This is a genomic window from Arthrobacter sp. Soil_N43 (assembly GCF_057655195.1).
The window spans coordinates 1-41,194 of the sequence record NZ_JBDGML010000052.1 but is presented as its reverse complement, the minus strand read 5'-3'; the positions used below and the strand labels follow the sequence as shown (position 1 = coordinate 41,194).

Below are 41,194 nucleotides of genomic sequence, written 5' to 3'. Positions count from 1 at the left end.
CGCCTTGCGGGGGCCCGAACGCCTGCCTGCGCCCGGGCGTGGCGCAGCGCTGGCTGCAGGTCCAGCGGTCCGGCGTGACATACGCACCACCGTAGGAGATGCAGTTTCCTGCCCGACAGGTCCGGACCGCCGTATGTGGATAGAGCGTCAGCGGTCTTTCGCGGGATCCGCCTGGACTGGCTGACCTGCCTGGCGTGGTTGCCCGGCAGGAAGGTGCGGAGCCGGCTCGTCGGCGGCCGGCCCTTGGCTGAGGGCACTGGCGCCGCAGACGGTGCTTTCGCTAACGATCACGGCAAGGACCCCCAGCCCGGCGTGGGCCGCGAGCACCGCCGGCAGGGAGCTGATCTGTGCCGGCGGGGTGTCCGGCAGCGCCACGGCAAGCCGCGAGGCCAAGAGTTCGGCTTCCGACTGGTTCCCGAAGTGGTGAATGGCCAGCCGGGCCTCCCCATGCGGCCTGGCCGCGGCCTCGGCCACCACGAGCTCCTCCAAGCGGGCAACAGCCTTCGCGGCGGAACGGATCTTTTCCAGCGGCACGATCTTGCCGCCGTCGACCGCGAGGATTGGTTTGATGGCCAACATGGTTCCCAGCAGGGAAGCGGCGGCCCCGATCCGTCCGCCCCGCCGCAGCTGTTCCAGGCTGGGGACGTAGAAGTACACCTTGGTCTTGGCGAGGCGTTCCTCGGCGAACCGCCGCACTTCCGCGGCGCTGCGCCCATCGGCCGCCGCCACGACCGCGCTTTGCACGGCCAGTCCCTGCGCCATGCCGACGGTCCGGGTGTCCAGCACCTCGACGGGAATGCCGACTCGGGCGGATGCGATCCGGGCGGAGTCTGCGGTGCCGGAGAGGTCGCCGGAGATGTGGATGGACACGACCGCCTCGTAGCCGTGCCGGGCGGCCGCCAGGTATGCCTGCTCAAACTGCCCGGGAGACGGCCGGGAGGTCTTGACCGGCGTCGCCGCGGCGAGGGCAACAGCGATGGTCTCGGCGATGTCGTCTTCGCCCTCACCGTAGATTTCGTTGCCCACCATGACCGGCATGGGCACCACCGCGAGCCGCCCGTCGAGGGAGAAGCCCCTCACCCAGTCAGCGGGAAGCGCGGCGGCGGAGTCCGTCACCACGGCGGTACGTACGACGACGGCGGGTTCCGCCGCGGACGGAACCCGTCCGGGAACGGTCGCTTGGCGCAGGCGGGCCAGGTGGTCCTTCAACCACAGCCAGGCACCGGGCTCACGGTCGATCACGGCACCTCCTGCGGTTCTGCCCGGCCGCCGGTATTACCGGCGGCCGGGCCCGGCTAGCGAGTTGGGCCCCGGCTAGGCCGGGACGATGTTCACCAGTTTAGGTGCACGCACAATGACCGTCCGGATACCGCGGCCGTCGAGAGCGCGCTGAACGTTTTCCGAAGCCAGCGCCAGTTCGCGCAACTCATCCTCGGAGATCGCCGGCGAAACCTCCAGCCTGTCCCGGACCTTGCCCTGGACCTGGACCACGGCCGTGATGGTGTCCTGCACCAGCAGGGCCTCATCGTGGGCGGGCCAGCCGGCGTTGGCAACCGAGGCCGGGTGCCCCAGGACGTTCCACATGTCCTCGGCTGTGTACGGAGCGAACAGGCTCAGGATCACGGCCACCGCTTCGGCAGCCTCCCGGACCGCGGGGTCCGCCCCGCCGGTACCGGAGGCTGCATCTATGGTTTTGCGGGTCGCGTTCACCAGCTCCATGAGCTTGGCCACGACAACGTTGAACTTGTTGTTGTCCAGCAGTTCCACGGCGTCCGCGATAGTCCTGTGCGTGACAGACCGCAGGGCGCGGTCGCCCGTGGTGACATCCACGCCGGGCTCGCTGGTCACGTCCTGCGCGAGACGCCAGGCGCGTGCCAGGAACTTTGCGGAGCCCGACGGCGAGACATCCGCCCAGTCGACGTCGTCCTCCGGCGGGGAGGCGAAGATCATGGTGAGGCGAACCGCATCCACGCCGAACTTGTCCAGCTGCTCGCCCAGGTCCACGCCGTTACCCAGGGACTTGCTCATGGCCTTGCCGCCGTTCAGCACCTGCCCCTGGTTCAGCAGCGCGCTGAAGGGCTCGTCGGCCGCGAGGAGGCCCATGTCATGGATGACCTTGGTGAAGAACCGGGCGTAGAGCAGGTGCAGGATGGCGTGCTCGACGCCGCCGACATACTGGCCGACCGGCATCCACTCGTTGATCTTTGCGGGATCGAACGGACCATCGGTGTAGTGCGGGGAGACGAAGCGCAGGAAGTACCAGGACGAGTCCACGAAGGTGTCCATAGTGTCCGTGTCCCGCTGGGCGGCGCGTCCGCAGTTCGGGCACTCGACGTTGACCCATTCGGCGGCCGCGGCCAGCGGGGAGGTGCCGCGCGGGGACAGCGCTTCGCCACGCAGGTCCTCGGGAAGCGTCACCGGCAGCTGGTCGTCGGGTACCGGCACTTCGCCGCACTCGGCACAGTGGATGATGGGGATCGGGGTGCCCCAGAAACGCTGGCGGCTCAGGAGCCAGTCGCGCAGCCGGAAGTTCACGAACTTCTCACCGGTGCCCTGCTCTTCCAGGATGCTGATGGCGGCCGGGATGGCCTCTGCCTTGGGCTTGCCGTCCAGCGGGCCGGAGTTGATCAGTGTCCCCTCCCCTGCCGTTGCCTTGCCGGAGACGCCGGGGTCCTCCTCGCCGGTGTCCAGCACCGCCCGTACCGGCAGGCCGAACTCCTTGGCGAAGTCGAGGTCGCGCTGGTCGTGCGCGGGAACCGCCATGATGGCGCCCGTGCCGTAGTCGGCCAGGACGTAGTCCGCGGCCCAGACAGGCAGCTTTTCACCGTTGAGCGGGTTGATGGCGTAGCGGCCGGTGAACACGCCGGTCTTTTCGCGCTCGGTGGACTGGCGTTCGATGTCCGAGAGGGCCTTGACCTTCTCGCGGTAAGCCATGAGGGCGTCATGATGTTCGGGGGTGACCAGATCCAGGGCCAGGTGCGCATCCGCCGCCACCACGAAGAAGGTGGCGCCGTACAGCGTGTCCGGGCGCGTGGTGAAGACGGTGACTTCCCGCTCCGCACGTCCGTCCGTGGCCTCGATCACGAAGCGTACATGCGCACCCTCGGAACGGCCGATCCAGTTTCGCTGCATGGCCAGCACCCGTTCGGGCCAGTGCCCCTGAAGCTCGGACATGTCATCCAGCAGCCGGTCCGCGTACTCGGTGATCTTGAAATACCACTGGTTCAGCGATTTCTTGGTCACGGCCGTGCCGCAGCGTTCGCAGGCACCGTTGACCACTTGTTCGTTGGCCAGCACGGTCAGGTCCTTCGGGCACCAGTTGACCGGGGAGTCCTTGCGGTAGGCAAGGCCGCGCTCATAGAAACGCTTGAACAGCCACTGGGTCCAGCGGTAGTACTCGGGATCAGACGTGTGCAGGCGGCGGGACCAGTCAGCCGAGATGGCATAGCGCTTGAACGACGCGGCCTGCGTATCGATGTTGGCGTAAGTCCACTCGCTCGGGTGCGCGTTGCGCTTGATCGCCGCGTTCTCGGCGGGAAGTCCGAAGGAGTCCCAGCCGATCGGATGCAGCACGTCGTAGCCCTGCTGGCGCAGGTACCGCGCGACGACGTCGCCCATCGCAAAGGCCTCGGCGTGGCCCATATGAAGGTCGCCGGAGGGGTAGGGGAACATGTCCAGGACGTAGCGGCGCTCCCGGGAGCCGTCGTCGGCGGGGGTGAAAACCTTCAGGTCCTCCCACACTTGCGGCCACCGGGCCTCCATGGCCGCGAAGCTGTAGACACCCTCCTCGGGGGCTTCGGCTCCACCTGCTGTTGTTCCGGTCTCGGTCTCCGGCTGAACGCTCACTGCTGCCCTCTTCTGTTCTGTCATGACGTCTGTCTGTCACAACGGTCTGATCCACTGCCGCCTGCCGGGGATGAGTCCCGGACACACAAAAGCCCCTCGACATGGAGGGGCGGCCGCTCGGTAGTCCGTAGTTCCGGGATACCGGGCGGCTAGCTAAGCAGGAGGATCGCACGCATAGACCTACTCTAGCGTCTCCGCAGGATTCGTGCTGAAACAGTCGCGTCCGGACGCGGTCCCCGGATGGCGTTGCGGGCAACGGAAAAGCCATTGCCAAACCGCGGAAGCGGGTCCACCATTTCAACAAAGCGTATGGGGGTATGGCGAAGGTCTCGGCTTGAGGAGCCTGCAGTGGACCGTTTGCCCGTTTCCCGAACGAATCATCCCGCAGAATCCTGCCGCGCCCCGGGCGGCCCGCATGTCTTTGAGTCCGCCGTCTTTGAGTCCGCCGTCTTTGGGTCCGCCGTCGTTGGGTCCGCCGGACTTCCCCGCTCATAACCGCACCAAAATCCCCCATGGAGAAAGGCAACCGAGATGTTCCAGCACAAGAGACGCCTCACTGCAGTCGGTTCAGTGCTCATGCTGTTTCTGGCCACATTCACATCAACGTCCGGGGCCGCGGCGGCCGCCAAGGCAGCTGCGCCGGAGCTCTGCGGGCCGGGGTCCGCCATCAGGTTTGACCGCTCTGCTTTCCCCAAGGAACCGAAAATCGACAACGAGTGGTTCCCACTCAAGCCGGGCATGCAGTACACGACCACCGGCACTGTTAAGACCGCCACCGAGACCACAGTGCGGACGGTCGTCCACACCGTGACAGGCCTCACCAAAGTCGTGGGGGGCGTGAAGACTCTCGTGATGTGGGACAGAGACTACAGTGACGGCGAGCTCGTGGAGTCCGAACTTGCCTTCTTCGCCCAGACCAGGAAGGGCGACGTGTGGCTCTTCGGGGAGTATCCGGAAGAGTTCGAAAACGGCAAGTTCGTGGGCGCGCCCAGCACGTTCATACATGGGCTCGACAAGGCGCAGGCGGGAATTGCGATGAAGGCCAAGCCCCGGATCAATGCTCCCCACTACGTCCAGGCCTACGCTCCGGAAGTGGATTTCCTGGACTGCGGTGACGTCCTGAAGAAGCACCAGCAGGTCCGGGTCCCCACCGGCCACTACAAAGATGTGCTGGTCATTGACGAATACAATCCGCTCGAGCCGGCCAGCGCTGGCCACCAACGGAAGTTCTACTCGGAAGGCACAGGGCTGGTTAAGGTGACGGCCGTCGGCGGCGTGGAACGGGAAACCATGGACCTCGTCAAGATCAAGAAGCTCAGCGACGACAAGCTGCGGGAGATCAACCGGCAGGCACTCAAGATCGACAAGCATGGGTACACGGTCAGCAAGAAGGTGTACGCCAAGACGCCGCGCGCCGAGGTCTCAGCGCCGGAGGACGATGACTGAGTCACGACTGAGTGATTCGTGAGTGACGACTGAGTGACGGCAACGGCCCCGGACCCGTGGCTTCCACGGATCCGGGGCCGCCCGGGGGCCGGACCCGGAAGGGGCCAGGCGCGGAACTACCTCACGGCAGCGCTATTTCACGTCCTCGTCCACCCAGTCCATGGACTTGGTCACAGCCTTCCTCCACAACCGCAGCTGGCGGTCCTGCTCCGCCTTGTCCATCGTCGGCTCCCAGCGCTTGTCCTCGGACCAGTTGGCGGACAGCTCGCCGAGGTCTTTCCAGAACCCGACGGCAAGGCCAGCGGCGTAGGCTGCGCCGAGGGCGGTGGTCTCAACGACCTTCGGCCGGATCACGGGGACACCCAGGATGTCCGCCTGGAACTGCATGAGCGCGTCGTTGGCCACCATGCCGCCGTCGACCTTCAGCTCAGTGAGCGGAACGCCCGAGTCGGCGTTGACCGCATCGAGCACCTCGCGGGTCTGGAAGGCGGTGGCCTCCAGCGCTGCCCTGGCAATGTGGTTCTTGTTGACGAACCGCGTGAGGCCCACAATGGCGCCGCGTGCATCGGACCGCCAGTACGGAGCGAACAGGCCCGAGAAGGCAGGAACAATGTACACGCCGCCGTTGTCCTTCACGGATGCCGCCAGGGTTTCCACCTCCGGTGCGCTGCTGATCATGCCAAGGTTGTCGCGCAGCCACTGGATGAGCGAGCCGGTGACGGCGATGGAGCCTTCCAGGGCGTAGTGCGGCGCGGCGTCCCCGAGTTTGTACCCGACCGTGGTCAGGAGGCCGTTCTTGGAGTGGACGATCTCCTCGCCGGTGTTGAAGATGAGGAAGCAGCCGGTGCCGTAGGTATTCTTGGCCTCGCCCGTCTCGAATGCCGCCTGGCCGAACGTGGCAGCCTGCTGGTCCCCGAGGATGCCCGCGACCGGAACCTCTCGCAGCAGCTGGGACGTGTGGACGGTGCCGTAGACCTCGGAGGAGGACTTGATGGCCGGCATCATGCTGGCGGGGACGCCGAAGATGCCCAGAATCTCCTCGTCCCACTGCAGGGTGTCCAGGTCCATGAACAGGGTCCGGGAGGCGTTGGTGACGTCGGTGACGTGTACTCCGCCGTCTACACCGCCGGTCAGGTTCCAGAGCACCCAGGCGTCCGTGTTGCCGAAGACCAGGTCCCCGGCTTCTGCTTTCGCCCGGGCGCCGTCCACATTATCCAGGATCCACTTGATCTTGGTGCCGGAGAAGTAGGTTGCCAGCGGCAGGCCCACCTTCTGCTTGAAGCGGTCCGGCCCGCCCTCCCTCGCCAGTTCATCCACAATCGGCTGGGTCCGGGTGTCCTGCCACACGATTGCGTTATAGACGGCCTTGCCGGTGGTCTTGTCCCAGACCACCGTGGTCTCGCGCTGGTTGGTGATGCCAACGCCGGCGATGTCATGCCTGGTCAGGTTCGCCTTGGACAGTGCGGAGGCGATCACCTCCCGGGTGTTGTTCCAGATCTCTGCCGGATCGTGTTCCACCCAGCCTGCCTGCGGGAAGATCTGCTCGTGCTCCATTTGTCCGGAGGAGACGATGTTGCCGGAATGGTCGAACACGATGGCCCGGGTGCTCGTGGTGCCCTGGTCGATGGCGATGATGTATTGGCTCATGATGACGTCCTTGTCGTTGTGGAGTATGTCTGGGCGTGGGTGAGGTCGTGGGTCAAGTACTGCTGAGATTCAGTGGCGCCGTATTTGCGGATCACGTAGCTGCGGTGAAGACGATCGGGAGCAGCCCGGCGAGGCCTGCCAGTGTTCCACCGATCAGCGGCCCCACCACGGGGATCCATGAGTAGCTCCAGTCGCTGGAGCCCTTGCCCTTGATGGGCAGCACGGCGTGCGCGATGCGCGGTCCGAGGTCACGGGCGGGGTTGATGGCGTAGCCCGTGGGACCGCCCAGGGACACGCCGATGCCGACGACCAGGAGCGCCACGGCCAGTGGGCCGAGCCCCGAGGGGGTGCCGCCGAAGGTGAGGATCACGAAGACCAACACGAAGGTGCCAATGATTTCAGTGACCAGGTTCCAGGGCGTGGAGCGGATGGCCGGGCCCGTGGAGAAGACCCCGAGCTTGCTGGCCGGTTCAGGTTCGACATCGAAGTGCTGCTTGTGCGCCAGCCACATGACCACCGCGCCGAGGAAGGCCCCGAGCATTTCGCCGCCGAAGTACGTGAACGTGGACGCCGCGTCCACCGGAACGCCCGGAGCGTACTCCTGCTTGCCGTTGACCAGCAGGCCGAGGGTGACCGCCGGGTTCAGGTGGGCGCCGGACCTGGCGGCAACAAACACGCCGGCGAATACGGCGATGCCCCATCCCCAGGTGACCATCAGGAACCCGCCGTTATTGCCCTTTGTTCCCTTGAGCGCGACGTTGGCCACGACGCCGCAACCCAGCAGAGTAAGCATCGCGGTTCCGAAGACTTCGGAAAGAAAAACCAATCCAAGAGACATCTTTGACTCCTTGTTTCTGTTGTGGGTCCTTCGCGAGTTTGAAGGACGGTGTGCCGCCAATGCTTTGGCCTTGGCGGCGGCTGGGACCGGTCGGCTGCGTGACCTGTCCCGGCACGTGTCCGGGCTGCCCTGCCCGGGCACTGGGCCTTAGGCGACCAGGCTGTGGACCTCGACGCCGTGGTACCGCTTGAGCACCTCCTCCGCGTGGTGGATCTCGGCGGCGCGCTCTGACGCGTCCCAGCCCAGGGGTTCCGCCAACGTGTCCGCGACCTCGTTCAGCAGCTCGCCGGTGACCAGACCGCGGAACGCCAGCGACGTCCGGCGGACCAGTACATCCACGAGGTGGCCGACCTGCTCATGTGCCGCCATGAATTCCAGCTCCCGGACGCTCAGTTCCCGGGTTGAACGGAGCAGGCTGTCGGGCCCCCCGTCGAGGTACCGGATGACGTCCTCTGCGCGGGTGCCGTATCTGGTCAGCAGGCCTGTGACCCTGTCGGCGTCGCGGGAGCCGGTCATGTGCGCCTTGATCCATTGCTGGACCCCGGCATCAGAGTCCGGGAAGCCGGCCCCGCCGCCGATGGCGAGTTTCGCCGTCGAAACTTTCCGTTCCATCCCCAATTCGGCGAGGACGTCGTTGCTCAGGTGTTCCGCCAGTGCCCGGAACGTGGTCCATTTGCCTCCCACAAGGCTGAGAACGACGGCGCCGCTGCCGCCGGCTTCCGGGGCACGCCGCTCGATGCGGTAGTCGCGGGAGACGAAGCCGGGCTGGGTGGCGTCGTGCCGTGGAAGGGGACGGACACCCGAGAAGGTGTAGACGATCTGTTGCCGGTTCACGGCGATGTCGGGGAAGACGTGGCCGATGAGGTCGAAGAAGTAGTCGATCTCGTCTTCGGTGCACACGGCGTCCTCGGACATGTCGGCGTCCACGTCCGTGGTGCCCACCAGGACGCGGTCGCCCATCGGGTAGATCAGGACGATCCGGCCGTCCGTGTGCTCAAAGAAGATTTCGCGGCCGTTGCACGCAGCCAGCAGGCCGGGGTGGTCGAGGACGATGTGGGAGCCCTTGGTGCCGCCCATGAAGGATGACGGCGCACCCATCGCCTGGTTGGTGAGGTCGACCCAGGCGCCCGTGGTGTTGATGATGATGTCCGCGGTGAAGTCGAAGAGCTCGCCTGTCAGTTCGTCGCGGAGCTCCACCGTGCTTGAGCCCGCCGAGGCGGACTTGACCGAGGCCAGCGAGAGATAGTTGCTGGCACGCGCGCTGCCTTCCGCCTTCACGGCGCCGGCCTTCTCTCCGTCTTGGAGGACGTCCAGAGTGAGTCGCTCCGGGTTGTGGACGGAGGCGTCGAAGTATGTGGCCGTGTATTTGACCCCGGGGTGCAGCAGCGGCAATTCAGCCAGCGCCTTCTTACGGCCGCGGAACTGGTGGCGGGGGACGCTGCCGCCGTCGCGGGAGAAGGAATCGTACAGGCTGAGCCCGAGCTTGATGAGGAAGGCACCGCGTTCTTTGGGCTTGCCGTGTTGCTTGTGCGTCAGGAAACGCAGCGGCGCTGCGAGGACCCCGGAGAAGGTGCTGAAAATCGGAATGGTGGTTTGCAGCGGCTTGACGTAGTGGGGCGCGATCCGCAGGAGGCGGTTCCGTTCCACCACGGATTCCCGCACGAGGCGGAACTCGCCGTTTTCGAGGTAGCGGATGCCGCCATGGATCATGTGCGAGGATGCGCCGCTGGCGCCCTGGCAGTAGTCGCCGCGCTCCACGAGCGCCACGTCGACGCCCTGCAGGGCCAGGTCGCGGAAGGTGCCGACGCCGTTGATGCCGCCTCCGACGATCAGCACACGGGCGTTGGGCCTCTGCCGCAGGCTGGCCACGGATGCACGCGCTGTACGGTGCGCTGCACTGGAGGTGAACGGATGGCCGGATGAATCCTTGAGTCCCAAAACTGCTCCTTTGGGTTTGGTCCTTGGGCTGTTACAAACGGCTCGCTGTGGAGCGGACCGCCTTTCATCACCTATTCTTCGAAGCAATGGAAAATGTCGTCAAGCACAATGCACAAACGTGCAGAACGGAGCAGTGATGCCGCGTCCGCGCCATTCCGAAGCCCTTCGGGCAGCCCAGCTCTATTACCTCCAGGACCTGACCATGGACGCCATAGCCCGTGAACTGCGCACGTCCCGGTCCACGGTTTCCCGGCTTCTTTCGACCGCCCGCGAAACGGGACTGGTGCAGATTCAGATCCGCAGTCCGCTGGATACCGGCCCCGAACTGGAGCGGCTGATCCGTTCCCAATACGGTGTGGATGTTCACGTGGTACCGGTGCTGGACACGCTGAATGAGGCGGAAACACTGGACCGTGTGGCAATGCAGGCCGCCCGGACCATCGGCCCTCTCGTGGATTCGAACGCCATCATTGGCGTGGCGTGGGGTGCCACGCTCAGCGCCGTCAGCCGGCACCTCACCCGGAAGATCACCCATGACACCATCGTTGTGCAGTTGAACGGTGCGGGCAATATGCAGACCACGGGAATCACATACGCGAGCGACATCATGCGCCGCTTCGGCAGCGCCTACGGTGCGCGCGTTGAGCAGTTTCCCGTGCCGGCCTTCTTTGACCACGCAGCGACCAAGACCGCCATGTGGAATGAGCGCAGCGTTCAGCGCATCCTGGATCTGCAGTCCCGAATGAGCATCGCAATTTTCGGCGTTGGATCCGTGGACGCGGACTACCCCAGCCACGTGTACGCTGGCGGCTACCTCGACGAGGACGACCTGAACGTACTGGCCAGCTCCGACGTGGTGGGGGACGTGGCGACGGTGTTTTTCCGGGCCGACGGTTCCTCCGACGGGATCACGCTGAACGAACGGTCCACCGGACCTTCGCTTGAGCAATTGCGGCAGGTCCGCCGGCGGATCTGCGTGGTGTCCGGCGCGTCCAAGATCAACGGGCTGCGTGGAGCACTGGCAGCGGGCCTTGCCACAGACCTGATCCTGGACGAGGCGTCCGCCCGCCGCCTGGTCAGTTTCGACGGAGGCAGTTGAACGGCACAGTCCGCGCCTCCAGCTTTCACGGCGCGGCGGACTGGGAACCTGCCGGCGCCGCCGCCGATTGTTCCGGCGCGGCGACTGCCTTGGCGGTGGCCGGCACTGTGGTTGGTTCGGGTTCCCGTTCCGGTTCCTTTACGGACTCCTGCGTGCCCTGGGTGGGAACAGGCATTGGAACCGGCGCAGAGCTCGGTGCGGCCCTGCGCGTAGGGGTGGGAGTTGGCGCAGCAGAAGCAACAGGAGCCGGTGCCGTCGGCGCAGGGGCCGGCTTTGCAGGAGCCGGTGCAGGGACAGCGGCCGAGGGCGAGGAGGACTTCCTCTTTGACGCGGTCCTCTTCGGCGTTTCAGCCTCATGGTCCGCCGCCTCGTGGTGGTGGCTTTCTGTGACGGGGACCGCCCACGCTGGTTCGTCCGTCGTCCTGCCGGCTTTCCGATAGTCCGTCAGTGCCATGTCCGCGAAGGGTTCCGCCTGGCGCAGTGGCAGCAGCGTCCATTTCTCGGGATCCGTGTGGCGGCCGTTCAGAACCGTTTCGAAATGGAGGTGGCAGCCTGTTGATGCACCGGTGGTTCCGACCTTGGCAATGACTTCGCCGACCTGTACCGACTGGCCCTTCCTGACGGCGATGCCTTCAAGGTGGTTGTAAGTAGTGATGAGGCCGTTGCCGTGATCGACTTCCACCCTGTTGCCGCCACCCCATCGATGCCATCCCACTGCACGCACAACGCCGGCATCCACGGAGTAAACGCGTGTTCCGCAGGCGGCGGCAAAGTCCAAACCCCAGTGAAACTCCCCTGCCGAGCCCGTGATCGGACTTTTCCGCAACCCATAGCGTGAGCTGCGATGCAGAACTTCAAGTGGCGCCCTCAGGGTTCCTGCTGAGGGGCGCCGCCGTTGGGCCTGAGCCGCATCGAGTTTCCTGACCACTTCCTTCGGCTTGGTAAGGACTTCGGTCCGGCTGTAGGACAAAACTGCCCTCGCCGGGGCCGAGACAGCGGCGGCGCCGGGAACTGCGTCCCGCCCAGCCACCACAACCGTAGAGCCGAACCTTGATGTGACCGATACGGCCTGGGGCCCCTGGGCCGCCACCTCGCCGGAAGGAAGAACGGAGCCGCTGCCGTGGATTCCAACGGCATGTGCCGCAACGACTGCGGTGCCGGCCACGGCCAGCCGAATGGCGTGTCGACGATGCTTAGCAGCGCGCCGGGCAGCGGCCTGTGCCAGATGTTTTGCCAACGGAATCTCCCCCATGAAGGCCGCCTGGATGCTGCTGCGTGGCGGTCGTTTCTACCATGGGACCATGATGGGCAGGCCGGTGGAATCGAGTTAGCCGCGTATGTGGATAAGCTCGGACAATCTTTCCCTGAGCGTCTCGCAAACTGCGCAAATCTTCGCACAATGCTGAGCAAGCCCGGCGAGGAGACGGTGCTCGGGCTGAGGCTCAGGTGCCGCAGAAGGTCCGGTAGGTGCCGAAGTCCTCCGGGGCGGCGGCGGCGTAGCGCTCGAGGCCGGGGCGCTCGTCAAAGGGCGAGGCCACCGCGGCCAGGAGCCGCTTGAGCGGATCCAGGTCGCCTTCGGTGGCGGCGGCGAGAGCCTCCTCCACCAGATGGTTTCGGGGAATGTATGCGGGGTTGACCCGGTCCATCGCATCGGCGTCCGGATCCAACGCGCGCCAGCGCTCAGCCCAGGCATCGAACTCCGCCGGTTCGGAGAACAGGCCCCGCACAGGTTCGGCCTGGCCGCGGGCGGCCCTGCCGAGGCGCCGGAAGAACGAGGTGTAGTCCACCTGACCCTCCTGAAGGAGAGCCAGAATGTCGTCGATGAGAGGCGACGCCACGTCGTCGTCGAGGCCCTCCTGCAGTCCGAGCTTGGCCTTCATTCCCGCCGACCAGACGGCACTGTACTGCCTGCGGAATTCGCCGAGTGATTCCACAGCAAATTCCACCGCCTTCTCCTGGTCGTCGTGGAGGAGGGGAAGGAGCGACTCGGCGAGCCGGGCAAGGTTCCACTCGGCCACCACCGGCTGGTTGCGGTAGGCGTAGCGTCCGCCCTCATCGATGGAACTGTAAACGGCGGCCGGGTCGAAGGCCTCCATGAAAGCACACGGGCCGTAGTCGATGGTCTCCCCCGAGATGGTCATGTTGTCCGTGTTCATGACCCCATGCACGAACCCCACCAGCATCCAGCGGGCCACGAGCGACGCCTGGGCGGCCACCACCGCCTGGAACAGGGCGCCATAGCGGTCTTCGGCCTCCATCGCGGCCGGGTAGTGACGGGAGATTGCGTAATCGGCAAGGCGGCGCACGAGGCCCACGTCGCCCGTGGCCCGGGCGTACTGGAAGCTGCCAACGCGCAGATGGCTTCCCGCGACCCGGGTGAGCACGGCCCCGGGGAGGACCGTCTCACGCTGCACCGGACGCCCCGTGGCCACTACGGCGAGAGATCGTGTGGTGGGAATCCCCAAGGCGTGCATCGCCTCGCTGACGACGTATTCGCGCAGCATCGGACCGACTACCGCCCAGCCGTCACCGCCCCGGGCGAACGGTGTGCGTCCCGAGCCTTTGAGGTGAATGTCGCGCAGCTGGCCGTCCGCATGCGCCAGCTCCCCCAGCAGGAGTGCGCGTCCGTCGCCGAGGCGGGGGGCGTACCAGCCAAACTGGTGGCCGGCGTAGGCCTGCGCCACTGGAGTGGCCTCCGCGGGGACTGCGGTCCCGATCAGCAGACGCAGGCCGTCCGGACTCCGGAGGAATGCGGGGTCCAGGTCCAGCTCGGCCGCGAGTGGTTCGTTGAGCACCAGCAGTTGCGGGTCCGGAGCCTCTTCCGCCCGCCAAGGAATGGCCAACTCCGCGAACTCCCGGGCGAAGCGGCCACCGAAGGTGACGGCTGACTGCGCTGTGTCACTCATCTCTCAAGGATACCGGCGCCACGGCCACCGGGGTGGCGAACCGGACTCCGCGCGGCAGCCCGGCCGTATCGGTAGAGTCATAGCCATGACTACCTCACCCCGGCTCAGCCTGAACAACGGCGTGCTGATCGACCAGTTGGGATTCGGCCTGTACAAGGTCCCGCGGGACGAGACAGCAAAGCTGGTAACCATGGCCCTCGAAGCGGGATACCGGCACTTCGACACTGCAGCAATGTACGGCAACGAATCGGGCGTCGCGCGCGGCATCGTTTCCCTGTACGGCGTGGAGGCCGTGCGGGGCGGCTCCGGAGAATCTTCACCACCCACGTCTCGGGAAGACCTGTTCATCACCACGAAGGTCTGGAATGACGACCAGGGCTACGACGCCACGCTGCGGGCCTTCGACACCTCGATGATCAATCTGGGGTTGGAATACGTGGACATGTACCTGATCCACTGGCCGTGCCCTCGGCGTGGACTGTTCCAGGAAACCTACCGTGCACTCGAAACGCTCTACCGGGAGGGCAAGGTACGGGCGATCGGTGTCTGCAACTTCCAGCCGCAGCATCTGGACCGCCTCCTGGAGACCGCCGAGGTAGTGCCTGCCGTCAACCAGATCGAACTCCATCCCTGGCTGCAGCAGGCGGAACTGAGGGAAAAGCACCGCGGGCTGGGCATCCTCACCGAGGCCTGGAGCCCGCTCGGCCGCGGGCAGATCCTTGAGGACCCGGACATCCTGGCGCTCGCCGCCGAGCACAAAGTTTCGGCGGCCCAGATCATTCTGCGGTGGCACCTGCAGCTGGGAAACGTCGCCATCCCCAAGGCAAGCTCCTGGGACCGGATCCGCCAGAACCTCGACATTTTCGACTTTGAGCTCTCCGCCCTGGACATGGCGGACATCGCCGGCCTGGACCGCGGCCACCGTACCGGCTCCCACCCCGACAACGTCAACTAGGATTCCCCCACCAATGAAAACAGCAGACTCCGAGCCGTCCACCACGCCGTCCCTCTTCAGCGGCGGCCTTGCCGCCCGGACCAGGGCCTCCGAGGTCGACCTCGCGGGCGGCACTGTGGCGTACTGGACCTACGAGCCGGTCCGGCCCACCCCGGAGACACGCACCATCCTGGTCATCCACGGCTTCCGCGGCGACCACCACGGGCTGCTGCGGGTGGCGGACCAGCTGCCCGAAATGCGTCTGGTCATGCCCGACCTTCCCGGTTTCGGCAGCTCTGAGGCATTTGCCGACGGCGAACACAGCGTCCGCCGGTACGGGCAGTTCATCAGCGACTTCATGGAGGCCCTCGGCCTGGGCCCGGACACGGTCCTGCTGGGGCACTCGTTCGGATCCATCATCGCCGCCCACTTCGTGGCCGAGCGTCCGGACGCGGTCCGGCCGCTGATCCTGATCAACCCGATCGCAGCGCCGGCCTTGGAGGGCCCCAAAGGCCTCATGACCAGGCTCGCGGTGCTGTACTACCGCCTCGCCGCGCGCCTCCCCCGCCGCATGGGCCTGCAGCTGCTGCGCAGCCGGCTCATTGTCCGGGTCATGAGCGTGGCCATGGCGAAAACCAAGGACAAGGAGCTCCTGCGGTTCATCCACGGGCAGCACAACGCCTACTTCAGCGCCTTCGCCAACCGCGAGAGCCTGCTGGAATCCTTCACGGCATCCGTCAGCAGCAATGTCACAGAGGTGGCAGGCAAGCTCGCGCTGCCTGTCCTGCTGGTGGCCGGGGAAAAGGACGAAATCGCACTTCTCCGTGACCAGCACAAACTCGCCGGCTCCCTGCCGGACGGCAGGCTGGAGGTGATTCCCGACGTCGGGCATCTGATCCACTACGAAACGCCGGAACCCGCCGCGGGTTTCATCCGCCGCTTCCTTAAGGACCACGCTGCGTGAAAATTGTTATCGACGCCCGCTTCACCCGGACGGACCACCATGACGGCATCAGCCGCTACGGTGCCAGCCTCATCGCCGCAACCTCAAAAATCGCGGACGTGTCCATGCTCATCAGCGACCCCCGGCAGCTCGCCCTGCTACCCGACGTGCCCTACACCCTGATCAACAGCCCGCTCTCCCCCGGGGAACTATTCGTTGCGAGGACGGTGAACACGCTCGGCGCCGATGTGGTCGTCTGCCCCATGCAGACCATGGGCACGTGGGGGCGGAAGTACGGCCTGGTGCTGACGCTGCACGACCTCATCTACTACGAACACCCGGCCCCGCCCGGCTTCCTGCCGGCACCGGTCCGCATCCTGTGGCGGCTCTACCACAAGGCGTTCTGGCCCCAGCGGCTGCTGCTCAACCGCGCAGACGTGGTGGCTACCATCAGCCGCACCACCGAGGCACTGATGGCCAAGTACCGGCTGACGAACCGTCCGGTCCGGATCGTCAGCAACGCGCCGCAGCCGGCGCAGCTCCCCCGCGACCCGGAGGCGGGCGCCGACAAGACCCTCCTCTACATGGGCTCGTTCATGCCGTACAAGAACGTCGAGACCATGCTTGCCGGGATGGCGGAGCTGCCCGGTCATACACTGCATTTGCTCAGCCGGATCACCCCGCAGCGCCGGGCCGAGCTGGAGGCCCTGATCCCCGCGGGCGCCAAGGTGGTGTTCCACGACGGCGTGACCGACGACGAGTACACTGCCCTGCTCAAGCGCACCACCGCCCTGGTCAGCCTGTCGAAGGCCGAAGGCTACGGACTGCCGCTCGTGGAGGCCATGGCGCTGGGCACCCCTGTGATCGCCAGCGATATTCCGATCTTCCGCGAAGTGGGCGCCGACATCGCCAGCTACGTGGATCCGGATTCACCGGCGGCCTTCGCCGCCGCTGTGCGCAGCCTCGACGACGTCCGGCACTGGCGGGACGTGTCACGGCGTTCGGTCCAGCGGGCCCGCGACTTCAGTTGGGACGCCTCAGCGCGGCAGCTGGTGGGCGTGGCGGCGGAAGTCATGGCCCTGCGGGGCAAGAAGCAGCACCGCTAGAGGACGTCCACGCCGTCCAGCCTCAGCTGGACGGGATCGTCGGTGCGCTTCGCCGCGCTGGCGGCCTTCACCGCCCGAAGGACCCGGGTCACGGTGCCGGCCTGGCCATACGGAATGAAGAGCAGCGTCCGGACGTCCTCACTTCCGGCATCTGCCGCCAGCTTCCCTGCCGCCTTCGCTGCGGAAGGAGGCTGTCCCGTCAGCAGCGGCGCCGGGCCGGCAACGCGCAGTTCCACGCCTTCCGCCTTCAGCCGTCCGGTGACGGCCGCCGTGAAGTTCCCGACGGCGGTGCGGCCGCCGGTCACGGACGCGACGCGTACCGCCGGCGGAAGCTGCAGTTCCGTGCGGAGCCCCAGTTCGCGCTGCGCATAACCCGCGGGATCCCACCGCAGCAGCGCACCCACGGCGGCAGTGTCGTCCGCCGTGATGACCACCACCCCGCCCTCCGCTGCGGGCCGCACCAACGCCGCAGCGTTGAACCAGCGCCGCACGGCGTCCTCCCCCGCCCGGAGGTTTTCGCGCCGCAGGAGGGAGTCGCCGTCGAGCAGCAGGGCCGCTGCGTACCCGCCGTCAGCCACCGGCTCGGCGCCGACGGTGGCCACCACGAGCGATGCGGCGTCCGGAACGCCCGCTTTGACGTGGTCGCCCGAGGACGTCACCACGGGTTTCCCCGGGAAGGCCCGTCCCAGTTCCTCCGCGGTGCGCAGCACCCCGGTGGCGCCGCGCCGCAGATGAGTGTTGTTGCAGTGGCCGCACCGCCATGCCGGGGCCGGGGCTGAACACCACCGGCACTGCGGCACGGCCGAACTGCCCGAGGCTCCCGCAATGGCCAACGGACCCTGGCATGACTGGCAGCGGGCCGGTTCACGGCACCGGTCGCAGACAAGGGACGGCGCGTAACCGGAGCGTGCCACCTGGACAAGGACTGGGCCGCGTTCCAAGCCATCCTTGGCGGTCCGCCAGGCCGCGCCGGGCAGACGTGCAATCCGGGCAAGGGGGTCGCGTTCCTGTTCAAAGCTGTCGGCGGTGTTGAGGACGCGGGGAACGGTCCTGCGGACCACGGGGCGTGCGGCGTCCACGGGCATGGCCCAGCCCGCGTCCACGAGGCGCTGCGCCTCCGTGCTGCGGAAGTGCCCGGCCAGCAGGCAGGCGGCGCCGTCCTGCTCTGCGCGGAGCAGCAGCACTTCCCTGGTGTGGGCGTAGGGAGAGCGCTGCTCGATGTGGAGGTCGTCGCCGTCGTCCCAGCACACCACGAGGCCGAGGTCCCGGACGGGCGCATAGGCCGCCGAGCGCGTGCCCACGGCCACGCCGGCAGTGCCGTTGAGCACCTGGAGGTAGCTGCGGTAGCGCGGCGTCTGGCCATCGTCCGCCGTGAGCCTGGCGACGTCGGAGGCCGGGAGGAGCTCCTCCAGGGCCGCCTGGACGCGCTCGAGGTCCCGGTAATCCGGCACCACGACAACCGCGCCGCGCCCGGACTGCCGGACCGCCGCCACCGCCTCCGCGATCAGCCTCGGCCACCCGCCGGGGCCGAAACCCTGCAGGGCGCTGAGCACGGCCCGCGGCGATCCGCCCCCGTTAAGGTGGCGCAGGAAGGCGCTCCCGTTCCGGTATTCCGCCCAGGCAGGCCCGGGTGCTTCTGCGCGCACTGACTGTGTCGCCGCCCCTGGGGCAGGCTGCCCGCCCGGTTCGTCGGCCGCGGGTTCTTTCTCCACCTTGGCGACCCGCGGGGGAATGGCGACGCGCAGGACGTCGCTGACGGTGCCCGCATAGCGGGCCGCAACACGGTTGGCGAGTTCCCTGAGCCCAGGCGTCAGGACCGCGACAGGCGATACCACCTTGTGGAGCGGCACCAGGTCATGGCCGGCGTCCGACTCGGCCGTCCGCTCAAGAACGTAGCCGCTGAGTTCCTGCCCGCTGAACTTGACCTTGACGCGTACGCCGGCCTGGGCCGTGTCAGCCATCTCCGCGGGAACGCTGTAGTCGAACGGCCGGTCCAGGTGCGGCAACGACGACTCAATGAGGACACGGGCCACCGGCAGGCTGGCCGCAAGGGGCGGCCCCGCTGAAGTCCTGGGACTGGCGGGAAAGCCCTGGAGCAGGGAAAGCTGCTGCGGCTCGTTGGTCATTGCCTGCCCTGCATTCAGTGCCATGGTGGCTGCCTCCGTCCCGGGTCAACCACCAGCCAAACACCCGGGTATGACATTTTGGCGGTCAGGCGTTGAAGTATGCCTTCAGGTCGTCCACCCGGTCCAGGCGCTCCCAGGTGAAGTCCGGGTCGTCGCGGCCGAAGTGGCCGTGGGCGGCAGTCTTCGCGTAGATGGGACGCTTCAGGTCGAGGGCATCGATGATGGCGCGGGGGCGGAGATCGAAAATCTCGGCGATCGCGGCGCTGATCTTCGCCGGATCGACCGTTTCAGTACCGAACGTCTCCACGTAGGTGCCCACCGGACGGGCCTGGCCGATCGCGTAGGCGATCTGGATCTCCGCCCGCTTGGCAAGTCCGGCAGCCACCACGTTCTTGGCCACCCAGCGCATCGCGTACGCCGCCGAGCGGTCCACCTTGGACGGGTCCTTGCCGGAGAAGGCGCCGCCACCGTGCCGGGCCATCCCGCCGTAAGTGTCGACGATGATCTTGCGGCCGGTGAGGCCGGCGTCTCCGACCGGGCCGCCGATAACGAAGGCACCGGCGGGGTTCAGGATGTTGACGGTCCGTGAGATGTCCAGGTCCGCCAGGGCCAGCACGGGCTCGATCACGTGCGCGGCGAGGTCAGCCCGGAGCTGGTCGAGGCTGAAGCCTTCGGCGTGCTGGCTGGAAATCACGATGGTCTCCACCGACACGGGACGGTCGCCGTCGTAGCCGATCGTCGCCTGGGTCTTGCCGTCAGGACGCAGGTATGACAGTTCGCCGCTCTTGCGCACCTCAGTCAGACGTTCAGAGAGCCGGTGCGCGATCCAGATCGGCACGGGCATGTAGGACGGCGTCTCGTCGCTGGCGTAGCCGAACATGAGGCCCTGGTCCCCGGCACCCTGCAGATCGTAGTCGTCAACCTGGCGGCCTTCCCTGGCTTCCAGGGAGTTGAAGACACCGCCGGCGATGTCGTTGGACTGCTGGCCGATGGATACGGACACGCCGCAGCGGGCACCGTCGAAACCATTCGCCGACGAGTCGTACCCAATACCCAGGATGGTTTCGCGGACGATCTGCGGAATCTCGACGTAGGCATCCGTGGTCACCTCTCCGGCAACGTGGACCAGGCCCGTGGTGGCCATGGTTTCCACGGCGACGCGCGATTCCGGATCCGCGGCCAGCAGGGCGTCAAGAATGGCGTCGCTGATCTGGTCACAGATCTTGTCCGGGTGGCCCTCAGTCACCGACTCGGAGGTGAAGAGCCGGAGCGCGGAGGGTACGGACCCGTGGGATTCAGGAATGTGCAGCGGTAAAGTCACTCAACTACCTTACTTGTTGGCAAACGGACGGGCGGCGGCGTGTGTCCCCATGCTAAGGAGACGTTGCTTACGCCGCTCAGGTTCGCGGGAAGACCCTGCTCAGCTCGGTGCCGATCCGGTCGATGACGACGGCGGCGACATCATGCTTGGTGCCGGACGCCGACTGGGGTTCGGAGCCGGTGCGGGAAAGGATGACCACTGAATTGTGGTCCTGGCCAAAGACCTTGTCCGAGCCCACATGGTTCACCACCAGGAGGTCGCAGCCTTTGCGCTTGAGCTTTTCTGCGGCGTATTCCAGCACGTCGCCGTGGGCGTCTCCGGTTTCGGCGGCGAAACCCACCACAAGCTGGCTGCTTCCGCCGGCGTCGCGGACAGCTACGAGCTCATGGAGGATATCGGGGTTCCGGACGAGCGAGACGACGGGGTCGGCGTGGCCGTCCCGTTTCTTGATTTTGGTGCCGGATACGTCCGCCGGGCGGAAATCCGCCACCGCCGCGGCCATGATGACGACGTCGGAGCCGGCTGCCGCCGATAGCATGGCGTCCCGGAGTTGCAGGGCTGTTTCAACCGACACCACCTCGACGCCAGCCGGAGCGGGCACCTCCATGTGGGCGGCGACGAGGCGCACGGTGGCGCCGGCGTCACGGGCCGCCTCTGCCAGGGCGACACCCTGCTTCCCGGAGGATCGGTTGCCCAGGAACCGCACCGGGTCCAGCGGCTCACGGGTTCCGCCGGCGCTGATGGTCACCGTCCGTCCGGCGAGGGGGAAGAGCGGAGCTTCCGGAGAGCCGGGGGCGGCGGCGCGGAGACCGTGGACCAGTGCCAGCGCCGCTTCGTAGATTGCCTCGGCTTCGGGCAGCCGGCCGGGGCCGGAATCAGAACCCGTCAGCCTGCCGCTGGCAGGCTCGAGGACGGTGACGCCCCGGCTGCGCAGTGTTTCGACGTTGGCCTGCGTGGCGGCGTGCTGCCACATCTCCGTGTGCATGGCCGGGGCGAAGAGGACTGGCCCGCCGGCCATCAGCAGGGTATTTGTCAGGAGATCATCCGCCTGGCCTGTGGCCGCCCGGGCCAGCAGGTCCGCGGTGGCCGGGGCCACGACGATCAGGTCTGCCTCATGGCCCAGACGGACGTGGTTCACGAGGTGGACGTCGTCGAAGACGCTGTTGCTGACCGTATTCCCGGAGAGCGCCTCCCAGGTTGCCACGCCAACAAACCGGGTGGCAGCTTCGGTGGGGATGACGGTGACGTCATGGCCGGCTTCAGTAAAAAGCCGGAGGAGCGATGCCACCTTGTAGGCGGCAATCCCTCCCCCGACTCCGAGGACTATGCGCACGTGATCTCCGTCAGCAGGCAGTCTTTTACTCTGCGGATGTTACTCGGACGCCTCGATGGGCGTGGAGACGAGCTTGCCTTCGTTGATCTCGCGCAGGGCGATGGACAGCGACTTCTCGTTCAGCTTGGTGTCGACCAGCGGGCCGACGTACTCGAACAGGCCCTCGTGGAGCTGGGCGTAGTAAGCGTTGATCTGACGTGCACGCTTGGCACCGAAGATCACCAGGCCGTACTTGGAATCGGCTGCCTTGAGCAGCGAGTCGATCGGCGGGTTGATGATGCCTTCAAGGTTCGTGGACACGAATTCTCCAAATTTCTAGCGGGCTGATGTGGCTTCTGCGGTTAGCGCGGGTGCGGGGTCAGCCCCATGAGTGAAACAAGCTCGTCCGCTGCCCGGCGAACGTCGTCATTGATGACGGTGTGGTCGAACTCCGGTTCAGCAGCAAGCTCTACTTTACCGGTTTCCAGCCGCCGCTGCTGTTCCTCGGCCGATTCCGTGCCGCGGCCCACCAGGCGACGCACCAATTCTTCCCAGCTCGGGGGCGCCAGGAACACGAACTGAGCGTCGGGCAGCGCCTGCTTGACCTGGCGCGCTCCCTGCAGGTCGATCTCCAGCAGCACCGAGCGGCCCTCGGCGATGGCCTGCTTTACCGTGCTCTTCAGGGTGCCGTAAGTGTTCTGCCCGTGCACCACGGCCCATTCCAGGAATTCGCCGGCGGCAACCAGGGACTCGAACTCCTCCTTGGACTTGAAGTAGTAGTGCACTCCATCGATCTCACCGGGCCGCGGGGCACGGGTGGTGGCTGATACCGACAGCCAGACCTCCGGGTAGTTGTCCCGGATATAGGTGGACACGGTGCCTTTGCCAACAGCCGTAGGACCAGCGAGGACTGTCAGTCCGGGTTTCTTGCTCACGTATTCCTTTGGGCGGTCTTCAGATGACTCTGTTCGGATGGATCTATTTCTCGTTCATAAAATCTACCAGCGCCCGGCGCTGGTGCACGCCCAGTCCGCGAACCCGCCTCGATGCTGCGATGCCCACGGTCTCCATGATGGCGGCCGCCCGTACCTTTCCGATTCCCGGCAGGGCCTCAAGCAGTTCGGACACCCGCATCCGGGCGATGGCGTCCTCAGTGCCTCCGGAGTCCAGCACCTCGGCGATGGACAGGTCTCCGGTTTTGAGCCTCTCTTTGGCAGCGGCCCTGGCGGCCCTTGCAGCGGCGGCTTTCTTTAGCGCATCAGCACGTTCCTGGGCTGACAAGGGTCGCAAGGTCACGGTTATCCCCCGGGGGTCGCCTATGGATCCACGGCCTGGGCCGTTGGACTTGTCCTGAACCTACTCCTCGGCGGAGGCAGAAATCAATGGACTATTCGATGCGGAGTCCGTCCAGCGTTCGCGTGGCTGCGTCCTGCAGGCCCTGCACACCAGGGCCTGCCTTGAGGATGTCCCGGCTGGATGTTCCCAGCACCTGCGGGTACGCGGCCCCGAAGGTCTTTCGCAGATCGGCAGGCGTGGCGCCTTGGGCGCCCAGCCCGGGGGCCAGGATTGGTCCGCGGACGGCGCCGAGGTCCAGGTCGAGGTCTGCCAGTGCTGTGCCCACGGTGGCTCCCACGACGAGGCCGACGGAGCCGAGCGCCCCACCGTACCGCTGGTTTTCCCCGGCCGCGGCCTCGACGATCCGGCGTGCAACAGAATCACTTCCGCCGACATGCTGGACCGACGCCCCCTCCGGGTTTGACGTCAGGGCCAGGACAAAAACGCCGCGGCCGTGCTCGGCCGCCAGGTCCAAGGCCGGGCGCAGCGACTCGAAGCCAAGGTACGGGCTCAACGTCACCGAGTCGGCTGCCAACGATGAGCCATCGCGAAGCCAGGCGTCGGCGTACGCGGCCATGGTGGAGCCGATGTCCCCGCGCTTGGCGTCGGCGATGCTCAGCACCCCGGCGCCAGCCGCGGCGGCCAGCGTCCGCTCCAGTGCGGCCATGCCCTTGGAGCCGTGGCGCTCGTAAAGCGCCACCTGCGGCTTGACGGCGGCAGCGAGGGAACCGACGGCCTCCAGGACGGTCAGCGAAAACCGTTCCAGCCCTGCGGCGTCGTCGTTCAGTCCCCAGGCGGCCAACAGCGCGGGGTGCGGGTCGATGCCGACACACAAAGGGCCGCGCTCGGCCATGGCCCGGCCGAGCCGGGAACCAAAAGATTCCCGTCCGGCCGTTTCAACAGAAGCCGCCTCAGGCATTCTGCGCTGCTGCCTTCTGCGAGGCGACCAGGGCCGCGGCGTGCTCCTGCAGGCTGGTCACCGACCATTCGTAGGTGCGCAGCGCCTCGATGGCCTGCACGGCGGCGTTGAACTCGGCCACCGTCGTGATGCAGGGGATGCCGATGGACGTGGCCGCGGCACGGAGCTCGTAGCCGTCGCTGCGGGCTTCGCCGCCGGACGGGGTGTTGAAGACCATGTCGATTTCGCCGGCGATGACGAGGTCGGCGATGGTGCCTTCACCTTCGGCGCTGCTGCCCTCAGCCACCTTGCGCACCGGGGTGGCCTGGATGCCGTTGCGGCGCAGGACGTCGGCGGTGCCGCCGGTGGAGACGATCTCGAAGCCGAGGTCGGACAGCCGCTTGACGCCCATGATCACGGAACGCTTGTCGCGGTTGGCCACGGAGACGAAGATCTTGCCCTCGGTGGGCAGCGCGTTGTTCGCTGCGGCCTGGCTCTTGGCGAAGGCCGTGTCGAAGTGCTTGTCGATGCCCATGACTTCGCCGGTGGAGCGCATTTCCGGTCCGAGGAGCGAATCCACCACCGTGCCCTCCGGGGTGCGGAACCGGCTGAACGGCAGCACCGCTTCCTTCACGGAGACCGGTGCGTCCAGCGGCAGGGTGGAGCCGTCGCCGGATTCCGGGAGCATCTTGTAGGCGCTGCGGAGCTGGTTAATGGTGACGCCGGTGCCGATCAGGGCCGCCGCTTTCGCCATCTGGACGCCGGTCGCCTTGGAGACGAACGGCACGGTCCGCGACGCGCGGGGGTTGGCTTCCAGCACGTACAGCACATCGGATGCCAGGGCGAACTGGATATTGATCAGGCCGCGGACGCCCACGCCCTCGGCGATGGCGCGCGTGGCGGTGCGGACCCGTTCCAGCACGTTGCCGCCCAGGGTGATGGGAGGCAGCACACAGGCCGAGTCTCCGGAGTGGATGCCCGCTTCCTCGATGTGCTCCATGATGCCGCCGAGGTACATGTCCTTGCCGTCGAACAGGGCGTCGACGTCGATCTCCACCGCGTCTTCCAGGAACCGGTCAATCAGCACGGGGTGGTCCGGCGTGATTTCCGTGGCGTTGGCGATGTAGCGGGACAGGTTGGGCTCGTCGTAGACGATTTCCATGCCGCGGCCGCCGAGGACGTAGGACGGGCGGACCAGCACGGGGTAGCCGATTTCGTCGGCGATCTTCTTGGCGTCCTCGAAGGACACCGCGGTGCCGTTCTTCGGGGAGATGAGCCCGGCTTCGTCCAGCACGCGGGCGAAGGCTCCGCGGTGCTCGGCGAGGTCGATCGCTTCCGGCGAGGTGCCGAGGATCGGCACACCGGCGTCGGCCAGCTGCTGGGCCAGCTTCAGCGGGGTCTGGCCGCCGAGCTGGACGAACACGCCCATGACGCCTCCGGTACGTTCCTCGGCGGCGATGACCTCCAGGACGTCCTCGAGGGTCAGCGGCTCGAAGTACAGGCGCGTGGAGACGTCGTAGTCGGTGGAGACGGTTTCCGGGTTGCAGTTGACCATCACGGTCTCGTAGCCGGCCTTGCGCAGTGCCATCGAGGCGTGGACGCAGGAGTAATCGAACTCGATGCCCTGGCCGATGCGGTTCGGGCCGGAGCCGAGGATCAGGATGGACGGCTTGGAGTGCAGCGCCACCTCGTCCTCCTCGTCGTAGGACGAGTAGTGGTACGGGGTGTATGCGGCGAACTCGGCGGCGCAGGTGTCCACGGTCTTGTAGACCGGGCGGATGCCCAGGGCCTGGCGTACTCCGCGGACCACGGCCTCCGAGTTGTGCGTGAGGGCGCCGATCTGCTCGTCGGAGAAGCCGTGGCGCTTGGCCCGCTGGAGCATCTCCACGGTCAGGGCGCCGGACTGGCGGATCTCGCGGGAAATCTCGTTCAGCAGCTGGAGCTGGTCCAGGAACCAGGGATCGATCTTCGTGGCCTCGTGGAGGTCCTCCACGCTGGCGCCGCCGAGCAGGGCGCGCTGCACCTGGTGCAGGCGTTCCGTCGTCGGGCGCTTGGCCTTTTCGATGAGCTCCGGCACTTCCCACTCCGGAACGGAGCTGAAGTCCAGCTGCGAGCCCTTCTGCTCCAGGGACCGCAGGGCCTTCTGGAGGGCCTCGGTGAAGTTGCGGCCCATGGCCATGGCCTCGCCCACCGACTTCATGGTGGTGGTGAGCGTGGGGTCGGCTGCGGGGAACTTCTCGAAGGCGAACCGCGGGACCTTGACCACCACGTAGTCGAGCGTGGGCTCGAAGGACGCGGGGGTCTTCTGCGTAATGTCGTTGGGAATCTCGTCCAGGGTGTAGCCGAGGGAGAGCTTCGTGGCGATCTTGGCGATGGCGAAGCCGGTTGCCTTGGAGGCCAGGGCCGAGGAGCGGGAGACGCGCGGGTTCATTTCGATGACCACAACGCGGCCGGTCTGCGGATCGATGGCGAACTGGATGTTGCAGCCGCCGGTGTCCACGCCGACTTCACGGATCACCGCGATGGAGATGTCACGCAGCCGCTGGTATTCGCGGTCGGTGAGTGTCAGCGCCGGAGCAACGGTGATGGAGTCGCCGGTGTGCACGCCCACGGGATCGAAGTTCTCGATGGAGCAGACAACAACGACGTTGTCGTTCTTGTCCCGCATCATCTCGAGCTCGTATTCCTTCCAGCCGAGGATGCTCTCTTCCAGGAGCACCTCGCTGGTGGGGCTGTACTGCAGGCCCTGGCCCACGATCCGGCGGAGGTCGTCCTCGTTGTAGGCGAGGCCGGAGCCCAGGCCGCCCATAGTGAAGGACGGGCGGACCACCATCGGGTAGCCGAGGTCGTCGGCTGCCTTCAGTGCTTCGTCCATGGTGTGGATGATGTGGCTGCGCGCGGATTCCGCGCCGCAGCGCTCCACCACGCCCTTGAACTTCTCGCGGTCCTCGCCGAGTTCGATCGCCGCGATGTTGGCGCCGATCAGTTCCACGTTGTACTTCTCCAGCACACCGTTCTTGTCCAGTGCGATGGCGGTGTTGAGGGCCGTCTGGCCGCCCAGGGTGGGCAGCACGGCGTCGGGACGTTCCTTGGCGATGATCTTCTCGACCACCTCGGGGGTGATCGGTTCGATGTAGGTGGCGTCCGCAAACTCCGGGTCCGTCATGATGGTGGCCGGATTGGAGTTGACGAGGATGACCCGCAGGCCCTCCTCCTTGAGGACGCGAAGGGCCTGGGTGCCGGAGTAGTCGAATTCGGCGGCCTGGCCGATGACGATCGGGCCGGAACCAATGACCAGGACGCTCTTAAGGTCAGTTCTCTTGGGCATTACTTCTTGTCCTCAGTCTTGGAATCGGTGGTGTTCTGATCGTCCGCGGGCTTCTCGGACAGGTTGGCGGTGCGGCCGTCTCGTGTGCCTTCCATCAGCGCGATGAAGCGATCGAAAAGGTACGCCGCGTCGTGCGGCCCGGCCGCTGCTTCCGGGTGGTACTGGACCGAGAACGCCGGGATGTCGAGGCAGGCGAGGCCTTCAACGACGTCGTCGTTCAGGCTGATGTGGCTCACTTCGACCCGGCCGTAGCGCTCTTCGGGCGCCGTGGTGGGGCCGTCCAGCGGGGCGTCGACGGCGAAGCCGTGGTTCTGCGAGGTGATTTCCACCTTGCCGGTGCGGCGGTCCATGACGGGCTGGTTGATGCCGCGGTGGCCGTACTTGAGCTTGTACGTGCCGAAGCCGAGGGCCCGGCCCAGGATCTGGTTGCCGAAGCAGATGCCGAAGTACGGCAGCTTCTCATCCAGCACGGTCCGGAGCAGCTTGACCTGGTTGTCGGCCGTGGCGGGGTCGCCCGGGCCGTTGGACATGAAGAACCCGTCCGGGTTGACCGCCTTGACGTCCTCGATGGTGGCGGTGGCGGGCAGTACGTGGACCCGGACGCCGCGCTCGGCGAACCGGACCGGCGTCATTGCCTTGATGCCGAGGTCGATCGCGGCAATGCTGAACCGGGCGTCACCTTCCCAGCCGTGGTCCTTGGGCTCCACCACGTAGGCCTCGTCGATGCTGACTTCCTCGGCCAGCCGGGCGCCTTCCATGGGGGCGCTGGCGAGGACGGCGTCGAGGAGTTCCTTTTCGGTGGCCTCTGCGGCCGCGCCGGAGAAGATGCCGGCGCGCATGGTCTTGTGCTCGCGCAGGTGGCGGGTGATGGCGCGGGTGTCCACGCCCTGGATGCCCACGATGCCCTGCTCAACGAGTTCGTCGTCGAGACTGCGCTCCGAGCGCCAGTTGGACGGGCGGCGGGCGGCGTCGCGGACGATGTAGCCGGCCACCCAGATGCGGCGGGACTCGGCGTCTTCGCTGTTCACACCGGTATTGCCGATGTGCGGCGCCGTCTGCACCACGAGCTGGCGGGCGTAGGACGGGTCCGTAATGGTCTCCTGGTAGCCGGTCATGCCGGTGGCAAAGACCGCCTCGCCGAGGGCGGTGCCCTGGGCGCCGTAGCTGCTGCCGCGGAAGATGCGGCCGTCTTCGAGCACCAGGGCGGCAGGGGTGGAGCTTGCTGTGTTGTTGTCCGTCACTGTATTACTTTCCACTATGGGTATCGGCCTGCGGGCCTGCGGAGATTAATTCCTGAAGTTTTTGGAGGAGGGCCGGTTTGTCCGCGGCCCGCCGGGTGCGGAAGCCGGTGTCCACCTGGTGCGTTCCGAGCATCCAGGTGAGGACCAGCAATCCGTCCTTCTCGACGAACTTGCCGGCCATGCCGCTGTCCTGCCGGAGGGCGCTCAGCCCGGCTGCCGGGATGAACAGCGGCGCGGCGCCGGAGCGGTCCAGGAGCACGCCCTCGGGATGCACGCTGAGCTGAGCGTTGGTGCGGATGCCGAGGCCGTGCACGGCGATCCTGTCCAGCCAGTCACCGGCCGTGGTGGTCGCGACGTACTGGCCCTCCGCCGTCAGCAGCGGCTCGCCCAGCCCGGCGGGAACGGGGGGAAGGGGTTCGATGTCTGACTGCCGACGAAGCCGGTTGCGCCAACCCAACCAGATCAGGCCAAGGGCGACGGCGATCAGGACCGCCGTGATCAGCCCGGCGAGGAGTTCCTTCTCCATCAGCTGGAGCCCGCCGTGCCGGCAGCTTGGGCTTCCGCGGGATAGCGGTAGGGGGTGTTGAGTTTGCCGTCCAGGACGGTGGGGTGCCCCTTGAAGAACGTGGCCACCACCTTGCCGGGGAGTTCCATGCCGCGGAACGGCGAGTTGCGCCCCATGGTGGCCATGGCGGAAGGATCAACGGTCCAGCGCGCCGCAGGGTCCACCAAAATGATGTTCGCGGGTTCGCCCTCTTCGAGCGGGCGGCCCTGATCGGCCAGGCGGCCGATTTCGGCCGGCGCCGTCGAGGTGGCCCGCGCGAATTCCGCCCAGGTCATGAGGCCGGTCTCGATCATGGCGTGCTGCACGACGGACAGGGCGGTTTCCAGCCCGGTCATGCCCATGGCCGCCTGCGCCCACTCGCATTCCTTGTGCTCGCTCGGGTGCGGGGCATGGTCGGTTCCGACGACGTCGATGGTGCCGTCGGCGAGGGCAGCGCGCAGGGCCTCCACGTCGGCGTTGGTGCGCAGCGGCGGGTTGACCTTGTACACGGGGTCGTAGCTGCGGACCAGTTCGTCGGTGAGCAGGAGGTGGTGCGGGGTCACTTCGGCGGTGACGTTGATACCGCGGCTTTTGGCCCAGCGGATGATCTCCACCGATCCGGCAGTGGACACGTGGCAGACGTGGAGCCGGGAGCCGACATGCTGGGTGAGCAGGACGTCGCGGGCGATGATGCTTTCCTCCGCGACGGCCGGCCAGCCGGTCAGCCCGAGGACGGCTGAGACTTCGCCTTCGTTCATCTGGGCGCCGGCGGTGAGGCGGGGTTCCTGCGCGTGCTGGGCTACCACGCCGTCGAACGCTTTGACGTATTCGAGTGCGCGGCGCATCAGGACGGGGTCGTGGACGCAGATGCCGTCGTCGGAGAACATCCGGACCTGCGCGCGGGAGTCTGCCATGGCGCCGAGCTCGGCCAGCTGCTCCCCCGCTAGTCCGACGGTGACGGCGCCCACCGGGCGGACGTCTACCCAGCCTGCGGCGCGGCCCAGGCTGTGGACCTGCTCCACGACGCCGGCCGTGTCAGCCACCGGGGTGCTGTTGGCCATGGCGTGCACGGCGGTGAAGCCACCCAGCGCCGCTGCCCGGGTGCCGGTTTCGACAGTCTCGGCGTCTTCGCGGCCGGGCTCGCGGAGGTGGGTGTGCACGTCCACCATGCCGGGCAGCGCAATGAGGCCGTCGGCGTCGATCACGGTGGCGTCACCGGCGTCGCTGCTGGCGGCCGCGCCGCGCCCGGCGATGACGCCGTCGCGGATGAGCAGGTCCTCTGCCCCTCCGCCGAGGATCGAGGCACCGCGGATGAGGTAGGTTGTTCCGTTGCCGTTCGTGCCGTTGTTAGCAGGCTGGTCAGCCATTACTTGCTCTCCTTCAGGGTGGCGGCTGGTTCGCGGGTGTCCCCGGAGAGCAGCAGGTACAGGGCGGCCATGCGGACGGACACGCCGTTCCGGACCTGTGCGAGCACAGTGGAACGGGGCGAGTCTGCTGCGGCGGCGGAAATTTCCAGGCCACGGTTCATGGGCCCGGGGTGCATGATGATGGTGTCCTTCAGGCCCAGGCTGTCCAGCGCCCGGAGCCTGGTGTCGTCAAAGCCCCAGCGCCGCGAGTACTCGCGGGTGGAGGGGAAGAACGACGCATTCATCCGCTCGCCCTGGACGCGGAGCATCATGACGGCGTCAACACCCTTTGCGAGCGTTTCATCCATGTTGTAGCTGACCCGGCAGGGCCAGGTTTCGACGCCGATGGGCAGCAGCGTGGGGGGCGCCACCAGCGTGACCTCGGCACCCAGGGTGCGCAGCAGCCAGACGTTGGACCGCGCGACCCGAGAGTGCAGGACGTCGCCGGCGATGGCCACGCGCATGCCCTTCAGGTCGGCGCCGGTGGATGACAGCCCTGCAAGTTTTGCCCAGTGCCGGCGCATGGTGAACGCATCCAGCAGGGCCTGCGTGGGGTGCTCGTGCGTGCCGTCACCGGCATTGATGACGGCGGCGTCGATCCAGTCGGTAGCGGCGAGCCGGTGCGGGGCGCCGGAGGCCCAGTGGCGGATCACCACGGCGTCGGCGCCCATCGCGGACAAGGTCTGGGCAGTGTCCTTGAGGGACTCGCCCTTGGAGACCGACGAGCCCTTGGCGGCGAAATTGATGACATCCGCTGAGAGCCGCTTGGCGGCTGCCTCGAACGAGATGCGGGTGCGGGTGGAATCCTCGAAGAAGAGGTTGACCACCGTGCGGCCCCGCAGGGCGGGAAGTTTCTTGACCTCGCGGTCGCCGACGGCCGCCATTTCCTCGGCAGTGTCGAGGATCCGGATGGCGTTGGCGCGGCTCAGGTTTTCAGTGGAGAGCAGGTGCTTCATGCGCCGGCCTCGATGACGACTTCATTGACCGTCTGGCCGTCAATGGCGTCGGTTTCCTCGAGGCGTACGCGGACCTTTTCCGAGGAGGACGTCGGAAGGTTCTTTCCCACGTGGTCCGCCCGGATGGGAAGTTCACGGTGACCGCGGTCGACGAGGACGGCAAGGCGTACGATGCGGGGCCGGCCGAGGTCAACGAGGGCGTCCAGCGCGGCGCGGATGGTGCGGCCGGAGTACAGGACATCATCGATCAGGACAACAACCTTGTTGTCGATGCCCGTCCGCGGCAGCTGCGTGTGGTGGGGCGGCCTGGTGGGCTGGTGCGACAGATCGTCCCGGAACATGGTGACGTCGAGCTGGCCGACGATTGCGGAGGCGTCCACTGCAGGGTCTGCTGCGGCGATTTTCTGGGCGAGCCGGACGGCCAAAGGGTAGCCGCGGCGTGGAATTCCCAGCAGCACCAGGTCCTGGGAGCCTTTGTTGGCCTCGAGGATCTCATGGGCGATACGAGTGAGTGCACGGTCAATGTCCGCCTGGTTGAGTACAACCCGGGCCGGAACCGGTGCCTGTGTGACAGGAGTCAACGCTCGTCTCCCCTTTCCCCGCCTCACGGGACGGAATTAAAAAAGGAACATTTGCTTTTCAAAATTACCACACGGGCCTTCGCCGATTGGCCCGCCGGAAGGCGTCGTCGGTCACATCCGCGCCGCGCCTCTGCCGCTAGGCTCGTGACTATGTCCATGAACCCGCAGCAGCCCGCGCCCGGACCGTCCGGAAACCGCCCCGGGAACCCCCAGTGGGAGTTCCATGAGCAGACGAACCCCAGCTGGATGGGCCATGTCCGCCAGCAGGACTACCGGCCCGCTCCCGGACACGGCGGCGGCTCGGTGGTCCAGGTCATGCCCGAGTCGGCGTCGACCGTCGCAGCCCGCCCTTCGCCCGGAGTGCTGTCCCTGGTGGTGGGCGGAGGGATCCTCGCGTTCGTGAGCCTATTCCTGGTAGTGCCGTTCCTGCTGGCCAACACCGGCATCACCGGCTTCGCCATCGGATTCTTCGCCTCGCTGATCCCCCTCGCGGCGGTGCTCTTCTCCGTGTACGTGATCGACCGCTGGGAACCTGAGCCGAAACGGCTGCTGCTGTTCGCGTTTACGTGGGGCGCGGCTGTGTCCATCGCCGTGACGCTGCTGATCCAGCCGGTCTTCGCCCTTGCCGCACCCACGTCCGACGAGGCGTCCTTCCGGGACTTCATGACCACCGTCCAGGCCCCCGTCGTGGAGGAATTCGCGAAATCCCTGGGGCTGCTCCTCCTGCTGCTGCTCGCCCGGAAGCATTTCGACGGTCCCGTGGACGGCGTGGTGTTCGCCTTCACCATAGCCGGCGGCTTCGCCTTCACGGAGAACATCCTCTACTTCGGCCGGGCCATCGCAGAGTCCAGCACGCCCGGCAGCGACCTCGCCCAGATCTTCTTCCTCCGCGGTGTCATGTCGCCCTTCGCGCACGCGATCTTCACCGGAACAACCGGCCTGATCATGGGCTTCGCTGCACGCCGCTGGCATTCCGGCGTTTCTGTGGCCGGGTTCGCTGTGGGGCTGATTCCCGCCATGGTCCTGCACAACCGCTGGAACAGCATGGGGCAGGATTTCCTGGCCCAGTATGTGCTGGTCCAGGTCCCCATTTTCCTGCTGGCCGTGGGCTGTATCGTGGCCCTGCGGGTCGCCGAGACACGGCTCACCCGCCAGCGGCTGCGTGAATACGCCGCAGCCGGCTGGTTCACGCCGGCAGAGGTCGGCATGCTGGCCACGGCGGGCGGCAGGAGGCAGGCGGTCCGCTGGGCCGGCGCCTACAACCGGGGCCCGCAGATGAAGGCTTTCGTGAAGGCGGCTACACAGCTTGCGTTTACCCGCCAGCGAATCCTGAGCGGCCGGGACGTCGCCCAGCACCAGCAGGACGAGCTGCAGCAGCTGCACCACCTCGTGGCGTTGCGCGCCGCCGTCGGGCACTAGCAGCAAGAAACCCCGGCCAGGTTGGCCGGGGTTTTTGCATGCAGCTGTTTTGAATGGAGCTACGGGCGTCAGGCCAACAGCGAAGGCTTCAGCTGCTGAAGGCGGCCGAGCAGGCCGTTTATGAACGACGGCGACTCATCCGTTGAGAGAGTTTTGGCCAGCGCAACGGCTTCGCTGACGGCGACGCCGTCGGGAACGTCATCGTTGTACAGCAGTTCCCACGTGCCGATGCGCAGGATGATGCGGTCCACCGACGGCATGCGCTCGAGCGTCCAGCCCTGCGAGTACGTCTCGAGGAACTCATCGATGGCCGGCTGCAGCGAAACTACGCCTTCGACGATTTCCAGCGTGTACGGGTTGACGATCTGGTCGGTCCTCTCGCGGCGTGCGCGCAGCACGTCGAACGCGGAGACGGAGCGCTGCTCAGCCTCAAAGAGGACCTCAAGTGCCCTGTTACGGGCCTTACCGCGGGCGCTCACTACTCGCTGACCCTGCCCAGGTAGCTGCCGTCGCGGGTGTCGACCTTGACCTTGGTGTTGTTCTCAACGAACAGCGGCACCTGGATCTCGTAGCCAGTCTCAAGCGTGGCCGGCTTGGTTCCGGCGGAGGAGCGGTCGCCCTGCAGGCCGGGCTCGGTGTAGGTGATTTCGAGGACTACGCTCGGCGGAAGTTCGATGTAGAGCGGGGTGCCTTCGTGGATGGCGATGTTGACCATCTGGTTTTCCAGCATGAAGTTGGTGGCGTCGCCCACCGTGGCCCCGGAGACGGTGATCTGGTCGTAATCCTGGGTGTCCATGAAAACGAAGTCCGCGCCGTCCTGGTACAGGTACTGGTAATCGCGGCGGTCCACGGTGGCGGTCTCGATCTTGAGGCCGGCGTTGAAGGTCTTGTCGACCACCTTGCCGGACATGACGTTGCGCATCTTGGTGCGAACGAACGCGCCGCCCTTGCCTGGCTTGACGTGCTGGAACTCGATGATGTTCCAGAGCTGGCCCTCAAGCTTCAGGACGGTTCCGTTCTTGATGTCGTTTGTGGTTGCCACTGGTTTCCTCTGGTTTGTATCTGACTGCTTCTAGCCGCCAGCCGTGTATGCCAAGCCGGCATGCCGAACGGCCCGCCAGCGTGTATTTATCAAAAATCCAAGAACCATTCTAGCGGAAATGTGGGCCGGCCCTGTCAGCCCGGTCCCGCAGCGCCAATCAGGAGGCCAGGTCGAGCACGTCCCGTGCCCGCTGCAGCGCCACCGTGGAGGAATAGATCAGCGCGGCATCCGCCGACTGTTCAACCCTCAGGTCCAGCGCCCGGGTGAACGACTCCACCGCAGCGCCGATGTTTCCCGCAGCGAAGTGGGTCCTGCCGAGGTACTGGTGCACCAGGGCCTCGTTGGGCGTTCCTGCCACCTCCGCGAGGAGTTGCTTGAAGAGCTCGACGGCAGGGTCATACCGGTGCGAGACGCGCAGTACTTCAGCCTCGAAGGCCCGCAGCCGGAACGACTCGGGATCCTTGTAGCGCGCCTCGGCAAGCAGTTCAGCGGCGTCGGAAGCGTGACCCTCCACCAGCAGGACAAACACGCGGTCTGCCGGATCGGTGGACGCCTCCAGCGCGGCGGCACACGCCTCGGGCCCGGTGATCTCCGGAACCAGTCCTTCCGGGTTGATCCGGATGCCGGGGAAGCCGCCGTCGGGCCACTCAATGGTCTCGCCTGTGACGTCACCCATCAGGACGCGATCTCCTGGTAGGCGGCAAAGAGCAGCGACGTATCGGGAACGTCGAGGATGCCGGGCTTGCCGATTCCGTCGAGCACCACAAAGCGGAGGAGGTCTCCGCGTGATTTCTTGTCGCGGCGCATGCCGTCCAGCAGGCCCTGCCAGCGGTCGCGGCGGTAGGTGACGGGAAGTCCCAGGGACTCCAGGATGCTGCGGTGGCGGTCGGCGTCGGCGTCCCCGAGCCTGCCCACGCTGCGGGACAGTTCGGCGGCGAACATCATGCCCACCGATACCGCGGCGCCGTGCCGCCAGGAATAGCGCTCCACGAGTTCGATCGCGTGGCCAAGGGTGTGGCCGTAGTTCAGGATTTCGCGCAGCCCGGATTCCTTGAGGTCCTCTGACACGACGCGGGCCTTCACGGTGATGGCGCGTTCAATGAGTTCGCGCAGGGTGTCCGACTGCGGGTCGGTTACGGCGGCGGGGTTTTGCTCCACGAGGTCCAGGATGGCGGGATCGGCAATGAAGCCGCACTTGATGACCTCCGCCATGCCGGAAATAAGCTCGTTTTTCGGCAGGGTGTTCAGCGTGTCCAAGTCCGCCAGCACGGCCGCGGGCGGGTGGAAGGCACCCACCAGGTTCTTCCCCTCGGCCGTGTTGATGCCGGTCTTGCCGCCCACGGAGGCGTCCACCATGCCCAGCAGGCTAGTGGGCATGTGGATGACCTTGACGCCCCTGAGCCATGTGGCGGCAACAAAGCCTGCGACGTCGGTGACGGCCCCGCCGCCGACCGAGACGATGGCGTCAGAACGCGTGAAGTCGTTCTGCCCCAGCACCTGCCAGCAGAATGCGGCCACCTGGATGTGCTTGCCTTCTTCGGCGTCGGGGATTTCCGCGGTGAGCGAGGTGAAGCCTGCTGCAGCCAGCTCGTCCCGGACGGCGTCGCCCGTGAGGCGGAGGGCCCGCGGATGGATGACCAGGACGCGGCGGACCCGTTCGCCGAGCAGTTCCGGCAGGGCGCCGAGCAGGCCGCGCCCGACTACGACGTCGTAGTTGTCCCCGGCCGATTCGCCGGTGACCTTGATGACAGTTGATTCGCTCACTTTTCAACTTCCTGTTTCGCGGCCGGGATGTTGCTGGCCGCCGTATTCGCGGCTGTGTCTGCCGCGCGTGTTTTTTCCGTGGCGGGGTCTGCCGCGGTGCTGGTCCCGATGGCGTTTGTCGTTGTGCCGTTCGCTGTTGCGGCGATCCCTCCGGGGTAGGCGCGCAGCACTGCCTCGAGCCGGCGTCCCAGCTCCGGCACAGAGCCGCGCCGGACGTCCAGGACGATGTCTGCCAGACGCTCGTAGACCGGCTTCCTGGTGGCGAACAGCGCCTTCCAGCGGCGGATCCCGTCGCCGGCCAGCAGCGGGCGTCCGGAATTCCTGGCGATCCGGGCGGCTACGGTATCCGCATCGCATTCGAGGTACACCACGATACAGCGCTCCAGGAGCTGCTGGGTTCCGGAATCCAGCACGGATCCGCCGCCGAGTGAGATGACCGTGGACGTGCCGGCCGCCTCTTCGAGGACGCGCGCCACCGTCCGCGCCTCGATTTCACGGAATGCGTGCTCGCCGCGCCCCGCGAAAATGTCGGCAATGGAGCCGTGGCTCTCCACGATCACAGCGTCGGTGTCCACGAACGGCGCACCAAGCTGCTGTGCAAGCTGGTGCCCGATCGCCGACTTCCCTACTGCCATGGGACCGATGAGCACGACTGGCCTGTTCCCCGTGCGGGGCGTATTGCTGAGGGGCACTACTGTCCGATCGAGTCCAGCGACGCCGGAATGTTCTCGATGTAGCCCCGGATGTTGCGGGCCGTCTCCGCCACGGAGTCGCCGCCGAACTTCTCGGTGACGGCTTCCGCGAGGACAAGGGCAACCATGGCCTCCGCCACGACACCGGCGGCCGGGACGGCACAGACGTCGGAGCGCTGGTGGTGGGCTTTGGCGGGCTCGCCGGTGCTGATATCGATGGTCTTCAGGGCGCGGGGCACCGTGGCGATGGGCTTCATGGCGGCCCGCACACGCAGGACGTCGCCAATGCTCATGCCGCCTTCAATGCCGCCGGCGCGGTTGGTGGTGCGGATGATCCTGCCGTCGGCATCCTTGACGATTTCGTCGTGCGCGGCAGAGCCGCGGCGGGCGGCCGTCCGGAACCCGTCGCCCACTTCCACGCCCTTGATGGCCTGGATGCCCATGAGGGCGGCGGCAAGGCGTGAATCGAGCCGGCGGTCCCAGTGGACGTAGCTGCCGAGACCCGGCGGGAGCCCGTAGGCAAGGACTTCAACCACGCCGCCCAGGGTTTCGCCTTCCTTGTGCGCGGCGTCCACCTCGGCCACCATGGCATCCGAGGTTTCGCGGTCAAAACAGCGCAGCGGGTCGGCGTCGAGCGCAATGACGTTGTCCGGGACGGGCAGGGGCCGGCCCTCGGGGACCGCGACGCTGGCGATCGAGACGGTGTGGCTCACGAGTTCGATGCCGAGGTGCTTCAGGAACTGCGCGGCAACGGTCCCCATGGCAACACGGGTGGCGGTCTCGCGGGCGCTGGCACGCTCAAGTACGGGCCGCGCTTCGTCGAAACCGTATTTCTGCATCCCGGTGAAGTCGGCGTGCCCCGGCCGCGGACGGGTCAGCGGAGCGTTGCGGGCCTGGTCTGCAAGTGATTCGGGGTCAACGGGATCGGCAGACATGATCTGCTCCCACTTCGGCCATTCGGTGTTGCCCACCTGGATGGCGACAGGGCCGCCCTGGGTGATGCCGTGGCGGACGCCGCCGAGGATGGTGACAACATCCTGTTCGAACTTCATCCTGGCACCGCGGCCATAACCGAGGCGGCGGCGTGCCAGGGCATCGGCGATCTGCCCGCTGGTGAGTTCAACACCGGCGGGGACGCCTTCGATAATTCCGACGAGGGCCGGGCCATGGGATTCACCGGCAGTCAACCAACGCAACATAAAATCCATCCTGCCACGTAGGGCGGTCAGAAGACGCGTCGGGGTGCCCCGACTGCGTCACACATCACATCTATGACTTCGGCGCTGGCGGCATCCTCGCGGCCGGTGAAGTGGCGGACCTGTTCGACTGCCTGGTAGAGCAGCATCTCGAGTCCGGGCACCACTTTTCCGCCGCCCTTTTGCCACGCGGCTGCGATGCGGCTGGGCCAGGGGTCGTAGGCGACGTCCAGCAGGACACCCTCCGTTGTCCGGTCCCGCTGCTCCAGTTCAGCCGCCATTCCGTCGGCGGCCCGCGGCGGCAGCGTGGATATGACGACGTCGGCGGCCAACATACCGGTGACAGCTTCAGTCAGGGGGCGGACGGCAATATCCATCGCCAGCCCACGGGCGGCGGCCCTCGCTTCCGCCGCCCGGCCGGTGTCCCTGACGTAGATGTCGACGGACGTCGCGCCGAGCTCCTGCAGCGCAGCCACAGCAGCGGCCGCCGTCCCCCCGCCACCAAGCACCGCAGCGGCGGGAGTCTCGGCGGCTCCGGCATTGCGGAGTGCGTTGACGATACCCGCAACGTCTGTGTTGTAGCCGATTCGCCTGGCGGAACCGCCTTCGCCGTCGAATACGACCGTGTTGATGACGCCGAGCACGCGGGCCACGCCACGGATTTCATGGACTTCCCGGACCATGGCCTTCTTCAGGGGCATGGTGACGGACAGCCCGCGCCAGCCCTCCTCACCGCGCAGGGAGGCCATAAACGCCGGAAGGGATTCCTCGGTCACGTCAATGGCGCTGTAACCGATGTCCTCCCCCAGCTGCGCGTACGCCGCCAGGTGCAGGGCAGGAGACTTGGAGTGGCCGATCGGATGCCCGAGGACGGCCGCCCGGCGGCTCATACGCAACGGCCGGGGTTGGCCTCACACCAGGCGTTGTACTGATCAACATAACGCTGGTGCTCCGCCAGTGTTTTGGAGAACTTCGTCTCCTTGGTGTCCAGGTTGATCGTCACCCAGTACATGTATTCATTCTGGTTCGGCTTGGCCGAAGCATCGATGGCCGTCTTGCCCGGCGAACCGATGGGACCTACGGGCAGTCCCTGGTTCGCGTACGTGTTGTACGGATTGGACTTGTCCGCCTTTTCCTCTTCGGTGATGTGGAAGCTTTTCCTGCCCAAACCGTAGGTGACCGTGGCGTCGGACTGGATCAGCCCGGCCGTCTCGGTGTTGTTGGGCTTGAGCCGGTTGTAGATGGCGCCGGCAACGTCCTTGTACTCAGCCTGGCCGCCCTCGGCCTGGACGATGCTCGCCACCGTCACGACCTCATACTGCTTGGCCGGGTCGGTGACGCCCTGGGCCTTCAGCTCGTCCTGGGTGATCTTGACCAGCTGCGTGAGGATGTCCTTGGGCGTGGATCCCAGTGGGAACCGGTGTTCGCCCGGGGCGAGGTAGCCCTCAAGGTTCTTTGCCTTGGCCGGCAGGCCGAACTGCTGCGGGGAATCACTGAACGACTTGAGCTGCGCCACGGGGATGCCGGAGCCCTCGGAGATCGCCTCCAGCGATTCGCTGATCCGCAGTCCGGCGCTGAGCGCAAAGTACATGACCTTGGCCTGTTCCTCGTTCAGCAGGACAGCCACCGCGTCGGAATTCTTCATCTCCTGCTTGAAGTCGTATTCGCCGGGAGACAGCGTGCCCCCCGAGGCGGCAAGCGCGGAAACAAACGTATCCGCGTTGGCCACGACTTTGGCTTCTTCCAGCCTGGCAGCCACCGACACGGGTCCTTCGCCGGGCTGAACCGACACTTTAACCTGTCCCGTGCCGGGTCCCGGGTAATCGCTGGGCTTGTTAGTGCCGAGCAGCGGCTTCAGGAACTGGGCACCGACGACGGTGGCCGTGACGAAAAGGGCCAAGGTGAGCAGGAGCGCCACCAGGCGGCGCCGCCTGCGGACCTTCTTGGAGGGGCGGGCCGGGGTGGTCACGCCCTGGGGGCTGCCGAGCAGCTGATGGCCCATCGCCTGGTCCTCGTACGGCTCATGGTCCTCGTAAGTTTCATGATGGGCGTCGGGGTGGTACGCCTCGTAGTCCACGCCGACAGGCGCCGCATGGTGGTGGGCCTCATCGGCGTGCATTGCCGGCTCCCCGAAACCGCCGTCTGCGTAGGCAGCGTCTGAATGGTCAGCTTCGTGGACGGCGTCTGCGTGATCAACGGTCCCCTGCTCGCCGGCAGCAGCATTGTGGGCGGCGGCACTGTGGGCAGCCGCGCGGTGCGCGGCGTGGTGGTCGGCAGCATGGGGGTCAACGCCCGCGTGCGCGCCATGGGCGTCACCGGTCGCGTCGGAGGCCGGCTGCTGAATCTTCGGTTCTTGGATGGCCGGCTCCTGAATTGTCGGTTCTTGGATCGCCGGTTCCTGGATGGTCGGCGGAGCGGGCGGAGCCAGCGGGACGCCGAGGGTGGGTGCCACCGCATCAGGCGACGGGACCGGCGACGAAGCCGCTCCCGCAGCCGTCCCCGGAACGGTCGGCTCAACCCGCGGCTGGGCCGACGCGGGGGCCGCCACTGGAGTCTGCGGTACCGCCGGGCGGCGGTCGGGAAGCTCCGGGGCGTCGTTCCCGGACTCGTAGGCCTGTTCAGGCACGAGGTCCCCGGAGTCCGCCGTGAGGGACTTCTCCCGGGCACGGATTTCCTTGCGCGTCAGCGGCCGTCCGCCACCCCTGAAGTTCCTGCCGGAGGAGTCGTCGCTATTGACCGGGCTCACTGTAGCCTTCCATCTTCTGAAGATTGCGTGTCTTTTTCCGGGACAGCCTGCGCACGATCCGCTGCGGCGTCTCCGGACAGCCCCGGCTGCGGAAGCGCGCGTACGCGGCTTCCCACATCCGTTCCCCTGGCTTTTTGCATGTCGATGGCGTGCTGCAGAATCCCTGCAGCAGCAACCTGATCCACCACTTTACGGTGATTTTTGCTGCTCATGCCAGCTTCGTGCAGGTGTCGGTGCGCGGTTACCGTGCTGAGGCGCTCATCCACGAGGTGCACGGGAACGTCCAGCCCGGCGCGGTGCAGCTCCTCTGCAAGGAGCTGGGCATACTCCGTGGCCATGCGGGCGGAAGAGTGTTCTTCGCCCTTCATGGTCCTCGGGAGGCCGACGAAAATCTGCACCGCGCCGCGGTCCGCCGCAAGGGCGGCAATGACCCGGACGTCCGAGTTCTTTTTCGGATTGCGGTCGAGCGTTTTCAAGGGCGTGGCCAGGATGGAGTCGCTGTCGCAGATGGCGACGCCGACGCGGACAGTGCCCACGTCTACCCCCAGTTTGATTCCCCGGGGGTAGACGTCGGACGCAGCAGG

The 41,194-nt window shown here is 66.6% G+C and carries 34 protein-coding genes and 2 pseudogenes; 7 read left to right on the top strand and 29 right to left on the bottom strand.

Features of this window, described 5'->3' with window-relative positions:
• Positions 1-147: 147 nt before the first annotated feature.
• Together AC3A3W_RS04125 and leuS are read right to left on the bottom strand one after the other, a co-directional pair.
• Positions 148-1,242 carry a DegV family protein gene (locus tag AC3A3W_RS04125; RefSeq protein ID WP_487440597.1) on the bottom strand — a complete coding sequence of 365 codons (1,095 nt, stop codon included), beginning with the start codon at positions 1,240-1,242 and terminating at the stop codon, positions 148-150.
• Between the two features lie 72 nt (positions 1,243-1,314).
• Positions 1,315-3,846: a leucine--tRNA ligase gene (gene leuS, locus AC3A3W_RS04120; protein WP_487440601.1), complete on the bottom strand. Its 2,532-nt coding sequence runs from the start codon at positions 3,844-3,846 to the stop codon at positions 1,315-1,317.
• A 531-nt stretch (positions 3,847-4,377) separates the two neighbouring features.
• On the opposite strand from leuS, the gene AC3A3W_RS04115 reads away from it, so the two are divergent.
• Positions 4,378-5,292 carry a hypothetical protein gene (locus AC3A3W_RS04115; RefSeq protein ID WP_487440596.1) on the top strand — a complete coding sequence of 305 codons (915 nt, stop codon included), beginning with the start codon at positions 4,378-4,380 and terminating at the stop codon, positions 5,290-5,292.
• Positions 5,293-5,424: 132 nt separating this feature from the next.
• On the opposite strand, the gene glpK is transcribed toward AC3A3W_RS04115, so the two are convergent.
• From glpK to AC3A3W_RS04100, 3 genes are all read right to left on the bottom strand, one after another.
• Positions 5,425-6,939 carry a glycerol kinase GlpK gene (gene glpK / locus AC3A3W_RS04110; RefSeq protein WP_487440595.1) on the bottom strand — a complete coding sequence of 505 codons (1,515 nt, stop codon included), beginning with the start codon at positions 6,937-6,939 and terminating at the stop codon, positions 5,425-5,427.
• Between the two features lie 91 nt (positions 6,940-7,030).
• On the bottom strand, positions 7,031-7,777 hold the full coding sequence (locus AC3A3W_RS04105; protein WP_487440594.1) for an MIP/aquaporin family protein: 747 nt from the start codon (positions 7,775-7,777) through the stop codon (positions 7,031-7,033).
• A 147-nt stretch (positions 7,778-7,924) separates the two neighbouring features.
• The gene (locus AC3A3W_RS04100; RefSeq protein WP_487440593.1) at positions 7,925-9,715 is read right to left on the bottom strand and encodes a glycerol-3-phosphate dehydrogenase/oxidase; all 1,791 of its coding nucleotides are present in this window, start codon (positions 9,713-9,715) and stop codon (positions 7,925-7,927) included.
• A gap of 136 nt (positions 9,716-9,851) precedes the next feature.
• Here AC3A3W_RS04100 and AC3A3W_RS04095 point away from each other — a divergent pair, with 136 nt between their 5' ends.
• Positions 9,852-10,814 carry a sugar-binding transcriptional regulator gene (locus AC3A3W_RS04095; protein WP_487440600.1) on the top strand — a complete coding sequence of 321 codons (963 nt, stop codon included), beginning with the start codon at positions 9,852-9,854 and terminating at the stop codon, positions 10,812-10,814.
• A complete protein-coding gene (locus AC3A3W_RS04090) occupies positions 10,811-11,254 on the top strand; it encodes a hypothetical protein (protein ID WP_487440602.1) in 444 nt (147 codons plus the stop codon). The genes AC3A3W_RS04095 and AC3A3W_RS04090 overlap by 4 nt, the downstream gene beginning before the upstream one ends.
• 122 nt (positions 11,255-11,376) lie before the next feature.
• On the opposite strand, the pseudogene AC3A3W_RS04085 reads toward AC3A3W_RS04090, so the two are convergent.
• Together AC3A3W_RS04085 and AC3A3W_RS04080 are read right to left on the bottom strand one after the other, a co-directional pair.
• A pseudogene (locus AC3A3W_RS04085) lies at positions 11,377-12,066 on the bottom strand (M23 family metallopeptidase); the annotation flags it as partial.
• A gap of 190 nt (positions 12,067-12,256) precedes the next feature.
• A complete protein-coding gene (locus tag AC3A3W_RS04080) occupies positions 12,257-13,720 on the bottom strand; it encodes a protein adenylyltransferase SelO (protein ID WP_487440592.1) in 1,464 nt (487 codons plus the stop codon).
• A gap of 85 nt (positions 13,721-13,805) precedes the next feature.
• Between AC3A3W_RS04080 and AC3A3W_RS04075 the strand changes: the two genes are divergently transcribed.
• The 3 genes from AC3A3W_RS04075 to AC3A3W_RS04065 are packed head-to-tail and all read left to right on the top strand — an operon-like array spanning position 13,806 to position 16,703.
• A complete protein-coding gene (locus AC3A3W_RS04075; RefSeq protein WP_487440591.1) occupies positions 13,806-14,675 on the top strand; it encodes an aldo/keto reductase in 870 nt (289 codons plus the stop codon).
• 13 nt (positions 14,676-14,688) lie between these two features.
• Positions 14,689-15,618 (top strand): alpha/beta fold hydrolase, encoded by a 930-nt coding sequence (locus AC3A3W_RS04070; protein ID WP_487440590.1) that lies wholly within the window; start codon positions 14,689-14,691, stop codon positions 15,616-15,618.
• Entirely contained in the window at positions 15,615-16,703 is a 1,089-nt protein-coding gene (locus tag AC3A3W_RS04065) for a glycosyltransferase family 4 protein (protein ID WP_487440589.1), read from the top strand. Before AC3A3W_RS04070 ends, AC3A3W_RS04065 begins: the two co-directional genes overlap by 4 nt.
• Here the strand turns inward: AC3A3W_RS04065 and AC3A3W_RS04060 are convergent.
• The 13 genes from AC3A3W_RS04060 to pyrR form a co-directional block, all read right to left on the bottom strand.
• A complete protein-coding gene (locus AC3A3W_RS04060) occupies positions 16,700-18,853 on the bottom strand; it encodes a primosomal protein N' (protein WP_487440588.1) in 2,154 nt (717 codons plus the stop codon). The two genes, AC3A3W_RS04065 and AC3A3W_RS04060, sit on opposite strands and share 4 nt — an antisense overlap.
• Before the next feature lie 61 nt (positions 18,854-18,914).
• Complete coding sequence (metK, locus tag AC3A3W_RS04055) at positions 18,915-20,150, bottom strand: methionine adenosyltransferase (protein ID WP_487440587.1); 1,236 nt, start codon at positions 20,148-20,150, stop codon at positions 18,915-18,917.
• Positions 20,151-20,226: 76 nt separating this feature from the next.
• The gene (gene coaBC, locus AC3A3W_RS04050; protein WP_487440586.1) at positions 20,227-21,483 is read right to left on the bottom strand and encodes a bifunctional phosphopantothenoylcysteine decarboxylase/phosphopantothenate--cysteine ligase CoaBC; all 1,257 of its coding nucleotides are present in this window, start codon (positions 21,481-21,483) and stop codon (positions 20,227-20,229) included.
• A 39-nt stretch (positions 21,484-21,522) separates the two neighbouring features.
• Entirely contained in the window at positions 21,523-21,783 is a 261-nt protein-coding gene (gene rpoZ / locus AC3A3W_RS04045; protein WP_205653913.1) for a DNA-directed RNA polymerase subunit omega, read from the bottom strand.
• A 41-nt stretch (positions 21,784-21,824) separates the two neighbouring features.
• Positions 21,825-22,397 carry a guanylate kinase gene (gmk, locus tag AC3A3W_RS04040; protein ID WP_205653914.1) on the bottom strand — a complete coding sequence of 191 codons (573 nt, stop codon included), beginning with the start codon at positions 22,395-22,397 and terminating at the stop codon, positions 21,825-21,827.
• A 43-nt stretch (positions 22,398-22,440) separates the two neighbouring features.
• Entirely contained in the window at positions 22,441-22,752 is a 312-nt protein-coding gene (gene mihF / locus AC3A3W_RS04035; protein WP_487440599.1) for an integration host factor, actinobacterial type, read from the bottom strand.
• Between the two features lie 97 nt (positions 22,753-22,849).
• Positions 22,850-23,716, bottom strand: a complete 867-nt coding sequence (gene pyrF / locus AC3A3W_RS04030) for an orotidine-5'-phosphate decarboxylase (protein WP_487440585.1) — start codon at positions 23,714-23,716, stop codon at positions 22,850-22,852.
• On the bottom strand, positions 23,709-27,023 hold the full coding sequence (gene carB / locus AC3A3W_RS04025) for a carbamoyl-phosphate synthase large subunit (protein ID WP_487440584.1): 3,315 nt from the start codon (positions 27,021-27,023) through the stop codon (positions 23,709-23,711). The genes pyrF and carB overlap by 8 nt, the downstream gene beginning before the upstream one ends.
• Positions 27,023-28,288, bottom strand: coding sequence for a glutamine-hydrolyzing carbamoyl-phosphate synthase small subunit (gene carA, locus AC3A3W_RS04020; RefSeq protein WP_487440598.1), 1,266 nt, complete (start codon positions 28,286-28,288; stop codon positions 27,023-27,025). Before carA ends, carB begins: the two co-directional genes overlap by 1 nt.
• Positions 28,269-28,790: a PH-like domain-containing protein gene (locus AC3A3W_RS04015; protein WP_487440583.1), complete on the bottom strand. Its 522-nt coding sequence runs from the start codon at positions 28,788-28,790 to the stop codon at positions 28,269-28,271. The genes carA and AC3A3W_RS04015 overlap by 20 nt, the downstream gene beginning before the upstream one ends.
• On the bottom strand, positions 28,790-30,175 hold the full coding sequence (locus tag AC3A3W_RS04010) for a dihydroorotase (RefSeq protein ID WP_487440582.1): 1,386 nt from the start codon (positions 30,173-30,175) through the stop codon (positions 28,790-28,792). The genes AC3A3W_RS04015 and AC3A3W_RS04010 overlap by 1 nt, the downstream gene beginning before the upstream one ends.
• Entirely contained in the window at positions 30,175-31,170 is a 996-nt protein-coding gene (locus AC3A3W_RS04005) for an aspartate carbamoyltransferase catalytic subunit (RefSeq protein ID WP_487440581.1), read from the bottom strand. The genes AC3A3W_RS04010 and AC3A3W_RS04005 overlap by 1 nt, the downstream gene beginning before the upstream one ends.
• Positions 31,167-31,751: a bifunctional pyr operon transcriptional regulator/uracil phosphoribosyltransferase PyrR gene (pyrR, locus tag AC3A3W_RS04000; RefSeq protein ID WP_487440580.1), complete on the bottom strand. Its 585-nt coding sequence runs from the start codon at positions 31,749-31,751 to the stop codon at positions 31,167-31,169. The genes AC3A3W_RS04005 and pyrR overlap by 4 nt, the downstream gene beginning before the upstream one ends.
• Positions 31,752-31,901: 150 nt before the next feature.
• Here pyrR and AC3A3W_RS03995 point away from each other — a divergent pair, with 150 nt between their 5' ends.
• The gene (locus AC3A3W_RS03995; RefSeq protein ID WP_487440579.1) at positions 31,902-33,170 is read left to right on the top strand and encodes a PrsW family intramembrane metalloprotease; all 1,269 of its coding nucleotides are present in this window, start codon (positions 31,902-31,904) and stop codon (positions 33,168-33,170) included.
• Between the two features lie 68 nt (positions 33,171-33,238).
• On the opposite strand, the gene nusB is transcribed toward AC3A3W_RS03995, so the two are convergent.
• From nusB to ruvX, 9 genes and pseudogenes are all read right to left on the bottom strand, one after another.
• Positions 33,239-33,649 (bottom strand): transcription antitermination factor NusB, encoded by a 411-nt coding sequence (nusB, locus tag AC3A3W_RS03990; protein WP_487440578.1) that lies wholly within the window; start codon positions 33,647-33,649, stop codon positions 33,239-33,241.
• On the bottom strand, positions 33,649-34,212 hold the full coding sequence (gene efp / locus AC3A3W_RS03985) for an elongation factor P (protein WP_056635236.1): 564 nt from the start codon (positions 34,210-34,212) through the stop codon (positions 33,649-33,651). Before efp ends, nusB begins: the two co-directional genes overlap by 1 nt.
• A 157-nt stretch (positions 34,213-34,369) precedes the next feature.
• A complete protein-coding gene (locus tag AC3A3W_RS03980; RefSeq protein ID WP_487440577.1) occupies positions 34,370-34,888 on the bottom strand; it encodes a tetratricopeptide repeat protein in 519 nt (172 codons plus the stop codon).
• Positions 34,888-35,976: a 3-dehydroquinate synthase gene (aroB, locus tag AC3A3W_RS03975; protein WP_487440576.1), complete on the bottom strand. Its 1,089-nt coding sequence runs from the start codon at positions 35,974-35,976 to the stop codon at positions 34,888-34,890. Before aroB ends, AC3A3W_RS03980 begins: the two co-directional genes overlap by 1 nt.
• 161 nt (positions 35,977-36,137) lie before the next feature.
• Positions 36,138-36,611, bottom strand: a pseudogene (locus AC3A3W_RS03970) (shikimate kinase); the annotation flags it as partial.
• A gap of 56 nt (positions 36,612-36,667) precedes the next feature.
• The gene (gene aroC, locus AC3A3W_RS03965) at positions 36,668-37,867 is read right to left on the bottom strand and encodes a chorismate synthase (RefSeq protein ID WP_487440575.1); all 1,200 of its coding nucleotides are present in this window, start codon (positions 37,865-37,867) and stop codon (positions 36,668-36,670) included.
• Between the two features lie 26 nt (positions 37,868-37,893).
• Entirely contained in the window at positions 37,894-38,754 is an 861-nt protein-coding gene (locus AC3A3W_RS03960; protein ID WP_487440574.1) for a shikimate dehydrogenase, read from the bottom strand.
• Complete coding sequence (mltG, locus tag AC3A3W_RS03955; protein WP_487440573.1) at positions 38,751-40,610, bottom strand: endolytic transglycosylase MltG; 1,860 nt, start codon at positions 40,608-40,610, stop codon at positions 38,751-38,753. The genes AC3A3W_RS03960 and mltG overlap by 4 nt, the downstream gene beginning before the upstream one ends.
• Positions 40,607-41,194, bottom strand: a 588-nt coding sequence (ruvX, locus tag AC3A3W_RS03950) for a Holliday junction resolvase RuvX (RefSeq protein WP_487440572.1), incomplete at its 5' end; no start/stop codon positions are given. The genes mltG and ruvX, both read right to left, overlap by 4 nt.

Excerpts from the sequence above, each read along its gene's own strand:
- AC3A3W_RS04115 (WP_487440596.1), top strand. The coding sequence starts at position 4,378 with ATGTTCCAGCACAAGAGACGCCTCACTGCAGTCGGTTCAGTGCTCATG.
- aroC (WP_487440575.1), bottom strand. The coding sequence starts at position 37,867 with ATGTTGCGTTGGTTGACTGCCGGTGAATCCCATGGCCCGGCCCTCGTC.
- AC3A3W_RS04105 (WP_487440594.1), bottom strand. The coding sequence starts at position 7,777 with ATGTCTCTTGGATTGGTTTTTCTTTCCGAAGTCTTCGGAACCGCGATG.
- AC3A3W_RS03960 (WP_487440574.1), bottom strand. The coding sequence starts at position 38,754 with ATGAGCCGCCGGGCGGCCGTCCTCGGGCATCCGATCGGCCACTCCAAG.
- AC3A3W_RS04010 (WP_487440582.1), bottom strand. The coding sequence starts at position 30,175 with ATGGCTGACCAGCCTGCTAACAACGGCACGAACGGCAACGGAACAACC.
- glpK (WP_487440595.1), bottom strand. The coding sequence starts at position 6,939 with ATGAGCCAATACATCATCGCCATCGACCAGGGCACCACGAGCACCCGG.
- AC3A3W_RS03980 (WP_487440577.1), bottom strand. The coding sequence starts at position 34,888 with ATGGGTGACGTCACAGGCGAGACCATTGAGTGGCCCGACGGCGGCTTC.
- AC3A3W_RS03995 (WP_487440579.1), top strand. The coding sequence starts at position 31,902 with ATGTCCATGAACCCGCAGCAGCCCGCGCCCGGACCGTCCGGAAACCGC.
- pyrF (WP_487440585.1), bottom strand. The coding sequence starts at position 23,716 with ATGCCTGAGGCGGCTTCTGTTGAAACGGCCGGACGGGAATCTTTTGGT.
- AC3A3W_RS04060 (WP_487440588.1), bottom strand. The coding sequence starts at position 18,853 with ATGGCACTGAATGCAGGGCAGGCAATGACCAACGAGCCGCAGCAGCTT.
- AC3A3W_RS04005 (WP_487440581.1), bottom strand. The coding sequence starts at position 31,170 with ATGAAGCACCTGCTCTCCACTGAAAACCTGAGCCGCGCCAACGCCATC.
- AC3A3W_RS04095 (WP_487440600.1), top strand. The coding sequence starts at position 9,852 with ATGCCGCGTCCGCGCCATTCCGAAGCCCTTCGGGCAGCCCAGCTCTAT.
- AC3A3W_RS04075 (WP_487440591.1), top strand. The coding sequence starts at position 13,806 with ATGACTACCTCACCCCGGCTCAGCCTGAACAACGGCGTGCTGATCGAC.
- AC3A3W_RS04080 (WP_487440592.1), bottom strand. The coding sequence starts at position 13,720 with ATGAGTGACACAGCGCAGTCAGCCGTCACCTTCGGTGGCCGCTTCGCC.
- AC3A3W_RS04015 (WP_487440583.1), bottom strand. The coding sequence starts at position 28,790 with ATGGAGAAGGAACTCCTCGCCGGGCTGATCACGGCGGTCCTGATCGCC.
- carB (WP_487440584.1), bottom strand. The coding sequence starts at position 27,023 with ATGCCCAAGAGAACTGACCTTAAGAGCGTCCTGGTCATTGGTTCCGGC.
- AC3A3W_RS04070 (WP_487440590.1), top strand. The coding sequence starts at position 14,689 with ATGAAAACAGCAGACTCCGAGCCGTCCACCACGCCGTCCCTCTTCAGC.